This is a genomic window from Bradyrhizobium sp. Arg237L (assembly GCF_029990105.1).
GTDB lineage: Bacteria > Pseudomonadota > Alphaproteobacteria > Rhizobiales > Xanthobacteraceae > Bradyrhizobium.
In genome coordinates this window covers 1-53,822 of the sequence record NZ_JAQMIL010000072.1, presented here as the reverse complement: position 1 = coordinate 53,822, position 53,822 = coordinate 1, and the positions used below count along the sequence as shown (strand labels likewise).

Sequence of the window (53,822 nt, the reverse complement as noted above, 5' to 3'; positions counted from 1 at the left end):
CCCGATCATTCCGCCAGCTTAGGCGATTCCATTACATCATCAACTCGGATAAGGTTTTCGGTACACACAGGGTCGACGGGGGTTTCGGACCATTCAAGACGCAGTTTGGTCGAGCGCACAAACCCGCGGCTATCCACGGAATTATAGAAACTCAGCCCCGGGTATTGAGAAGCTGGGAAATAGCTGTGACGACCTTGTGCAGCATCCATGAAAAATCCGGCGGCTACAGTTGGCTCAATGAGCGTTGCTCGAACGGATTCCAAAGCTCTTGAGTACGTCCAGTAGGTCTTTCGAATTGAACGGCTTAGTCAGTATCTCCAGACGTGCGTAAGCCGCGAAGCGTGCCCGGACGTCGTCTTTGGCATATCCGGTCGTCAAAATAACCGGCAAATTCGGCCGTAACGCCCTAATCGCCGGTATCAATTCGTCACCGGGTCGGTCCGGCAGGCCGAGGTCAATGACGGCTGCAGCTAGATGCTCACTGCGGTTTTGAAATTTGGCGAGAGCCTCCTTGAAGCTTGCCGCGGTCTCAACCGGCAAACCGAGCTGCGCGAGTTCGTCGACCAGAAACATTTGCAGCAGGGATTCGTCCTCGACCACAAGAATATGTGCTCCGGCCCCCTCGTTGCCGAGGTTTGCATCCAGCACTTCACGTATTCGCGTCGCCAGCGCTGCAAAGGTGAATGGTTTGGTTAGCAGATCGATGTCTGGAGCAAGCCGGCCCTCTTGAATGAGAGAACTGTCGGCGTATGCGGATGTAATCAATATCCTAAGTAATGGGCGCATCAGTCGCGCCTGCTCCGCCAGACTTTTCCCGTCGATACCCCCCGGCAGGCCAAGATCGGTAAAGAGCAAATGGATATCCGGCTGGTGTCGGAGAATATCGAGCGCAACAGTGGCGTCGACGGCTTCGAACACAATATAGCCCAGCTCTCGCAGGCTGCTTACGGTGTACTGGCGAACGCCCTTGTCGTCTTCGACAACGAGGATCGTCTCGGCGGCCCTCGCTTCTGGAACAGGCGCGAGATTATTTGGCGGCGAGATTTGCGATTCCGCCATTTCGAGGTGTGCCGCCGCCTTCGGTAAAAAGATCTTGACCGTCGTACCAACGTCCACTTGACTACAGAGCTTGACGTAACCGCCACTCTGTTTGGCGAAGCCGTAGACTTGGCTTAGCCCCAGGCCGGTCCCACGTCCATCGGTCTTCGTCGTGAAGAACGGTTCAAAAACGTGGCGGAGCACATCGGGCGTCATACCGCTGCCGGAATCCGCAATCGAAATCAGCACATGAGGCCCTGCTTTCGCTTCACCCTCGACCGCCTCAGGATCGACAGCCAGTTCGACATTCGCTGTCTCGATACTGAGTTCGCCTCCCGATGGCATTGCGTCTCGCGCGTTGACCGCAAGATTCAGGATCGCTGCCTCCAGTTCGGTGGGATCAGCTTCCACCGTCCATAGATTTGCACCGATCTTGGCTCGAACAATGATCCGTTCTCCAAGGGTACGCTGGAGCAGATCGGACATTCTCCTGACAATGGCATCGAGGTCCAGGAGCCGGGGCTCAAGCGGCTTGCGCCGCGCAAATGCAAGCAACCGCTCCGTCAGAACTGCCGCTTGCTGAGCGCCTCGCATCGCACTTTCGAGAGCGTGCACTAACCTGGAATCGAGATTGGCGTACCGCCGCTGCACGCTTTCCAGGTTGCCGAGCACTACGGTGAGTAGGTTGTTGAAATCATGCGCAATGCCAGCCGTCAATCGTCCGATCGCCTCCATTTTCGCGGAATGCCTCAGTCTCTCCTCCAGTGCCCTACGTGCCGAAATGTCACGAAGGCTGGCAAGACGGGCGGGCCGATGATCCCAGCTCGTTTCCACGACGCGGACTTCGGCATCGATTGGGCCGTCCCCCGGTCTATGAACGGTAATTTCCGTCGCATCGCTCGTAACAAAGGGTATGCCAATCGGCGAGCCAATCAGAGACCCGGACGTTCGCCCAAATATCTGTTCCGCGGCTGGATTGGCAAACAACACGGTCCCGCCCTCGTCGACGACGATTATACCGTCGGCATTCTTCTCGATGAGAAACCTAATCTCGGTCTGGTCGATTCGAGAACCGTTAGATGAACCGGTCATGTTCATCGGGCTTGCCTCGATTTGGCGTTGTTCAACCGGTTGCGATCACAGGCGCCTCTAATCTCTGAACACATTCGGCGCTTCCTTGAACGGTTCGCCAAGATGCATGCCGGCACCGTCGATCGTGAACCGGCGGATCTCCTTGGCATGCTCGCTGCCGCGCATCTTGAGCACCATAAGGCCCCGATGCATGGTTTCCTGCTCCTGGATATATCGCAGTAGAATGATCGAGTCGGTCAGGGTCGAGATATGCTGCTCGCTGACGCTCTCGCCGCCGATGAGAGATTTGCTTGTTGCGGTGCAAAGCCCGGCAATTTCCCGCTTCTTGATGAAGGATGTCAGACTGATCAGAAACTCGCGGAAGCCTGTATCGGGAGCGATTCGCTCCAGGGCCGAAAGGCTATCCACCGCGATCCGGTTTGGCTGGAATTCGTCAACGAGGCTCTGAATCGTGAGCAGGTGATCGGGCAGCCCCTGGGCCTCAGGATAGAGGCAGATGATTTTGAGCTTGCCCTCGGCTTCCATCTGGGCGAAGTCCGTACCCCAACCGCTCGCATTGCGGAACAACTGCCCCTTGCTTTCTTCGTAGCCGAACAGGATTGCCTTTTCGCCCGCGGCGACCCCGCCCGCGAGAAAGTTGGTGACCAGCAGGGTCTTGCCCGTGCCGGTGGCGCCGCTCACGAGCGTGACACTGTCGCGGAAAAATCCGCCACCGCACATCTCATCGATGGCGGGATTTCCACTGGTCACGCGCACCGTGCTCGATTCCTGTTCAAGACGGAGCGAGGACAGCGGAACGGCCACCACTCCCTGGCTTGCGAGCAGCGTGAACGGCGCCTCACCCTCTGCATGATGGCTGCCGCGCATCTTGAGGACCTCGATCGTTCGCCGCCGCTTTTCCCGGTGAAGCACGTTACGCAAGATCACGACGTTGTCGGCGACAAATTCCTCCAGCCGATGGCGCGTAATTTCCCCGTACTCGCTGTTGCGCTCTGCTGTCATGAGCACGGTGAGACCGGATTTCTTCAGGGCGCTGCTGATGTGGAAGAGTTCGCGGCGGAGGATCTTGGGGTCACCGATGAAATGATCGAACAGTTGCGTTAGCGAGTCCAGGACAACGCGCTTGGCATGGACGCCCCTGACCGCATGCTGGATTCGTGAGAGGAGCCCGGCCAAGTCGAAATCCCCGATCACGAGTTCATCATTGGCCGGAGGGCTTGCGTCGACGAAGGCCAATCTGCCCTCTCTGCGCCAACGCCCAAGCTCCCATCCAAATCCGCGCATATTGGCTTCGATATCGGCGGGCGGCTCCTCAAAGGTTACGAGGACGCCGTTCTCGCCGAACGTGGTAATGCCATGAGCAAGAAACTGCGTAGCGAAAACGGTTTTCCCGCTTCCCGGCGTGCCGCCAACTACGGTAGTCCGGGCTCGTGGAAGCCCACCCATAACAAGCTCATCGAATGCATCGACCCCGGTTTTGACCCGCTCCAACACATCCGGAACGTCGCTATCCTGTGCCGTCATGCAGGTCTCCCCTTATCTCGATTCCCAGAAACTCGAGAACCCGCCCGATATCGCTCAGATCGCCCACAATGCGTCGCGGACGAACTGAATGTTCGTAGGATAGGGTTGGCGTGGCGATGATCCCAGCTTTCTCGGCGAGTTCGGGCTTGTTCAGCACATCGACAACTTCGACGTCCCACCCTTCCGATTTGATGACCGCCATCATGCGACGAATATTTTGCTCTGCCCGGTGAGAGCTGGCCGAATTTCCTGCGATATAGAGACGGAGCACGAGTTCGGCCACGGAGGTGCCTTGTCATCATTAGACATCCATGACGCCGCGGGCGCGCACGAGCGCCCGGGGCTATCGAGGACACGGTAGGCTCATCCGAATGAGCTGATGAGTTCAGCGTAGGAAACAATGTAGGCAGTTCCAGCGCAAGAGAGAGAGAAATACCAATCCTACTAGTAGAGAACTCACGGTCGCGGCGACTCAGAAGGCCCGCGCCTCCGCCGTTTGACACTAACTGCCGACCCGCTTGTTACGGCCCGCTCTCGAGCCCAAATGATCGCGGCGCTGCGTCGATTGACGCCGATCTTGCGGTACAGGGAGGCGACGTGGTTGCGTACCGTATTGTGCGAAAGGTTCAGCCTCTTGCTCATCTCGACATCACTCAGCCCCTCGCAGATGAGTCCTAGGACGTCTAGCTCGCGTTCGGTTAGGACATCGAGGTCGGACGAGAGGGCCGCCGGTTTGGCTACCTGGCGCAGGCCCCGTAGTTTTTCGATGATCGTACGCGTAAAGGACGACGTTTCCGCCACAACCGATTCGATTGCCGAGATCAGGTCACGGCCGGATTGCCGCGTTTCCTGAAGCACGCACAGAACCGTCTGCTCACCGTTGATGGCTAATGGCACTGCTGAAACGACACAATCGATTGCAGACACGTCGTTTTCAGTCGGCAGCACAAGATCCTTCAACTCCCCGTTCAATCGCTCGCGCGTGACTTGATCAATCCAGACAATCTGTCCATCTCCGTCGAGGAAGACAACGCCGTTGCCAAGGGCGGCTGCAATTTGTTCCTCCCGCTCATTTCCGCGCGCGAAATCGCTTACTGCTTGGTCCATTGCTGTCCCCCGCGTAGGTGGATGTGATCGCTATGGTTGGATTGCAGAAACAACGCGAGATCGAAAAATTGGTTCCGTTCGACTAACTTGCTAGTATAAAAGGACTATTGAGCGCGGGGGCGTCGCAGTGGTGCGGACGAAAGGACTTCAAACCTGAAACATCGGCATGTGTCTTGACCGAGAGATGTCGAAGCTGCGTTCGGGAGGGGTATTCGCCGAACAGTTAGTGACAGTAGCCCGGCGAACCGGCCAAGATTCTGGAAGCCTGCTGTATGGCGACGTCTGAAATCGCAAGGAGGTCCAGAGTCGTGTTCGAACTGCTTCATTTCCGATCTTCGCTATCCTACTCTTAGGTGCGCCCTCCAATCTTGCGGCGAGGGACGATCCGGCCTTCCATCTTCGCGCTCTGCAGGTATTGTGCTTCTGGCGGAGAAGAGAGGCGGTCAGCAGCATCTCCGGATATCTGGTGCGGGCGAGGGCAAAAAAAGAGCGAGAAACCCGCTGATCCCACTGGTGGGCCCGGCAGGACTCGAACCTGCAACCAGACCGTTAGGAGCGGGTGGCTTTAACCAAAGCTGTGGCGGACGATGGACCCAGTTCGAAATGCAAAAACTCTATGGTCTCGAAGGCATTTTATTGTCTAGGAAGAAGAAACTTTGTTATCTGTCGACAGGACGCCGAGCCGGTCGTCGGTCGGAATCGGCCAGCGAAATAGATGAGACGGCATAGAAGAGCCGGACCTGAGAAAAGAAATTATGAAACAGCACGGGCCGGTCGCCTTGTCATTTGGGCAGCATCGTCGGAGGCCATTTGCGCTCTGGTACGCCGAACACGCTTGAGCGGTGCCGGCGGTCGGCTGAGCGCAGGCACTTTGAAAAGAGGGAAGAGCGCCATTTCCTTCGCCAGCACCGACACTTTTCGTTTGCCATATCGTGCTCCGGTCCCGCTCTTGCCTTCGTGGCCGCACATGTAGTCGCACAACTCCGGCTTCATCCTCGTGCCGCGCACGATCTCGCGCCAGAGGTGCCGCCACCCGTGGTTAGGCTGGACGTCGGTCACCTTTAAGGATTTGTGGACCCATTCGCCCAAGCGCTCGGCGACCTTCTGCCACTGGGGGTTCGCATTTTTCCCGCCTCGAGCGCGAGCCGGATCATAGAACAGCGGCTTGCCGATGCGCCGGCGCTCCTCAAGGTATTTGAGGAAACCCTGCGCGATGAGATGTTTATGGACCGGGACACACCGTGGGCGCTTGCTCTTCGTGACCTCGGGTCTGAGCACGAAGCACCAATGTCCCAGGATCTGCTGGACGTCCGACGGCAGCAAAGAGGTGATCTCGTTGACGCGGGCGCCGGTATAGGCGCAAATCCACGGCACCCAACGCCGCGCGGCCTTCATCTCGATCGAGGTCAGGCGTGAGGGTATTGCGACCGTCGCCGAGAGGAGTGTGAGGGCTTGGTCGGGATCGAAGCCGCGCTCGTCGTCCTCCTTCCACGCCTTGACACCCTCCACCTTGATGCCGGCGAACGGGTTGGTTTCGAGTTTGAGCGCATTGAACATGTGCGTCGCGACAGCTCTAGGTGCTGCGAGCCACACGTCGCGAACCGCCTTCGGCGCGATTCCTTGCCGAAGCTTGAAGTCACGCCAGCGGACTGCATCGTGCGGAGTGACGCGCGCGAGATCCCCATGTCCGATCCAGTTTATGAAACCCTTAATGACGGGTTTCCAGCGCTTCGCCGTCGGACCCTCAAGGTGGCCTTTGATTCGATCCTGGTTACAGTAGAGTTCGAACGCTTCCAAGAAGTCGACCTTCGGCTTCGTTCTCTGCGGGAGGTCTTTCAGATCAGGGTTTTCGCCGTACTTCCCTTTGGACGCACGAAAAATGTCACCGTAGCCCCCTTTTCTGGCCTCCAAGAGCAAGGGCTTGAATTTCTCGACTTCGGCGTCGGTAGGCGTGACACCGCTTTCCTGGGCAAGTATTTCGCGAGCGTCGCGGTCGAGGTACTCCTCGTCGTCGCCGTCGAAGGGCTCCGCCGCGAGTGCCAGCCACCTCAAGGCACTGAGAGCGGTGCCCGGCTCGGCAATGTGGGCGTCGCGGATCTTGATGTGCAACTCGCGCCGAAGTGCATACATGTCCTGGTGCGTCAGCCGCGCCTTTGCCGGCGAATCCTTCGAATTCCGCTTCGCTTCGCGCGCCAGACGGGCCCACTCGCTCTCCAACTCGGCCGAAGCGACAGCGATCCGTTGGTTAGCGGTCCGCCTGTTGGTGGTCCTCAAGGATCGCCAAACCTCAGTCTTGCCCACCACGGTGCGGTAGCGCTGCGGAACCTTCTTCCGGATCCAGTAGACGTTCTGTTCCTTGCCGTTGGCCTTTTTGGGCCGGATCGGAGTGGGCATTCTGGTCGTTCCCATGGTGGAGAACCTCGGTGTAGAACCGGCGGCTCAAGAAACGCCCAACAGCACTAGTAAAGTTGATTCTATTGGCTTTTCCGTACACCCGGAGGAGGAATCCCTCCCTCTCCGCCATTAACCGGAACGACTGGGATCCCCTGCGGGATGCGCGCGGGAAACACCCTTGCCGCGCGAGCTTTACATGACGCAAACGATCGGGATCGACGAGTTCCTGGCCATCGACATCAGGGTTGGCACGATCGTTGAGGTGGCTGATTTTCCGGAAGCGCGGAAGCCGGCGTGGAAACTGACGATTGATCTCGGCCCCGAGATAGGAACGAAGCGGTCCAGCGCGCAGCTTACCGAGCTGTATTCCCAGGAGTCATTGATTGGTCGGCAGGTGGCTTGCGTGGTCAATCTGCTGCCGCGCAGGATCGGCCCGTTCCAGTCGGAAGTGCTGACGCTGGGCTTTCCCGATGAACAAGGCCGCGTGGTGCTCGTTGCGCCTGAGCGGCCAGTTCCGAATGGCCGGCGCCTGTTCTAGAGCATGATCCGGAAAAGTGGAGACCGGTTTTCCGAAAAAGATCATGCTCAAACAAAGAGCTAGAGCGGGATGACGATCCGAAGAAAAGTCATCACGCTCTAGCGGACTTATATCATGGCGACCGCCAGGGGCGCGGATTCGCTCGGCGCGATTGGATGGCTTTCGCTTGTGCGCGCGTCACGGCGTGCCTTGTAGAATTCAAGCACACGTCTCGCCGTTCGGAGCTCGATCCGCTCGAAGCTGTCCCGCGCTTGATCAAGATCGATCTTGCTTAGCCTGCGGTCCGCTACCCTCATCAGCAGCAAGGCCTTGGCCGTTGCCCAGGAACATCCGCCGGCTTTTGCGACAAGTTGCACGGTACCAGGATTGTCATTGAGAACTGCCCGTTCGACCAATTCGATGGGACAGGCTGCAAGGACGGACAACGCCATGACCGCTGTTTCAAAATCCTGCGCTCGGGCGGCGGCGTGAACATCCGCTTCTCCGAGCTCCTTCCAGTATTTGCGGCGCTTTACCTTCTTCTTTGCCCTCGCGTGATCCGGAGACTGATTGCGGACCTCCAGATTTATGTCGTCGATGACCTCCGTCACAGCATCATGCACGGCGTCGGAAAATTGCGGGTTTGCGGCGGCGATCTTGCTGCGCACGGAAGCAGAGGCAGTTTCCATAAGTTTCAGGAAGTGATGTCTGGGGATGTCATGCCGCGTCCCGACATGGAGCGCGAGCTGGGTATCTTCGCTCGATCGAGCGACAAGCTCGCTGAAGCTGCCATCCGAAAAGCGGGCGCCCGGGTTGCTCGCAACCGCATGGACCACGCCGGCTTCGCCGCGCAGAATCAGTAACTCCGTGATCGCCTCGCTGATTGTTCGACGTTGCGCGATTGCGTGAAGGTGGCCCTGACTTTGGGTGCTGGCGCAGGCAACAAGATCGGACTCGCTAAGGGCATCCGACTGACTGAGAACCGGAGCCGCCACGGCAACAGCATCATCCGATGCAAGTGCTCTGACCAACGTTGCCGGCGCATTCGAGTCAGCCGCGAGATGCCGAGCCAGCCTGACGCGGGTCTTCAACTCGATCACGGCAACGAGGGTTTTGAATATCTCGTCAAACAGTTTGATCTGCTGCTTGGAGTAGCGACCAGACCCGGCAAGGAACAAGTCTGTTATGCGGGTGAGAGCCCTTAGCTGCCGTTTCGTCGACCCGGATGTCGTTGTATTTTGTACTTCATTGATTAACGAATAGAACGTCGTCATGATCATGGGTCTCGTCGGCACGTTCGCCCTTGGCGGCGAGGAGTTGATGGTGACGAGCTAACATGCGGGCAATGAAGATTGTTGATTCGAGCTGCCTCATAGATGACTAAAATTGTTTGCATTCCAAGCATCGTCTGGCGGCAGCTCGAGGCTGCGGCGCTCTTCGTTGGCTCTCTCCGCCAACGTCAGATGAATCTATCGCCGGCCGCGTTCGAAGGTCGCGCATAATAGCGTAGTCTCGTCCGCTGTAATCGCTGCGCGAAAGAAGCGACATGTGAATTGTGGGCAGGCGTTGCCTGTCGCGCCGTCGGCACTATTCTCCGTCAAGAAAGTGCACTCCCTGCAAATGTCCGCATGATGTCGTTGCTGGGTAATATCCAACCAGTCGAGCACCTGGCGGAGCGCATCGCGAGAGCTGGTCTGGCGATCGACGCTGAGTACGGCTATCGCCTTGACGAGAACATTGACCGGATCATGCCCGAGAAATTTCTCACCCTGCGCGGTCACATACAGGATCACCGAGCGTTTGTCTTCCGCAGCAGGTTTGCGTACCAGGAATCCCTTTCTCTCGAGAACCTTGACGATTTGAGATGCGGTGCCCCTGGTGGTGCCGACAAAAGTGGCCAATGCCGACGGAGTCCGTGAGAACTGGTTCGCGCGAGCAAGAAAACGCAGGGCCATCCATTCGCGATCGCGCAGCCCGTGCCGACTACCTTCGAAGTGCCAAATCCTCGCCGTCTGAACCAATAATTCAACCGTCTCGCGTGCTAACGTCATGATCGACCCAACTCAAAGAATTTGCGAGCAGTTTCGCGGTGCGCACCTCATTAGCGTCCTGATTCGCTAGTCGCTTTGTTTCGAGGCTCAACTCAACTGCATGTCTTTCCGCCCCACTAATGCGTCGGCCATTAAGAAATTGTCTGCTGATCGTTTGAATTCCCTGGCAAGCAACACCGACTTCATTAATCATCCGCCGATTGGACCAGACTACACACCGCAGCAACGCAATCTGGATCGTCAGCGACAACGACATTGTCGCTGTCACAAGCCGAAAGGTTCGGGGAGCATTTGAAGAATGATGTTCACGTTACGGAGCGTCTCCAGAGGATTCGCGCGAGATCGGACAAATCGTGCTGTTCTACGGATGCATTTTCGAAGCAGTACGCGATAAGCGGCGGACCTGCGCGTCGCGCAAACCCGCCGTTCAGTATGGGATGTCTGCGCGTGCTGCGGTGACGGGCAGGGCTTGCGCTAGCTCGTTACCAAATCTGCGCAGGCACCACGCGGTCGTTGGTCATACCGCTACTTTCGTGGCGTTACCTGTCCTGAATGATGATCTCGCTCTCTCAAGTGAAGATAGGTCGTAGTCTCGATGGCGCTTGCTTGGCCAGGATGCCAAGGTTTTGGAGATCTCGCGTCGCATCATCTTCGGACGTTCCTGTTGAGGTATCGAGACGGTAGCCGATATACCGCCTGGAGACGATCGGGTCGTAGCCGAGACGGTCACGCAGCTTCTTGCGCAGTTTGCTTACGTGACTTTCGATCACGTTTTCATCGAACGTTTCCTCAAAGATCCCATAAACCGCATTGAAGATCTGCGTTTTGGTCAGCCATTTCCCTTGCTGACCAACCATGTGTTCCAGGATACGGAGCTCGCGACGCGGCAGCATCATGACGGCTCCTCCAATTTCCGGATCTCTCCCGTCAAAGAAGACTCGAATCGCACTTTGCCTGCCATGGACCGATATTCCGAGACTGCGGCGGGAGATCGCGGCAGTTCTTGCCAGGATCTCGCGTGGGTGGACTGGAATATGGACGACATCATCCACGCCAGCTTCAAAGAGCTCAACCGTGTGCTTAAGCATTCTCTGGTTGCTGAGCGCGATGATCGGCGCACGGCAGCGCTTGCGGACAGTGCGGGGCAAGGTGGCGCGAGTATCACAATCTCCAAGAAGAAAAGCGTCAATGGCCGACAGCTCATCGTCGCCCGCAGATTCCAGCCACTCCAAGAACTCCGTTGGCGAAAATCCAACAGAAGAAATGCCTTCACGATCGAAGCCGCCGATGTAGCCGGTTGCAACGTTCTCTCGATCATCAATGATCACGTACATGCGGTATTTGCCCCCATTCGCCAGGCCTGTTGAAACTTTTTGTAAGGAGTTTTTCGTTCGGCGTGTGCCGGTGGTGATGCTGATAGCGCGGGCACATGCTGCTGCAACTGGCGTGGGCGTAGCCGGATAGAACCGATACACATCTCGCCAGCAATGATCGAAACGCTGCCGTGCGGTCGTTGCACGAAGCAACAAGGCTTGTCCGGTCCAGCAGCCTCCCAGCCCAGAAACAACGGACCATCGAGTGACAACGCGCAATTTCTAGCTGAGAAACGGCCAAGCCCACGTTGGTCGCAGAAAATGCCCTGCGCAGGCAGTTCGTTCTTTCCGGATGAGTCACTTGCAGATTCAGCCTGTTGTGGCGTGAGCTCAGCGCGTCGTGGATTTAGGTTCTTGAGGTTCAGACTCGACGAGACGCCACAAACGCACACGCACACAATCGTAAAGGTGCCCCTAAGACATAGGTGGTCACCTCGAATATAGAACGGCTAGCTCAGTTGCATCGGAGCGCCCGTTCCCATGTTGAGCGCTCCAAAAATTTGCCGTTCTTTTGTAGAAGCGATGTGAGTCGCTCGTCGTGACGTTGGCAAAATGCAGAAATGCAATCAAGCTTGCGCCGAGAGTAGTTAGTACGCAGAGCGACCATTTGTTTTGAAATCATTGAAGCAATTAGTTTTGAATCAATCATTAGATAATTTTGCCGCAATGTTACTTTCGCTCGTGACCTGGAGTCATCGGAAGGCGCGATCATGAATCCCCCCGCGCCAAGATCAAGCATCGTCCATTGCGGCCGGAAAAGGTGACGCTTAGAAGTTGTCGCCACGGGAACCCGCCACGTGGACGACGACCCGGACGTCATCGCTCCGATTAGACGAAATCTAATTGATCGGATTCTGCTCGCGAGAAGCGCGGCCTTGTGGCGCGCCGTCCCTTCCCGCGTCATCCGCAATCTCGTTTTCGTCCCGTGGAAGCCAAATCGGCGCTATACTGCTGGCGCTGATTTCGAGACTACCTCTGGCGGGATGCGGCGATGCAGGACAACTCGCTTATTCTGCAATCCATCATCACATGCCCACACTGCGGATATCGTGAGATGGAAATCATGCCGCTAGATGCTTGCAGGTTCTTCTACGATTGCAAGGCATGCGGTGCTCACCTGAAGCCCAAGCCAGGCGATTGCTGCGTTTTTTGTTCCTATGGGACGGTGCCGTGCCCGCCGGTTCAGGCCAGCCGTGGAGCATCGACTTGCGCCTGCTCAGCCCGAGAGGACTGAGCCGCTGGGGAGATGCCGACCTGTTTCGCGAGTTCCGCGCTAGATCATGATCCGATTAGACGGAATCGCACATGATCTCATCTCTTTGTTTGAGCATGATCTTGTCGGAAAACCGGTTTCCACTTTTCCGGATCATGCTCTATTCCGTCGGCGGCGGGGCTGGGATGGCCCAGGATGGATCGGCGCCGAAGGGATGATCGATGAAGAACGCCCAGGTGCCGTCGGGCAGCCCGCGGTGCACCTCCATGCCGTCATGATGCACATTGATGGCCCTGCCGTCCTTGCGACGCCGCGGATCAGCCACTCCGATCTGGTCATGGCGAAATCGCCGGCGACGGTGGTGTGGTGGGTGATGACGTCCATGTGCGGGTTCAGGCCGATATAGGCGGCCATCGTCTGGCGGATCGCCTCTGCCCCTCGGGCGATCGTGGTGCCGCCATGGACCTGGTCGACCTGCACGATCGAAGCCTCCGGATGGTACATCGCGACAGCGGCGTCAGGCGCGCTTGCCAAACAACGCGGCCTGATCGAGGGACGCGAAGGACGAAGCTGGCAAGGTCTCCTGGCCTGATGCAATCAGCCAACCAGATTGGCTCTCCAAGCCATAATCGCGCTGACGCCGCCGACCTAGTCTCCGGTCTTGCAAACAAGGCTTGGGAGATTGTCGTGGATTTTGAACTGTCCAGGGAACAACGCGAAATCAAGGCTCGGGCCGCCGCGTTCGTGGAGGAAGTCTGCCGCCCGCTCGAGGATAGTTGGGGCGTGGACGACTACGCCGTGCCACGCGACATCTTCATGGGCGTGGTGCAGAAATTCCGTGAATACGGTTTCAGGGGATTGGCGGTGCCGAAGGAAGCCGGCGGGCAGGGGCTCGGGACGATTGCGAAGTGCCTGGTCTACGAGGAGATCGTTAAGTCGCCCGTGATGCATGGCCTGCTCGCGACCTGGTCGGGCTTTCTCGATCCGCATCCCGCGCTTTACGTCGCGCCGGATTGGCAGAAGGAAGCGTACCTCTATCCTATCCTCAAAGAGGACAAGTTCTACCACATCAACATCTCGGAGCCGGGAGCGGGCTCCGACGCGGCCGGGATAACGACCACCGCCGTTCGCGACGGCGACAATTACATCATCAACGGCATCAAGCGCTGGGCGCCGCCGCCGAACCATCCGGGCATCACGCCAAAATATCTGCTGTGCTATGCCGTGACCGATCCGACCAAGGGCTATGAAGGGATCAGCCTGTTCCTGGTCGATTATCCCAATCCCGGCGTCTCGGTGCTCCGCGAATACGAGACCATGGCGCCCGGCACCTATCTCGGCCGGAGCTGCGACTACCAGTACAAGGATTGCGTCGTCCCGGCGAATAACATGCTCGGTGCGGAAGGCATGGGCTTCCGCTACATGATGGACCAGCTCAACCGCAACCGCACCGTGATCGGCGCGCGCCTGACCGGTACCGCGCGCTGGGCGCAGACGCAGGCCGCCAAGCGAGCGCGGGAGCGCGAGACGTTCGGCAAGCCGCTTGCGGAACGGCAGGCCATTCAATGGATGCTCGCGGAATCGGAGATGGATCTCGAGCAGTCGCGGCTGATGGTCTACAAGACCGCCTGGATGCTCGATCGCGGCCTCGATGCGCGCAAGGAAGCCGCGATGGTGAAATGTTTCGCCCCGCTCGCGGCCTGCCGGGTCATCGACCGCGCCATCCAGATCCATGGCGGGCTCGGCGTGCTCAGGGAAAACCGCTTCGGCCAGCTCTATTTCCAGAGCCGCATCGCACAGGTTGCGGAAGGCACCACCGAAGTGATGAAGATGACCATCGCGCGCGAAGTGCTGCGCGAGTGTGAATAGCGGAGGCGAGGAGCATCTCCCTCTCCCCGTTCTTCACGGGGAGAGGGTAGGGGTGAGGGGCTGCCTCCGCGAGCACGGTGAGCGATGAGTTTGCGGAGACAGCCCCTCACCCGGAATTCAAGCTTTGCTTGAATTCCGACCTCTCCCCGCAAGAGCGGGGAGAGGTGGTCGCAAGCCTCACTTCTCCGCGTCGATCACCTCGCCGACCGGCTTCCATTTCACGCCGTCGAACTGCGTCAGTTGTTCCTGGCTCATCGGCGTGTAGCGCGTCGGGGTGGTGTTGAGCTTGATGCCCGGGAGCATGATCGGGAGGACGAGATCCTTGATGCTGGTCGCCTGCTTCATCAGGTTCTCGCGGGTCAGGTCGTCGCCGCAATTCTTCAACACGTGAACGAAGGTCTGCGCCGTTGCATAGCCGAACACGTGATAGGTCTCGGACGGATTCGCCTCGGGCATGTATTGCTTCATGAAGGCGAGATATTCCTTCACGCCGGCATCGTCGGCCCATGCCGCATCGTTCGGATCCTTGCGGAAGGCGACGGTGATGACGCCCTTGGAATTCTCCAGCCCCGCCGGCACCAGCGTGCTGGAGATCGAGCCGGCGGCGTCACTGAGAAGATGCAGCGCATCCCATTTCGTCTCCGCCATCTTCTTGATCGCCTGCGCGGAGAATTTCGGCGTCGAAATGTCGAGGAACACGTCGGCGCCGGTGGCCTTCAGGATCAGGATCTGCGAGTCGATGGTCGGCTCGGCCATCTCGTAGCTGAGTTCCTTGACGATCATCGTGGCGGCCTTGTCGCCAAGCCCGTCGCGAAAGCCCTTGAGGTGATCGCGGCCGAAATCGTCGTTCTGGAACAGCACCGCGACTTTCGCATTGGGCCGCTCCTTGAGGAGATATTTGGCGTAGATCACGCCCTTGGCATGGTTGTTCGGCTGCCAGCCCATCGACCACGGATAAGTCGCAGGCTCGGAGACGCGGTTGGCGCCGGTACCGAGGAACAGGCCCGGCACCTTCTTCGCGTTCAGATATTTCTGTGTGGCGAAGTTGGTCGGCGAGCCGAAGGTGCCGACGATGGCGAGCACCTCCTCGCTTTCGACGAGGCGGCGGGTCTGCTCGACGGCCTTGGGCGGGCTATAACCGTCGTCGAGCGAGACCAGGTTGATCTTGCGGCCATTGACGCCGCCTTCGGCATTCACCTTCTGGAAGTAAGCGGTCATCGCGCGGCCGATCGCCGCGAAGCTCGACGCCGGGCCGCTATAGGGCATGGTCTGGCCGATCTTGACTTCACTATCGGTCACGCCCGGTCCGTAGTTCTTCTCCTGCCCGAATGCGGAGAACGACAACCCCGCCCATGCGATTGCACAGGTCGCCACCATGAGCTTCTTCATGCTCTTTTCCTGTCTTCGTTGTTGATGATCTCTGATCAGGCCGGCTGCAGATAGCGCTGCTTCAGCACATGCTTGAACAATTTGCCGTTCTCCTGCCGCGGCAGCTCGGCTTCGAAATCGATCGAGCGCGGGCATTTGACGTGCGACAGGCCATCCCGGCAGAACGCCATCAACTCAGCCACAAGCGCCGGTGATGCCTTCGACGGCTCCCTGAGCTGCACCACCGCCTTGACCTCCTCGCCATATTCCGGATTGGGAATTCCGAACACGGCGACATCAGCGACATCAGGATGCAGCGCCAGGCGGTTCTCGATCTCGGCGGGATAGATATTGACGCCGCCGGAGATGATCATGTGCGAGCGGCGGTCGGTCAGATAGAGATAGCCGTCGTGATCGAGATAGCCGACATCGCCGATGGTCGACCAGCCCTTGGCGTTTCGCGAGCGCGCGGTCTTCTCGGGATCATTGTGATAAACGAATTGCGGGCCGTCGAAATAGACGTCACCGATCTCGCCGGGGCCAAGTTCGTTCTGCGCTTCGTCGAGGATATGGATGGTGCCGACGCAGGCGCGCCCGACCGAGCCGCGGTGCGTCAGCCAGTCAGCGGTCGAGATGCAGGTGGCGCCGTTGCGCTCCGAGCCCGCGTAATATTCCCAGACGATCGGGCCCCACCAGCCGATCATCCGCTCCTTGAGCTCGGGCGGACAAGGTGCGGCGGCGTGGATCGCGCAGCGATGCGAGGAGAGATGGTAGCGGGCGCGCGCCTCGTCCGGCAGCGTGAGCAGGCGGAAGAACATCGTCGGCACCCACTGGCTGTGGGTGATGCGGTAATGCTCGATCGCGGCCAGCGCCTGCTCGGGTACGAACTTCTTCATGATCACGGCGGTACCGCCGCTCTCCAGCGTGCGCATGGTGAAGCGAAGCGGCGCGCCATGGTACAGGGGTGCGGGAGAGAGATAGACCGTATCCTCCGCGAAGCCGAAATTGTCGCGCACCCAGTCGCCGGACGCCTGGGCCTGGCGGAGATTGGCGAACAGCGGCTGCTTGATGCCCTTGGGCCTGCCGGTCGTGCCTGAGGAATAGAAAAAATCCTTGCCGACGGGCCCGTCGGGAATCTCGATCAGGCGATCGAAGCGGGCGAGCCCCGCGGCATAGTCGAAGCTGCCGTCCAACGCGCCGCCAAGCGCGTACACCGCGCACCGGTGCGGATTGTCGGCGAGCAGAGCCTGGACCGCGTCCGCAAAACGCGCGGCTACGAAGAACAGCTTGGCGCCGCTGTCGCGCACGATATAGGCTGCCTCTTCGGGCCTCAGATGCGTGCTGACCGGCGTGTAATAGACGCCGTGGCGTCGCGCGCCCCAGATCAGCTCAAAATAAGTAGGGTCGTTGTCGAGCATGATCGCGATGCCGTCGCCGGCTGCGAGCCCCATCCAGATCAGGAGCTGCGTGACGGCATTGGCGCGGCGGTCGAGCTCGCCATAGGTAATCGCTTGGTCGGAAAACGCGACGAGCGCGGCGGTCTTGTCGGGATGACGTTCAGCCCATTGGCGCAGGATTGGCATTTCTTCCCCGTGTTGACCGAGAACTCGGCCTTGCGGGGATTATCCGCATCAAGGCTGCATCATTGAATGACCGCGCATGCCAATCCGATTGGCGGAATCCGACTGCGTCACTTGCGGCGCTCGCGGAACTCGCCAGGCGTCACGCCGGTCCACCGCCTGAACGCGCGATGGAAGGTGCTGAGCTCGGAGAAGCCGAGCGAGACCGCAATTTCTTCCAGCGACAGGCGGGACTTCTGCAGCAGGTGGGTGGCGAGGTCGCGGCGCAGCCGGTCCTTGATTTCCTGAAAGCCGCAGTTCTCTTCTTCGAGCAGGCGGCGGCGCAGCGTCTGCGGCGAGACCGCCAGCATCCCGGCGATGTCCTCGAACGACAGCGGACGCTTGAGGTTGCGGCGGAGAATGCCGCGCACCCGTTCGGCCATGCTGCTGTCGTCGCGGTAGCGCACCAGAAGCGCATTGGGCATCGATGCGAGGAAACGCCGCAGCCGCTCCTCGTCCGGCATGATCGGCAGATCAAGCAACTCAGCGTCGAAGCGAATTTCGGTGCGCGGCTGATCGAACAGCATCGGCGCCCGGTAGAACAGCTCGAGCTCCCCGCTGAACGGTTCTTCCGGGAAGACGTAGTGGACGGTGATCAACGGCAGCCGGCGGCCCACCAGCCAGCACATCAGCCCATAGGCGAACAGCAGGATCGCGCCATTGACCATGCGCCGCCGGTTCGGCTGGGCGATAGTGTCGGTGACATAGAGCGAGGCGTCATCCGGGCCCTCCGCCAGCCGCACCACGAAATCGTCCGTGATCAGATGATAGAACTGGCAGCCGATCCGGATCGCTTCGCGCAAATTGGCACAGCGGATCAATAGCCGGCACATCATGCGGAAGGTGCCGGGCTTGATCGGGCGGTTGCACAAAAGCCAGAGCTCGTCGCGCGTCTCCCGGGTCAGGATCGCGATCAGGCGGGCGAACTGGTCCTGCGGCAGCCGGGCGCCCGGCTTCTCGAGCTGCTCCGGCGTGATGCCGGCGCGCGCCAGCAGCCGGTCGATATCGAAGCCGGCCTCGCGCACGCCGCTCAGCACGAGGCCGACATAGCCGGAGTCGATCGCTGAACGCGACGGCGCAGCGCGTGATGATCGAAGTGCGGCAGAGGCTCCCGGCATGGCGTCGTCATGTTAGCGCCCGGATTGTTCCGTCGCCACCATTCCTGTGGCAGGCAAGGTCAACGCAACTGATCGTTTTCGTCATTGCGGGTGCAAGACTTCTTTTCATTGTCGCCCGTGAGATTGCCGCCGGAGGACACTTGATGCGCGCGTTGATGAGTTGCGAGCCGGGCGGGCCCGAAACCCTGCGGCTGCTCGATGTGCCGGAGCCGGTGCCCGGGCCGGGGCAGGTACTTATCGCCGTGAAGGCGTGCGGCGTGAACTATCCGGACCTCCTCACGATCCAGGATCGCTATCAGGTCAAGACGCCGCGGCCCTTCGCGCCCGGAGCCGAGGTGGCCGGCGTCGTGGCCGCGGTGGGGGAAGGGGTTGCCGGGCTGCGCGTTGGCGATCGGGTCGCGGCGCGGATCGGAACCGGCGGCATGGCGGAGTTCGTCGCCGTCGATGCCACGCGCTGCAGCCCGATCCCCGACAACATGTCGTTCGTCGATGCCTCGGTCATGCAGTTCACCTTCGAGACCGCCTATTACGCACTGCACACCCGTGCCGGCGTGCGGGCCGGTGAAACCGTGCTGGTGCTGGGCGCAGCAGGAGGCGTCGGCATTGCCGCCGTGCAGGTCGCGCGCAATCTCGGCGCCCGCGTCATCGCCGCGGCCTCATCGGAGCAGAAGCTTGGCTTCGCGCGCCAGCACGGCGCCGCCGAGGGCGTGGTCTATTCGGCCGACACGACAGGGGATGGTCGTGAGCTCGCTGCGCGGCTGAAGCAAACGGTCGGTTCGCGCGGCGCCGACGTGATCATCGATCCCGTCGGCGGATGGCTCTCGGAAGCCGCCATTCGCTGCATCGCAGAGGGCGGGCGCTACCTCGTGCTCGGCTTTACCGCAGGCATTCCGTCACTGCCGCTCAACCTTCCTCTGCTGAAGAATTGCGATGTGCTCGGGATCAACTGGCGCACGTTCACGCTGTCGCAGAATTCACGCCTCGCCGAGAATCGGCGTGCGCTCCAGGCCTGGTATTCGCAAGGCATGCTGTCATCAGGTATCAGCGCCGAATTCCCGCTGCAGGAGGGCGGCAAGGCGATCCGGCACCTCGCCGACCGGCGTGCCCTCGGCAAGGTCGTCGTGGTGATCTGAGTGCGCGCGTCCTCGCTCCAGGCGGGAGGTCGTCACCCAGCCTGATCTGCGCGATTGGAAATTCTGCAATGCATCAAGGTCTCACGGCAAGATGACCGTGGGCGCCGCTTGCCGCCATGCGGCACGCTGATATGGTCTGCGGCCGGCGAAATGCATTGCATTCGCCGCTTTCGCCGAGATTCACAATCATCCCGCGCTGCAGGAGTTTCTCATGACACACGCGTTTCGCTTCCATCAGGCCGGCGGTCCCGAGGTTCTGAAATGGGAAGAGGTCAAGCTCGGCAATCCTGGTCCCGGCGAAGCGCGGGTCCGTCACACGGCAGTCGGCCTGAACTTTGTCGATATCTATAACCGCGCGGGCGTCTACGGTGTGCCGCTGCCGAGTGGTCTCGGCAGCGAGGGCGCTGGAATCGTCGAGGAAGTCGGGTCCGGCGTCACCGACCTCAAGCCGGGCGATCGCGTCGCCTATGGCAACTCGCCGCTCGGCGCCTATGCCGAGGAGCGGCTGATCCCGGCCGACCGTCTGCTCAAATTGCCCGACGGCATCGATGACAAGACCGCGGCGGCGATGATGCTCAAGGGCCTTACGGTGCAGTACCTCATTCGCCAGACTTATCGCGTCAAGAGCGGGGACACGATCCTGCTGCATGCCGCGGCCGGCGGCGTCGGCCTGATCCTGGGCCAGTGGGCCAAGCATCTCGGCGCCACCGTGATCGGCACGGTCTCGACCGACGAGAAGGCGAAACTCGCGAAAGCCCACGGCACCGCGCACACCATCGTCTACACGCGCGAGGATTTCGTCGCCCGCGTCAAGGAGATCACCGGAGGCAATCTGGTGCCTGTTGTCTACGACTCCGTCGGCAAGGATACCTTCCTGAAATCGCTGGATTGCCTGGCCCCGCTCGGCGTCGCGGTGCTATTCGGCCAGTCCTCCGGCAGTATCGAGCCGCTCAACCTCGGCCTGCTGGCACAGAAGGGCTCGCTGTACGTGACCCGCCCGACGCTGAACACCTATGGCGCCAAACGCGAGAACCTGGTGGCGATGGCAAACGAACTGTTCGACGTGGTGAAATCAGGCGCGGTCAAGATCGAGATCAACCAGACCTATCCGCTCAAGGACGCCGCCAAGGCACACGCCGATCTCGCCGCCCGCAAGACCACGGGATCCACGGTGTTCCTGGTGTGAGTGCGCTCAGTGTCGTAGCCCGGGTGGAGCGCCCGCGTAACCCGGGACCGCTCGCAACGCGGACGCAGATGTCCCGGGTTACGCGGGCGCTCCACCCGGGCTACGGAACGACGCACTAATCCGTCCCAGCCCCAAAACGCTCGACCAGGAAGTCGATGAACAGCCGCACCTTCACCGAGAGGTGGCGGGTCGGAGGGTAGATCGCATAGAGCGTCAGCGGTGGTGCGCGATAGTCCGCGAGGATGGTCTTCAGCGCTCCGGTGTGGAGCGCATCGCCGGCGATGAAGGTCGGGATCAGCGCAATCCCGTGGCCCTTCGTGGCGACGTCGCGCAGCACCTCTGCGTTGTTCGCGCATAGCGACCAGGATGGCTGGATCCAGTGATCGCCATCCGCACCCGTCAGCTTCCATTGGTTGCCGGTCAGCAGGAAGCCATAGGTCAGCGCAGCATGCTCGCGAAGATCGCGCGGATGGGCCGGCGTGCCGTGCTTGGCTAGGTAGTCCGGCGAAGCGCAAACGACACGGTCGATCGGCGCGATCCTGCGCGCGATCAGGCTCGATGATTCCAGCTCCGCGATCCGTAACGTGACGTCGAAGCCGTCCTGCACGGGGTCGAGCAGGTCGTCGCTCAGGACGAGCTGAAGCTGGATCTTCGGATATTTCCCCATGAAGTCCGCGACCGCCGGGCCGAGCCGCAGCGTGCCGAACGACATCGGCGCGTTGACGCGAAGCAGTCCGTGCGGCGTCGATTGCGCCTGCGACACCGCCTGATCCGCCGCGTCGAGTTCGGACAGGATCGAGAGCGCGCGCTCGAAATACATCTGGCCGCTCTCATTGGCGCTGACATGGCGGGTGGTGCGGTTGAGGAGCTGCACGCCCAAACTCTCTTCGAGCTCGGCCACATACTTGCTGACCGCGGAGCGGGAGAGCCGAAGCTGCCGGCCGGCCTCGGCGAAACTGCCGGTCTCCACGACCTTCACGAACGCCCGCAGGCTCGCAACCTTGTCCATCTTGCCTCCGGCTCATTTCACCCGTCATTGCGAGGAGCGTAGCGACGAAGCAATCCATGGCTCCGCACGCGGCGAGGTGGATTGCTTCGCGGAGCCTGTCATCGGGCGGCGCTACGCGCCGACCCGGTGGCTCGCAATGACCATGCGATCGGGATTGTCCTCAAATCGTAGACAGTGGCGCCACGAAAGCATGGATTGTTCTCAGAAAATAGCGGGCCAATATTGCCAACAACGAGCCCGATCGGGCTCCCGAATTAATCAGGAGAGACCAATGTCTGGCATCCATCATGTCACCGCCATCGCCGGCAACCCGCTGAAGAATTTCGATTTCTACACGCGCGACCTCGGCCTGCGGTTCGTCAAGAAGACCGTCAATTTCGACGACCCCACGACCTATCATTTCTATTACGGCGACGCGGTCGGCCATCCCGGCACCATCCTGACGTTCTTCCCCTGGGAAGGCGCGCCCGCCGGCCGCCGTGGCGTCGGCGAGACCCATCAGACCGCCTTCCGCGTGCCGGCGCGCTCGCTCGGCTATTGGGTGCAGCGCTTCGTCGAGAAGGGCATCCCCCATCAGCCGCTGGAGAAGCGCTTTGGTGAGTCGGTCCTGCCGTTCACCGATCCCGATGGCATGGCGCTCGCGCTGGTCGGCATTCCCGGTGCGGAGGACGAGCCGGCCTGGAGCAATGGGGATGTGCCTGCTGAGCACGCCATCCGCGGCTTCCACGGCGTGACCTTGCTGCTCGAGACTGCCGAGAAGACCGCCGCCATCCTCACCGATGTGCTCGGCTTCCGCGAGGTCGCGCGCGAGGGTTCGGTGATCCGCTTCGCTGCTCCCGGTGACGTCAAGGGAAGCATCGTCGACATCTACGAGGCCAAGGGCTTCCTGCGCGGTCGCCAGGGCGTCGGCTCCGTGCATCACATCGCGTTCCGCGCGGCTGATGATGTCGAGCAGGGCCAGATGGCGCAGAAGCTGGTCTCCGCCCACGGCCTGCATCCGACCGAGCAGAAGGATCGGAATTACTTCCGCTCGATCTATTTCCGCGAGCCCGGCGGCGTGCTGTTCGAGATCGCGACCGACATTCCGGGCTTTGCGGTCGACGAACCCGTAGAGAGCCTCGGCCACACCTTGAAGCTGCCGGCGTTCCTCGAGCGGCATCGCAAGGAGATCGAAAGCGTGCTGCCCGATTTGGGAGAAGTCGCATGACGAACGAGACACCCTTTGTCTATCGCTTCGTGCCGGCGGAAGGGGCGGGTGCTCCGCCCCTTCTGCTGCTCCACGGCACCGGCGGCGATGAGAACGATTTGCTCGATCTCGGACGGATGCTGTCGCCGGATTCAGCGTTGTTGTCGCCGCGCGGCCGCGTGCTGGAGAACGGGATGCCGCGCTTCTTCCGCCGTCTTGCGGAGGGAGTGTTCGATGAGGACGACGTTCGGCGGCGCGCCGTCGAACTGGCCGACTTCGTCGACGCGACACGCAGGCGTCTCGGCATCGGCGCGCCGGTGGCGGTCGGCTATTCCAACGGCGCCAACATCGCCGCGGCCACGATGCTGCTTCGCCCCGGCACGTTTTCGGGCGCGGCGCTGTTGCGCGCGATGGTGCCGCTGTCCGATCCACCGCCCGCTCAATTGGGTGGCATGCCGGTGCTGATCGCCTCGGGACAGATGGACCCGATCGTGCCTAGCTCCAACTCGGCGAAACTCGCGGAGATGCTGCTCGATGCCGGCGCCGATGTCACCTACCGCACCCTGCCGGTCGGCCATCAACTCTCGCAGGCGGACCTCGTGCTCACGCGCGAGTGGCTGGAGCGGGTGAAGAAGCGGACGCTTCAGTCCGCGTAAGAATGCAGGCGTCGCGCCTCACGCGGCGCCCGCATTCTTTTGCAGATAGTCGTCGGCAAAGGCGAGATACCACTCCAAGCATCCCGGATTGGCCATCGCGTCCTTGTTGATGACCTTCTCGATCGGATGGCCGAGCAGGAGCTTCTTGATCGGCAGCTCCTGCTTCTTGCCTGATAGCGTGCGCGGAATTTCGGGCACCTGGAAGATCTCGTTGGGAAGGAAGCGGCGGGACAGGCCGGCTTCGATTGCCTTGTTGATCCGTGTCTTCATCGCCTCGCCGAGCGCGATGCCATCGCGCAGCACCACGAACAGCGGCATGTAGCTTTCGCGCCCGAGATATTCGAGATCGATGACCATCGAATCCAGGATCTCCGGCAGTGCCTCGATCGCCGAGTAGAGTTCGCTCGTCCCCATGCGCAGGCCGTGCCGGTTGATGGTGGCATCGCTCCGGCCATAGATCACGCAGGAACCGTCGGCGGCGACCTTGAGCCAGTCGCCATGCCGCCACACCGGACCGCGTCCGCTGCCGTCGAAATCATCCGGATAGGTCTCGAAATAGCTGGCGCGGTAGCGCGCACCATCAGGATCGTTCCAGAAGCGCAGCGGCATCGACGGCAACGGCTCGGTGCAGACGAGCTCGCCGACCTTGTCGATCACGGTGCGGCCCTGTTCGTTGAAAGCCTCGACGGCGCAGCCCAATATCCGGCATTGCATCGTGCCCGGCGTTTGCGGCAATTCCCTGTTGCCGCCGATGAAGGCGCCGGCGAAGTCTGTGCCGCCGGAAATGTTCGCCCACCACATGTCCGCCTGCGCGGCGTTGCCATTGAGCTTTGAAAGCGCGGCGAAGCGCTCGTTGAACCAGGCTTGCGTGTCGGCGCTGAGCGGCGATCCAGTCGAGCCGAGCGCGCGCAGGTGTGAGAGGTTGCCGACGGCGGCGAGATCGATTTCCGCTTTCGTGCAATTGGCAAAGAACGCCGCGCCCGCCCCGAACACCGTCACCTCCGCGTCGGCGACGAAGCGCCACAGCGTCGTCCAGTCCGGCTTGTCCTTTGACCCGCCGGGGCTGCCGTCGAAGATGCCGCAGGTGGTGCCGCCCAGGAGCCCGTTGACCTGGCAGTTCCACATGATCCAGCCGGTCGAGCTGTACCAATGGAAGCGTTCGCCAAATGAGTTCGGCTGATAGCTGCAGCCGATGTCGTTATGCAGCGTGTTCAGCGGCAGCACCACGATGATGATGCCGCCATGGCTGTGCACGATCGGCTTCGGCAAGCCGGTGGTGCCGCTGGAATAGACGATCCAGAGCGGATGATCGAACGGCAGCCACACCGGCTCGAACGCATCGATCGCAGGACTGCGACGGGCGAAGATCGCCGACAACAGCGGATCGGCTGTCTCGGCGCTCTCCGCGTCGCTGTGCAGGATGAAGTGCTTGACCGTCGGCAGCGAGCGCCGGAGCTCGTCGACCACGGCGCGGCGGTCATGCCGCCGGCCGGCATAGGTGACGGCGTCGCAGGCGATCAGCACTTTCGGTTCGATCTGCTTGAAGCGATCGATCACCGCCGGCGCCGCCATGTCGGGCGCACAGACGCTCCAGATCGCGCCGAGGCTCGCGGTGGCGAGGAAGGCGATGATGGTCTCAGGGATATTAGGCAGATAGGCCGCGACGCGGTCGCCGGGCTTGACGCCTTTCTCCCGCAAGTGAACCGCAAGCGCGGCCGCCTGTCGCCGCAATTCGGGCCAGCTCGTTTCCTTCAGCACGCCATCTTCGCCGCTGCTCACGATCGCCGGCAGGCCCGCGGCATCGGCGGCTTCGACGTGCCGGAACACCTGCTGGGCGTAGTTGACGGAGGCGCCGGGAAACCAGACCGCGCCCGGCATCTTCCGCTCCGCCAGCACCGTGCGGTGCGGCGTCGGCGAGCGCAGGTCGAAATAGTCCCAGATGCTCTGCCAGTAGACGTCGATGTCGCGCACCGACCACTGGCGCATGTCCTCAAAACTGGAAAAGCTCAGGCCGCGCTGCGCCTCGAGCCAGCGGCGATAAAGGGCGATCTGCGGAACGTAAGGTGCGGTCATTGCTCTCAAGCTTATGTCGCGGCGGGGAGCGCCGCTCGAACGAGAGCCCTACCATAACGGAACCCGCGCGGGAATGTCATCGCGCAGCGCCCTGAGGAGGCCGCTGACGGTGTCAGCCTCTTGCGAACACCAACAGCCCGTTCGCCGGGATCGTCACTGCGGCGGACGCGGGCAGGCCGTGCAGCGGCGGGCCGTCGGCATGCACGCTGCCATCGCCGGTGACGGTCACCTCACGGTCGTAGATGTCGCTGTTGAACACCTCGCGCCAGCGGCCTTCAGCGGGAAAGCCGATCGCGTAGTTGTGGAACGGGCTTTCGTTCAGGCTGCAGACCACCACGACGTCGCCGCCGTCGTCCTCGACCCAGCGCTGGAACGCCAGCACGCGGTTGTCGTCGTGGACATGGATGACGGCGCAGCCTTCGCCGCGCAGCCCCGGCGTCGTCAGGCGCAGGCCGATCAGGTCGGAGGCAAAGCGCAGGAAGCCGGCCATCACCTCATCGCCGCGGTCGAACGCCGCCCAGTCGATTTCGGTATCCACGCTCGGCGTGTCGCTCCATGGCTTTGACGCCAGCATCTCCTGGCCCATGAACAGCATGGGAATGCCGGGCGCGGTCAGCAAGAGGCCAAGCGCGAAGCGGCTGCGGCTGCGCGCATACCAGGATCTCGGATTGCTGCCGTCGGCGAGCGCCGCGATCCGCTCGTCGCGTCCCATATAGACGATGTCGTGGTTCTCGATTGCGTGCACCGCGCGCCAGCGGTCGCGCAGGCGGATCGCGGCGATCGCGTCTGCGATCGCTGACATCGGCACGCGCGCGCTGGCGCCCTGCGAGGCGCTCGCAATCGCCGCCCGCACGCTGTTGCGGATGCCGTCGCTCCAGGTGGCGTCGAAGCCCGCGCCGCCCTCGCTGCGATCCTTCACGATCCACGCATTGACCGGCCAATATTCGGCGATCTGGATCGCCTCGGGTTTTTGCGCGCGCAAGGTCGAGGTGAGGTCCTGGCAGGTGGTCCAGCCGCCAAAGCGGTCGATCACGCTGACTTCGTCGAAACGGAAGCCGTCGATCCGATACTCCTCATAGAGGAACGTGGCGTTGTCGATCAGGAACTGTTTGACGCCATCGTTCCAGAACGCGAACACCAAGCCGCCCGCCCAGCCCTGGTCGGTGAAATAGAGGCTGTTGTTGTTGTCGCCGGGCACCTCGCGGTCGAGGAACCACAAGCTCTTGTCATCGAACCCGCCGCCGGCGTGGTTGTAGACGACGTCGAAGATCACAGCGATGCCATGGACATGGCAGACGTCGATCAGCGCGCGGAGCTGGTCGTCGCTGTGCCTGAGAGTGTCGACGCCGGCATAGGGCGCGTGGCCGGCCGCCTGGAGGATCGCGTTGGTGCGATCCACGTAGCGGCTGAGCTTTGCCTCGTTGGCCTCGGCATATTGGTTCTCCGGGCTATAGAGATCGACGCCGTTATAGCCCATGCTGAACGTGGTCGGGAATTCCTGGATCGGTAGCAGCTCGATGGCGTTGACGCCGAGCGCGGCCAGGTGCGGCACGCGCTCGATCACGTCGAAGAACTTGCCATCCGTGTTTTCCGGATGCGGTGCGAACGTCCCGACGTGAAGCTGGTAGACGATCAGGTCGTTGAATGCCGGCGGCACGAAGCGCTCGAGGTGCCAGGGAAATCGCCCGGCATCGCGCAGCACGGAATGGCAGGCAGGGAAGGACGGCTGGACGCTCAACAGCCGCGCCCGCGGATCGCGCTTGAAGCCGAACGAGCCGACGCCCTCGACATAGAACAGGTAAGCGTCGCCGTCCTTCAGGCCAGGCACGAAGCTCGCCCAGTGCCCGCCGCCGATCTCCGACATCAGCGAACCGGCATCCTGCCTCCAATCGTTGAAGTCGCCGGAGACATGGACCGCGCTGGCCCGCGGCGCCCAGACCCGGAATGTCGCCCCGCCGGGCACGAGCGTGCCGCCCATCGGAGCGCGGTTGAGGTCCGGCCCAGGCATCTGTCTTCCCCCTGAACGCGTGGCGCCGGAAGAATGAGCCCGGCGGCTGCGGCCGGCAAGATTGTCGCCCACCATTATTACGCGGATGCGAAAGCGGGAGCCTCGGCTGGACCGGGACTGCTGCTCTTTGCGGAAAAGAACGGGGGAAGAGATAACGCGCGGAACCAAGGGGCGGTCCGGCGACTTATCCGCGCAGGCTCTCATCGAGGCTCAAGAAAATGAAGCTGCTGCAGCGTCTCTCCCGGCTGTTCTGGCGGCGCCGGGAGTTGCGCCAACCGCCCGTCTTTCCGCAACCCACCATCGATGCCGACGAATTCACCCGGCTCTTATGCAGCCGGCGGGTCGAAGATTTGAAAACGCTGGCGAAGAAGCTGAGCCAGCAGCCGAGGGCCCACGCCTGAGGCCTTGGTCCGTCGCCTCTCCCTGGCTGCGCTTCCCGCTAACGGGGGCGCAGCGGGCCCGTTGTTTGTCGTCACTACGATATCGCGGTGAGTGCCACTATTTCGGCCTGATCCCCTCGCGTCGAGGGTACCAAAATTTTTTCGCGACCTCCCCTTGAAACTGGATCGGCCTTTTCCAAGATTTTTTTCGCCATCCGGTGGATGGCGTCCGAGCGCCTGATGGGCCCGGACTAGGACGGGCACCGGTAGTGTCCGGTGCCGCTCGTATCCAACTTGCTCATTGGAGGATTTGGTTATGCGCAGCTACGACTTTGCTCCCCTGTGGCGTTCGACCATCGGGTTCGACCGCCTGTTCGACCTCGTCGATGCCGCGGCCCGCGCCGGCGAGGACAACTACCCGCCCTACAACATCGAACGGCTTGGCGAAGATCGCTACCAAATATCGCTTGCGCTCGCGGGCTTCTCGCCCGACGAGATCTCGGTGACGGCCGAGAGCAACGTGGTCACGATTGAAGGCTGCAAGTCCGACAAGGCCGAACGCGAATACCTCTATCGCGGTATCTCGGCGCGGCCGTTCAAGCGGCATTTCAATCTCGCCGACTACGTGCAGGTGAAGAGCGCCGCGTTCGACAACGGACTACTGAAAATCGAGCTGGTCCGCGAGGTGCCCGAGGCCATGAAGCCGCGGCGGATCGCCATTGATGGCGCTCCCGCGAGCAGCGTGCAGCAACTCGAAGCAAAAGCGGCGTAACGTCGTCGGCACGGCGATGCGCACCCCGCCCGGTCCAAGTGCCGGGCGGGACGGTTGAAACTTGTCTGACAAGCATTGGGAGCAACCAAATGATCGATCACACTGACAATGTCGTCGATTTGAATGTCATCCTGCACCCCGCCTCGGCTTACGACCATCCGCGCGACGTGTTGGCGGATGCGCGGCTGTCGACGGCGGAAAAGCGCGCCGTGCTGGCCTCATGGGCGTCGGACGCGGCCGCAGTTTCGTCCAGTCCGGCATTGCGTGAACTTCCCGGCGCCAAGTGTGCCGTCAGCGTCGATGAGGTGCTTGAAGCGCTGTCGGCGCTCGACCCCGATCCCTCGGGATCGCCGGGCGGCAAGCCGTACCGGCGGAAATCGACCTCGCGCGTCGCGCTGGCGGCGTAGAGCACATCAGGAGCCGGGGAGATCATGTTCCGGGTATTTGCGAGGAATGGTGCAGGCGGCGTCTCCGTCATCCTCGCAACGGCGGCATCGGCGCTGGGAAAGGTGGAGGAGTTTCGCGACGACGGATTTCGCATGGTCTCGGTGCTCGATGCATCCGGAGCGACGATCAGCGAAGCCGAGCTGACTGCCATGGCGCAAGCCGAGGGCAAGGGCGCCTTGCCATGAGGCATGGCGCCTTCACCCGCGCCATGCCAAAACGGCCGAGCGATGCCCTACTGCGCTTTCTCGTGTGCGGCCATGCCGACCGCCTTGTAATCGTAGGTCGGATAGAATTCGGTGCGATAGGCGCCCCAGGCCTTGTCCTCGAGCACGCGATTGACCTCGCGCAGCCGCGATGCCGGCAGCCGCAGCGTCACCACTTGGCCGATGCCCATCATCACGTACCAGCTCACGACCTCGACGCCCGCGGGCGGAAAGGCCTTGTAGTAGCCCTGCTTCTCGAGCTGTGCGTTGAGTTCGCTGAGCGGGCGCGACTGATCGTGCTTCAGGAACACCGTGATCATCACCGCATTGTCGGCCGTCGGCGGCGCCGTGCCCTCCGCGGGCGCGGTCTGCGCAGTCGCGGCCGATGCGAACGCCAAGGCGCAAGCAAGTGTCGCCATTGCAAGCCATGATCCGGTTACTCGCGCCATCGCGGTCTCCCTTCATCGTTGTGAAGATTGAGATCACGATCATTGCGGTGCCGGTGAAGGCTGTAAATCGCAAACCCCGGTGCGAGGCGCCGCGCATCGATCACAAATCATGCAGCAATGCCCTGCAACGGGTTGACTTCTCGCGCACACATCACTCCGGCCCCATGTTCGTGTCATGTCAGCGCAAGCGCCGCGTGATCGTCGTCAGGCCCGCATAAGCGTTCTCTGGAAAACTCTCGAACTCGCGCATCGATGATGCGGTTTCCCTTCGCGTCATCGGTGATTCGCTGCGCGTTCGGGAACCGTCACATGGAACTCACAAATATGCTTGTGAAATTACGCCATTTCGCCACAATTTCAGTATTTTCCCGATGAGTAGAAATACTGAGATTTGCCACATTCCTGCGAGAATTGTTGCAAACTCTAGGCGCGTCTGCCTCTATTTCCTTGTGAGCTGGCAACACATGGTCGCGTTCTCAGTATTCCTACTGAGTGCCGAGTTAACGCGGGAACAGCCTTAGGGTCGCTAGATCGGTCGCATGACACAGCACGAGCATCGAGCCGACGGGTCACATCTGTCGAAGTGGATGGAAGACCGCGCCCCATTCGAGAGCAATCGTGAGATTGTGGAACTCGCTGCACAGCGTGCGCGCGCGACGGAAGAGGCGGGCGCTGCGATCGCGCGTCAGTTCAACGGTCCGATGACGGCGCTCCTGCTCTACATGAACGAGATCAAGCAGCACAGTCATCAGTTCGCGCATTCGCCGGCAGCCCGAATCTACCTGCAGCAGGTGGTCGAGAACGCCCTGCAGCAGACCGAGCGCGTCTGCGCGATGCTGAAGCAGATTTCGGAGATTCATCCGGGAGCCGCTACCGTCATCGATCAGAAGGCCGGATGGGACAATCCGCCCGCGCACATCAAGGACGAAAGCCGGCCGCCAAAGGTGACGGTTACATCCAAGGCCGGCCAGAAGCCGCTCACCAGGCGCGAGCGCGAGGTGCTCCGTCTCATCAGCGAGGGCTATTCGAACAAGCAGGGCGCGCTGCACATGAAGATCAGCCCGCGGACATTCGAAAGCCATCGCGCCGAAGCGATGCGCAAGCTCGGCGCGCGCAACACCGCCGAGCTCGTCCGCAAGGCGCTGATGCAGTCGTCCTGATCTGTCGAGCGCGATGGATTGGATGGCAGCCAGAGGCGGCAACGCACGCCGCAGGCGGGGGCAGTGAAGCGTCATAAAGCACGACGCACTTGCGCGGAGCTTGCGCTTAAGCAAATAACGATTCGATTCAAATTGATAGCATCGTAGCCCGGGTGAAGCGCCAGCGTAACCCGGGGCCGCGGTCGACACCTGCGTGAATCTCCCGGGTTACGCGTTCGCTCCACCCGGGCTACGTCGTTCAGAGGTAATCTTCCGCGAAGGTGCGGATGCGCGGGGCTGACCGCAGGTTCGCAGTGGCGGGCTTCGGCGTCTCCCGGATGATCGTGATGGTCCAGGCCGCCGGAACGCTCGACTTGTTTTCCACGATGGATCGAACGTGACCTGTGACCGTCGCGCCGGCCGAACGTGCGGTCACGGTCCTGCCGTTGAACTGTGCGATACGAAAACGCCTGGCTTCCTTCTGGTCCGTCGTTTCGAACGTGAACATGTCAGCTCTCCCGTGTTCACGTCGATTATCGCCGGTTAAGCTTAGCCGTCCGTGAAAATTGAGAGCCGTAGAAGTACGGCCGGGTTTCCACCCGGGAAGCAAGCGCGCGGTTGCGCTTATGGCGTAACCGAATCGCACCCCTGAATCAGGCGGGTGTATTGGGCTTTCACCGTCGCGTAGCATTCGCAAGAGGTCTTCATCAGGCCGTCGAGATTGGTGATCTCGATATGGCCTCGGCTGTAGTGGATGAAATCCGCCTGCTGAAGCGTGTGCGCGACCAGCGAGACGCTGTTGCGGCGCGCGCCGATCATCTGCGCCATTGCTTCCTGCGTCAGCACGATCTTGTCGCTTCCGGACAGGTCGCGAGTGTGCAGGAGGCATCGTGCGAGCCGCGATTCCACGGTGTGCGAAGCGTTGCAGCCGGCGGTCTGCTGGACCTGCGCATCGACCGCAAGTCCGTGCCGCGCCAGCGCGTAGCGCAGCGTCGCGCTCTGGTCGGCGGCGAAGCGAAGCTGCTCGAGGTCGATGGTCGAAGCGATGCCGGGCACCACCACCACCGCGCTGTTCAGTGCGGTCGCGTCCCCCAGCGCGGCGAACGCGCCGAAGATGCTGTCGCGCCCGACCAAGGCGATCTGCACGTGCTCGCCGCGCCCGACCTTCACGACCAGGGAAATCGCACCCTTGTGCGGCAGGTAGGCACGCTTGACTATTTCGCCGGCCTCGACGAGGACCATGTCCTGGATGAGATCGACTGTGCGCAGGTGCGGGCGGATCAGTTCGAAATCGGATGCCGATAGTGCGGACAAGAATCCGTTTAGCGGACGAGGAACCGAATCCAAAGCAGTCTCCTGCCTCATTGCTAGCGTGTATCTCGGCCTGGCAGCCGACACACGCTGCCCGAGTTGCAAGATGGCCTTGCTGCGCATCGCGGGCAAGGAAAACCTGTCCATTTGACGGATGTCGTTTGATACTCGCCGGCGACTGTGGCCTCAGCGACGCAGGTTCCGCTGCTCAGAGCGTTTTCGAGCGCAGTGGACACCGGTTCGCATAGCAATCATGTTTACGCAGACTGCGTAGACCTATCTGCGCAGAAAACGCGTCAAAATAAGAATCTAGAGCTTCGGTTCTGATTCCATCAGAACCGAAAATGCTTTAGAGGGCTTCTCATTCCGTCTTGAGCAGTCGACCGCATTGCGTCCTCACCGCGGTGTAGCACTCGCAGGCGGCTTTCTGCAGACCTTCGAGATCGATGATTTCGATATTCCCGCGGCTATAGCGGATCAGGCCGGCCTCCTGGAATGCGTGTGCCACGATCGAAATGGCATTGCGCCGAACGCCGAGCAGCTGCGACAGACATTCCTGGGTCAACGCGAGTGGTCCTCCGCCGCACAACTCTCGCGTGTGCAGCAGCCAGCGCGACAGCCGGGATTCGACCGTGTGAGATGCATGACATGTCGCGGCCTGCTGGGCCTGCACCGACAGCGCCTGCTGGTGCCTGACCAGAACTTGCCGCAGAGCGCTGCTTGCCTCCATCGCGGCGCGCAGCCGATCGGTTGCGAGAACCGAGGCGATGCCGGGTATGATGACGACGGCGTCCGCCAGCGATGGTCCGTCATGGAGCACGGCAGTGCCGCCGACAATGCTGTCGCGTCCAATCTTGGCGACTTCGACGGTCTCACCTTCCGCGAAGCCGACGATCAGTGAAACCACGCCGCTATGCGGCAGATAGACATCGCCGATCGGCGCACCGGCCTCGAACAGCACGGTATCTTTCGTCAGTTCGACGATTGCGAGATGCGGCCGCAGCAACTCGAATTCCGCCGCTGGCAGAGTCTGCAACAGATGATTGGACGGACGCGATGATCCAGACATTCCCTCTCCTGCCGAAAGGCGGGAGCTCACGGTCTCGCGTCACCTACTCATGGCATGTCGGATAACGCGAAGAATAGCTTTCCCTCAAGATTGCACAAGAGCTACACGCGAGAGACTATACACCTTACCGGGCAGACAGACGTTTTCGTTTGCGACCGAACAAAAAATCGCGCGCTGATTCGCGCGAGGAAGCTGCGCTGAGGATGTCGACGCCGCGGGACAAGCGATCAACGGCGGACGGCTGTGCGAATGGTGGCACCGTGTGTATGCGAAATACCACGCGCACGATTGAAAGGAACTTGTTAGCGCGTTTTCGAGCGAAGTGGACACCGGTTCGCGTGAAGAAAACGCGTCAAAACAAGAATCTAGAGCTTCGGTTCTGATTCAATCAGAACCGAAAATGCTCTAGCGCAACGTGGCTGTCTTCTCCGACGAGACAAGCACGAAACATTCCCACAGAATTCGAAAAGAAAGCCGCGCGACGACGATTTGAATCAAAGTCTTGGCGCGACGCTCTCTCGATCGCGGTGAAGAGCACAAATCCATCACACTCGCTTTGTCTGTCGACGACGAGATTTGCCTGCCGCGTGCGATCCGCAATCGCAATCCATCGTGCGTGCTGCTGTTTCGATCTGCGCATTCACACTTGCGATTATCTCAGTAGAATTACTGAGAAATGCGTCTGCGCGTGGAGTTTCTGGGTATTTGTACTGAGGAGCGATTTAACGAACGGGTAGCGCCGCCGGAACAGTGTGGCACGGTCGCGGGAGTGAAATTTCCGGCGGCTGCGTCAATCGTGTGTTCATCCAGAAGGGTATCAAACTATGTCCGGCATTATTCTTTCGTCTTCGGTTCGCCAGAACCTGCTCTCGCTGCAGTCGACCGCTGATCTACTCGCCACCACGCAGAGCCACCTTTCGACTGGCAAGAAGGTCAACTCGGCCCTCGACAATCCCACCAACTATTTCACCGCCGCCTCGCTCGACAACCGCGCCAGCGACATCAACAACCTGCTCGATGGCATCGGCAATGGCGTGCAGGTGCTGCAGGCAGCCAACACTGGCATCACTTCGCTGCAGAAGCTGGTCGACAGCGCCAAGTCGATCGCCAACCAGGCGCTGCAGGCGACCTCGGGCTATTCGTCCAAGTCGACCGCCACGTCGGCGGCCGTAACCGGCGCGACTGCCACGAACCTGCTCGGCGATGCAGACACGGCTGCGACCGTATCGGGCACTGCGGTGACCAACCTGGCTGGTACGGAAACGCTGGCGGCTGCCGGTTTCGCGAATAACGACTCCTTTACCGTCAATGGCAAGACGATCAGTTTCGTGACGGGCGCCGCGGCCGATGCTGCATCCACAACCGATGCCACCACCGGCAACGTGACGGTCAGCCTGTCGTCGACCGCCGGCGGCAAGGTTAGCGACGTCCTTGCGGCGATCGACGGCATCACTGGAGGCACATCGTCGATCAGCGCGGGCAACGTTCTGACCATCAGCAACGCCGCTAGCGACAAGACCAACAGCATCACCCTCGGTGGAACCGGCACCGTCCTCGCCAAGCTCGGCCTGACGACAGGTGAGACCAAGCCGACCAATACCAAGAATAATCAGGTCCTCAGCATCGATGCGATCGGCAGCAAGGCGGCTCAGACCATCACCATCGGAACCGGCGCCGGTGCGGTGAATACCCTGGACGACCTGAACAAGAAGCTCGCAGACAGCAACCTGACGGCTTCGATCTCCAGCGATGGCAAGCTGAGCATCACGACTGCGAACGACGATGCGTCGGTTGATCTGACCGGCAAGATCACCGGCAGCGCCACGGGTGCCAGCGGCCTGCTCGGGACCCTCACCACGACCGCACCTGTCAAGGACATCAACGCGCAGAACACCCGCGCGGATCTGGTGCGCCAGTACAATATTGTGATCGACCAGATCAAGACGACGGCGCAGGATGCCTCCTTCAACGGCATCAACCTGCTGAACGGCGACCAGCTCAAGCTGGTGTTCAACGAAACCGGCAAGTCGTCGCTGACGATCAACGGCGTGACCGACGATCCGGGCGGCCTCGGCTTGGCGGCGCTGACTTCCGGGACCGACTTCATCGACAACGACAGCACCCAAAAGGTTCTCACTTCGCTGAACAACGCGTCGAGCACGCTGCGTTCGCAGGCGTCGGCCTTCGGCTCGAACCTGTCGGTCGTGCAGATCCGTCAGGACTTCTCCAAGAACCTGATCAACGTGCTGCAGACCGGCTCGTCCAACCTGACGCTGGCCGACACCAACGAGGAAGCGGCCAACAGCCAGGCGCTGTCGACCCGCCAGTCGATCGCGGTGTCCGCGCTGGCGCTCGCCAACCAGAGCCAGCAGAGCGTGCTCCAGCTCCTCCGCTGAGCGCTGCGACGAAACCGAACACGGAAGCGGCGGAGGCAACTCCGCCGCTTTCGGACTGACGAATTGCGAGACCGGATGGCGGCGTGCCCAACGCCGGTTTGCGCGACGAAGATTTCGAAGATCGAGGGCGAGCAAACGCCCAGGTCTTTATCTAGAAAAGCCGTTGCCTAGAAAAGCCGTTGCCTAGAAAAGGAGACGATCATGCCGTTACGCGTCGAGCTGAAGCCGTTTGAACGGATCGTCATCGGCGAGACCGTGCTGATCAACTCCGGCACCCGCACTTCCTTCCTGATCGACGGCGAAGCGCCGATCCTGCGCGAACGGGACACCGTGACCGCGGAGACCGCCAACACCCCGGCGAGGCGGCTCTATCATTGCGTCCAGACCATGTACCTGAAGAACGAGGTCCAGCGTTATCGGACCGCCTATCTCGGCTTCGCCAAGGAGCTGCGGGAGGCCGACGCCAGCACGGGCGAGGCGCTCGATCTGGTTAACCGTCATGTGGCGGACGGCGCGCTTTACAAGGCGCTCAAGGAAATCCGCAAGCTGATGCAGCGCGAGCAGCAGCGCGCCGCGGCCTGAGCCTGCCGGCCCGCCCTCGCACGCGAAAACTCCAACGAATTCATTGCCTTCGTGCCGGTACGCGGCAGCGATCGATTCCGAGGCGTTCGGCATCGGCCGCGCCGCACGGTATCAACATGCCATCCGTATTCGCACGGACGGTAAAATTAAGTGGTTGTGAGCCGCCAAGGCCTATCGATTGACCAGCATCTACAAGAACAATCGAGAGGCGAATTCAGATGGACGATCCCCGTGTCGGCGAGCAGGCGCGGACCTGCCTTGTCGTCGATGATTCCAGCGTGGTGCGGAAAATCGCGCGCCGCTTCCTGGAAGAACTCAATTTCCAGATCATCGAGGCCGAGAACGGCGAGCGGGCACTGGACGCCTGCCGGCGCGCCATGCCCGCAGCGGTGCTGCTCGACTGGAACATGCCGGTGATGGACGGCCATGAATTCCTGCTCCATCTGCGCCGGCTGCCCGGCGGTGACCTGCCCAGGGTCGTGTTCTGCACGACCGAGAACAACATCGATCACATCTCGCGCGCGCTCGAGGCGGGCGCCGACGAATACATCATGAAGCCGTTCGACAAGGACATCATCGCCGCCAAGTTCCACGCAGTCGGCCTGATCGCAGCCTCGATGCCCGCCTGATCGTTCGAAAATCCCTTGCGCTGAGAGGCCGCCGTGAACGCTTCCGACTACGAGTATCTGCGTAAATTGCTCAAGGACCATTCCGGTCTCGACCTGTCCGCGGACAAGCAATATCTGATCGAAAGCCGCCTGCTGCCGCTGTCGCGCAAATGCGGCCTCTCCGGTATCGACGATCTCGTGCAGAAGATGAGGGGCGGATCGGCCCGCCATATCGCGCAGGCGGTCGAGGCCATGACCACCAACGAGACCTTCTTCTTCCGCGACAAGGCGCCGTTCGATCATTTCCGCGATACGATCATCCCGGAGCTGTTGAAGGCGCGGGCGGGCCGCAGGACGATCCGGATCTGGTGCGCCGCCGGCTCGACCGGGCAGGAGCCCTATTCGCTGGCGATGTGCCTGAAGGAGATGAGCGCGCAGCTTGCGGGCTGGCGCACCGAGATCCTCGCGACCGATCTGTCGCAGGAAGTGCTGGAGAAATCCAAGGCCGGAATCTACAGCCAGTTCGAGGTGCAGCGCGGCCTGCCGATCCAATTGCTGGTCAAGTATTTCAAGCAGAACGGCGAGATCTGGCAGGTCAATGCCGACATCCGCGCGATGGTGCAGCACCGGCAGCTCAACCTGCTGCACGACTTCTCGCAGCTCGGCACTTTCGACGTCATCTTCTGCCGCAACGTCCTGATCTATTTCGACCAGGACACCAAGATCAACGTCTTCAACCGCCTCGCCAGGTCCCTCGAGACAGACGGCTTCCTGGTGCTCGGCGCGGCCGAAACCGTCGTCGGCCTGACCGACGTCTTCAAACCCTGTCCTGAAAAGCGCGGCCTCTATCGGCCGACCGGCACGCGTCCCGCGGTCGCCCCGATGGCGGCTGCCGCGATGCCCAGGATGGCCGCGATCGGAGGACGCTGACGATGAAGGAGACCAGCAGGGCAGCGGAGCGGGTGACATTCAGTCGCGGCTATGAGGTGTGCATCATGGCCATCGATGGAACCTGGCGGCGCAATTGCGTGCTCAACGCCATCTCCGAGAATGACGCGGCGCTGAATGTCGAAGGCTCGATCCAGGGCCTTAATCTTAAGGAGTTCTTCCTGCTGCTGTCCTCGACCGGGCTTGCCTACCGCCGCTGCGAACTGGTCCGCGTCAACGGCACCGAGATGGACATCCAGTTCATCCGGGGCAGGCCTGTGAAGAAGCGCGTCGCCGCAGCGGAGGGAACTGAAAGCCGCAAGACCTCGAGCTAGAGCGTTTTCGAGCGAAGTGGACACCGGTTCGCGTGAAGAAAACGCGTCAAAACAAGAATCTCTAGTTCAGGCGGTGCTCCATTGCCTTGGCCTCGAGCAGGAACTCGAGGGCCGCGCCAAGGCCGGCGTCGCATGCCTTCAGCACCGCCCCCGCTTTGGCGTAGCGGGGCGTGACGTCATCAAGCACGATAATGCCGGTGTCGGCGGCGTCAGTGGAAGCAGGCGAGGTTTCGCAGGCGATCGCGCTCTCAATCCGCAACAGGCTCGCCTGCACCTGCCCGATCAGACACATCAGGTCCGAGACGATTGATTGATAGGCGTCGTTTCCGTCGACGGCCTCAATGACGATATCGCTTTTTGCAGCTTTCTGCATGCGCATTCTCCACGGTGGCCTATCTTTAGGGACCCCGGTGCTACTTGTGCGTTAAGCCGTCGTCCCGTACAAATACGGGCCAGTTCGGTGCGATGTCGATTGGAGCCATTGTTCGGTTTGCAGGTTTCACCACTCAGGGACGAATGACCTATGGCTGAGAGTGCCCCCTCCCGCGGGGAGATTTTCGTAGTCGACGACGATCCCGCCGTCCGCGACACGCTTTCGATGGTCCTGTCCGCAGCCGGCTATCAGGTGATCTGTTTTGCCGACGGCGCGGCGCTGTTGTCGGTCGCGCGAACCAGGACGCCGGCCTGCATCCTGCTCGACGTGCACATCCCCGGCAAATCCGGCCTCGATATTCTAAGGGAACTGCACGGCGAGGATTATCCGGCGCCGATCTTCATGATCTCGGGACAGGGCGACATCGCGATGGCCGTCAGCGCCATCAAGAACGGCGCGCTTGACTTCATCGAGAAACCGTTCCGCGGCAGCGAAATCGTCGCCCGCCTCGATGAGGCGATCGGCGCCTATACGCGGCGGCAGGCCGACAGTTCCGCATCGCGGATCGCGACGCTGCATTTTCCGGGACGCGAGCCATTGACGCGGCGTGAGCGCGAGGTGCTGGAACAATTCACGGCGGGCGCTTCCAACAAGGAAGCAGGACGTCACCTCGGCATCAGCCCGCGCACGATCGAAGACCATCGCGCCAACATCATGAAGAAGCTCGGCGCCAGGAACGCCGCCGACCTCGTGCGCATCGTGATGACCGCGCAGCAGCAGCAACAGCGCTCGGCCTAATTCGCCGTCCCGGCCTTGAGCCGGGACCCATAACCACAAATGTTGGTTGCGGCGCGAACGGGCGGCCACAGCGTTTTACATCACATATGCCTGTGGTTATGGGTCCCGGGTCAAGCCCGGGACGACAGCGTTATTTGCTGTGAGATATTGCAACATCTTTCGCATTTGAGCTGGCAGCCCTATGCGCTGAGCGCCTTGCGGATCATGATCGCCATGTCCGACTTGCGATAGGGCTTCGCCAGCAAGAGCACGCCTTCGTCCAGCCGGCCGTGATGGATGATGGCATTCTCGGTGTAGCCCGAGGTGAACAGCACCTTCACGTCGGGCTTCAGCTTGTGGATCTCCTCGGCGAGCTGGCGGCCGTTCATGCCGGGCATGATCACGTCGGTGAACAAGAGGTCGAACGGCCGGTCGGCGCGGGCGATGGCGAGCGCGTCTGCGGCGTTTGCGGCAGCCAGCGTGACATAGCCGAGCGAGTGCAATTGCGTCAGCACATAGTCGCGCACCAGCTTGTCGTCCTCGACGACGAGGATGGTCTCGTTCCCGCCCTCGAGCCTGGCCGCGAACGTCGGCTCGATCGAGGCCGTCGCGCGGGTCGCAGGCGGCAGGTACATCTTGACCGTGGTGCCGTGGCCTTCCTCGCTGTAGATCTTGATGTGCCCCGCTGACTGCTTGATGAAGCCGTAGACCATGCTCAGGCCGAGCCCGGTGCCCTTGCCGGGACCCTTCGAGGTGAAGAACGGGTTGAACACCTTGTCGATGATGTCGGAGGGGATTCCGGTGCCGGTGTCGCTCACCGCGATCATGGCATAGCGCCCCGGCCGGACGTCGCCCTGCAGTTTCGCGTAGGTTTCGTCGAGGAAGACGGTGCCGGTCTCGAGCACGAGCTTGCCGCCATTGGACATCGCATCGCGGGCGTTGAGCGCGAGGTTGAGGATTGCGGTGACGAGCTGGTTGGGGTCGACGACCGCAAGGCAGGTCTCGTCCTCGAAGATCGATTCAATCTCGACATGCTCGCCGAGCGTTCGCTGCAACAGCTTGGTGGTCTCGACGATCAGGAGGTTGACGTCGATCTCGCGTGGGTCGAGCGGCTGCTTGCGGGCGAATGCAAGGAGATGCTGGGTGAGCTCGGCGCCGCGCCCGGCCGCCTCGTCGATCATCTTGGTGATCGCGGCAAGCTGCGGCTCGTTCTTCACCGCGTCGGCCAGGATCTCGATCGTGCCGGTGATGACGGTGAGGATGTTGTTGAAGTCATGCGCGATGCCGCCGGTGAGCTGGCCGACGGCCTCCATCTTCTCCGCCTGCCTCATGCGCTCCTCGGCGGCGATCTTGTCGGTGAGGTCGCGGACGAAGCCGTTGAACACGAAACCGTCGCGGGTCTTCAGCGCGGCGATGCTCAGTTCCGCGGTGAACTCCGTGCCGTCGCGCCGCCGTGCCAGCACCTCGCGGCGCGGCTGTTGCAACTGTACGCCGCCTGATTGCAGGAAGGCCCCCAGCGCCGCCCTGAGCGGGCCGTCCGGCCGCCCGAGCAGCTCGAATACGTTCTTCCCGAGCGCCTCCTCGTGAGGCCATCCGAATAGGCTTGCGGCTTGCGGATTCCAGTAGCGGATGACGCCCTTCTGATCGATCTGCACGAAGGCGTCGAGCGCGCTGTTGATGATGCCGCGCGCCAGTTGTTCGCTCTCGCGCAAATTCTCCTGCGCCTTGCGGCTTTCGGTCATGTCGCGCGCGGTCTTGCAGATGCCGATGATGGCGCCGGATGCCGACTTGATCGGCGAGATCGAGAGCGAGACCTCAACCGGCGTGCCGTCCTTGCGCAGGCGCACGGTCTCGTTGTTCGCGATCGTTTCGCCCCAGCCGATCCGGCGTACCACGTCGTCTGTCTCTGCGGTGCGGTCGGGCGGCACGATCAGCGAGATGTGCCGGCCCACCGCCTCAGTCGCGGTATAGCCGAACAGCCGCTCCGCGGCCGGGTTCCAGCCGGTGACGATGCCATCCAGCGAGTGCGTGATGACGGCGTCGTTGGCGGATTCGACCGCGGCGCTGAACAGGCGCTCGCGCCCGGCGAGGCGGTCCCGCGCGGCTTCGGTCCGCAAATGTTCGACCACCTCGCGCTCGAGCGCAACCGTCTTGGCGTTCACCTCATTGATCACGCGCACGAAGGCGCGCGCCAGCACGCCGGTCTCGCCCGGCGCGTCGACCGGAATTGCGTCCGTGCCCTTCTGTGCGACGCTCTCGATCGCCGCCGTCAATTGCCGGATCGGCCGCATCAGCGACCTCGCGATCAGGATCGCCAGTCCCGCCGCGGCCAGCACGGCTAGCAGGCCGACGACGATCGAACTGTTGCGGATCGTCGCCGCCGGCGCCATGAACACGGCGTTCGGAACCGTCTCGATCACCGCGATCCATTGATTGTCGACGAGCAGCGCGGGCGCCAGCGCCACGCCGTTGGGCCGTCCGCCCGAACCTTCGACCATGCGCGAGAAGGCCAGCGTGGTGCCCGGCGCCGACGCCAGATAGGGAAAGTCGCGCCGCCAATCGGCTCCTGTCTGCGCGCCGAATTCACGGGTGCGGTCGGGATGGACGAGGTAGTTGCCCCGGCCGTCGACCACATAGGCCGCTTCGCCGGGCCGTACCGAACTCCGCACGCGGTCCAACTCGCCCCGCATGTCGATCTCGATCAGGATGATCCCGAACGGCTTGCCGTCGGTCGCCGGCACCGTCGTCGCCACCCGCAGGATCGGCGCCGGCTGCGCCGCGCCGGCATCCTTGTCCAAGTCGACCGGCGAGACATAGATTCCGCCGACACCAAGTGCGAGCGTGTCGCGGAAATAGGGCGCGTCACCGGCGCGCGGCAACTCTGCCTCCGGCACGGCGCGAACGGCGCCGTCCGGCGCCGAACGGTCGGCGCGGACGATCTCGTGCCCGCCATCGGCAACGCCGATATAACGCAGCCGCGCGTAAGCCGGCTTGATCGCGAGCTGCGCGGCCAGGCGGTTTTCCAGCCGCTCCCGCCACAGCGCCTCGCTGACATGATCGACCGGATCCGTCCCGTCGTTGAGACGGGCCCGCATCATGCCGATCACCGCGGCAAAATCGCGAAAGATCACGATGTCGGCGCGCGCGCTGTCGGCATAGGAAGTCAGGTCGCCCGCCACAAAGCGCGAATAGGTCTCGATCCGGTCGAGCACGCGCGGCACGAACGCCTGTTCCAGGTTGCGATAGCTCAGCCATGCGACCGCGCCCACTGCGATCGCAACCAGCGCAATCATGGCGATGGCGAGTCTGGTTGTGAGCGTCATCTGTGCGGTCGCGGCCTTCCTCTGTCCGGACCAGGCGACGGGGTGTCATCCCGGCTCGGGCGACTGATGCTAGAGCATGATCCGGAAAAGTGGAAATCGGTTTTCCCTCGCGACAAACGCAAAAGCGTTTGCGCGGAGATCATGCTCATACAAAGAGCCAAAGCGGGATGACAATTCGAAGAAAAATCAGTTCGACGCCTACGCGCCGCGCATCAGTCGTTGAAATAGTGCGGATGCCGCGCGCGGATCTGCGCGAGCTCGCTCAGCGTCCCCGACAAATGGGTTCGCAGATGTTTTTGCGCTTCCTCCGGCTCACCGCCGGCGATAGCCTTGGCGATCAGCTTGTGATGGCGGACGATATCCTGCGCCTTGCCGGGCGAGGGCAGATGCAGCCGGCGCAACCGGTCGATATGTCCGCTGCGGCTGCGCATGAGGGTCCAGAGCTCTTGCTTGTCGGCGGCCTCGTATAGCTGCGCATGGAACTCGTTGTCGGCGGCCATGAATTTCTCGAAGGCGCCGGCCTTTGCAAACTGCTGTTGCCGCGCGATGGTGGAGTTGAACTGGGCGACGAGCGCCTCGTCCGGTTTCAGCGCAAGCACGCGCACGATCTCCAGCTCGAGCGCCTGGCGCAGGAAATGTGCCTGCTGCGCGCGGCGCAGGTCGATCCGGCTGACGACCGTCGCATATTGCGGGAACACCTCGACGAGACCTTCCTCCTCGAGCCGCTTCAGCGCGTCGCGGATAGGCGTCGAGGAAACCCCGAACTGTTCTGCCAGCGCGGCGCGCGACAGCGGGGAGCCCGGCGGCAGTTCCAGCGCGATGATCATGCCGCGCAGGCGCTCAAACACCTGCGGCGCCGCCTGACGGTCGCGATCGAGCAGCCCGCTCGATCGCGGGACGACACGACGCTGGCCGATTGCGGGTTGATCCATTTGAATTGCCGTTACGCCCGGCGAGAGGCTTGCCAACGATGCACTAATACATTAGTGCATCTCCCCCGGGGTGGTCAATCCGCAACCCTCAGAGGAAACGCGTAATGAACAGGATGATGTGGCGGACGCTTGCGGGCGCCGCCGTGGCGGTTGGTCTGCTGCAGGGCTCGGCGGCACTGGCGCAGCAAAAGACCGAAATCGCCCTGTCGCGGCAGCCGGGTATCTTCTATATTCCGAGCCACATTATCGAGAAGCAGAAGCTGATCGAGAAACATGCCGCGGCGCTTGGCGTGCCCGGCGTCACCACCAAATGGCTGACGTTCTCTAGCGGCGGCGCGCAGACCGATGCGCTGCTTGCGGGCGGCGTCGACATCCTCAATACCGGCACCGGCAATCTCTTGCTGCTATGGGATCGTACCCGCGGCGGCGTGAAAGGCATTGTCGCCACTTCTGCGCAGCCGATGACGCTGATCAGCCGCGATCCCAACATCAAGTCGCTGAAGGATTTTGGGCCGAACGATAAAATCGCGTTGCCGACCGTGAAGGTCTCGACGCAGGCCATCGTGCTGCAGATCGCGGCCGGCGAGTTGTTCGGCCCGGATCAATGGTCGAAGCTCGATCCCAACACCGTGCAGCTCGGCCACCCCGATGCCTATGCAGCAATGTCCAATCCGCAGCATGAGGTGCGCAGTCATTTCTCGATCCCTCCCTTTACCTTCCTTGAGATGAAGAATGTGCCGGGCGCGCATGTCGTGCTGAACTCGCCTGACGTGATGGGCGGCCCGCTTAGCCAGGCGCAATTCTTCACCACGACGAAATTCGCCGACGCCAATCCTAAAATCATCCAGGCCGTGCGGCTGGCGACCAAGGAGGCGCATGACCTGATCCGAAGCGATCCCAAGCTCGCGGTCGAAATCTACAAGGAGATCACTGGCGACAAGACGTCAGTTGAAGATTTGCTGGCCTGGCTGAAGGAGCCCGGCATGATGGAGTGGAATCTGGAGCCGCAGGGCACCATGAAATTCGCCAACCATCTCTTCAGGACGGGCACGCTGAAGACGCAGCCCAAGGCGTGGACCGACTATTACCTGCCGGTCGCGCACGACCTGAAGGGCAGTTGATCCCATGGCGCCGCTCCTTAACGTCTCCGACGTAACGCTGCGCTACAAGACGTCGAACGCGGTCATCACGGCGACCGAACGCGTCTCCTTCACGGTCGATCGCTCCGATCGCTTCGTGCTGCTCGGGCCGTCCGGCTGCGGCAAATCCACGCTGCTGAAGGCGGTCGGCGGGTACTTGCAGCCCAGCGAGGGCAAGATGCGGATTGACGGCCGCGAGATCGTCGAGCCAGGCGCCGATCGGATGATGATCTTTCAGGAGTTCGATCAACTCCTGCCGTGGAAAACCGTGCTGGAGAATGTGATGTTTCCGCTCCTGACCGCGCGGCGGCTACCTCGCAAGGAAGCCGAGGCGAAGGCGCGGGCCTATATCGAGAAGGTCGGGCTGACTCGCGTGGTTGACAATTATCCGCATACGTTGTCCGGCGGCATGAAGCAGCGCGTCGCGATCGCGCGCGGCATGGCGATGGAGCCGGACATTCTGCTGATGGACGAGCCGTTCGCGGCGCTGGATGCGCTGACGCGACGGACTTGCCAGGACGAATTGCTGCTGCTCTGGTCTGAGACCAAGTTCACCGTGCTGTTCGTCACCCATTCAATCGCGGAAGCTATCAAGATCGGCAACCGCATCCTGCTGCTGTCGCCGCATCCGGGGCGGGTGAAGGCCGAGGTCGCTGACGTCGACCGCGTCTCCAGCGAAGACGGCAGCGCTGCACGGCTGGAGAAGCAGATACACGATCTGCTGTTCGCCGAGGCGGCAACCGCACACTGAGGAGGGGCGCGATGAGAGAGGCAACCATCCTGCTGCGCGAGGGCAACGCAGTGGCCGCGCCGGCCGCAAGCGAGGTCGAGCGCAAGCTCAGTGTGTGGGAGCTGCTCTGGAACGACGGATTTGTGCGCAAGGGGCTCATCATTGTCTTCCTGGCGGCAGCCTGGGAAGCTTACGGTCTGTTGCTCGACAATCCCCTGCTGTTCCCGACCTTCCATGACACCGTCATCACGATGTTCGAGAAGGTGCGCGACGGCACCATCCCGATGCGGGCATGGGCGTCGCTAAAAGTACTGTTTATGGGTTATTCCGCCGGCATCGCCCTGGCCTCGATCTTGACCATCCTCGCGATCTCGACTCGCATCGGCACGGATTTCCTCGAGACGATCACGGCGATGTTCAACCCGTTGCCGGCGATCGCGCTCTTGCCGCTTGCACTGATCTGGTTCGGGCTTGGCAATGGCAGTCTTGTGTTCGTGCTGATTCATTCCGTTCTCTGGCCGGTGGCGCTCAACACCCATGCGGGTTTCAAGAGCGTCTCCAACACGCTGCGCATGGTCGGCCGCAATTATGGCCTGCGTGGACTACCCTATGTGGCGCGCATCCTGATCCCGGCGGCTTTCAGTTCGATCCTGACCGGGCTGAAGATCGGTTGGGCCTTTGCCTGGCGCACGTTGATCGCCGCCGAACTGGTGTTCGGAGTGTCGTCGGGACAGGGGGGCCTCGGCTGGTACATCTTTGAGAACCGCAACCTGCTCGACATTCCCGCCGTGTTCGCCGGATTGTTGACGGTGATCATCATCGGCCTGATCGTCGAAAACCTGATCTTCCGCACCATCGAGCGGAACACAGTCCAGAAGTGGGGCACCCAGACATGAGCGATAAGAGGAAGCGGCCCGACCAACTCCGCAGCGCGCGCTGGTTCGCCCCCGATGATCTCAGGGCCTTCGGCCACCGTTCGCGCGCCATGCAGATGGGTTATGCGCCGGAGGAGTGGAAGGACCGGCCGGTGATCGCGATCATCAACACCTGGTCGGACGCCCAGCCCTGTCACATGCATTTCAAGAGCCGCGTCGATGACGTCAAGCGCGGCGTGCTGATGGCGGGCGGCTTTCCGATGGAACTGCCGGCGCTGTCGCTGTCGGAATCGTTCCTGAAGCCGACCACCATGCTCTATCGCAACATGCTGGCGATGGACGCGGAAGAACTGCTGCGCGGCCATCCGGTCGATGGCGTCGTGCTGATGGGCGGCTGCGACAAGACCACGCCGGCGCTGTTGCTCGCCGCCACCTCCATGAACCTGCCCACGATCTATCTGCCGGCCGGCCCGATGCTGCGCGGCAACTGGAAGGGCCGCACGCTGGGTTCGGGATCGGACGCCTGGAAATATTGGGACGAGCGGCGTGCCGGCAAGATTTCCGATGATGACTGGGTCGACATGGAAGCCGGCATCGCCCGCAGCTACGGCACCTGCATGACCATGGGCACCGCCTCCACCATGACCGCCATCGCCGAATCCATCGGCATGACGCTGCCGGGTGCCTCCTCGATTCCGGCGGCGGATGCCGGTCACATCCGCATGGCCTCCGAATGCGGCCGCCGCGTCGTCGACATGGTCTGGGAGGATCTGACCCCGCAACGGATCCAGACGCGGAAAGCGTTCGAGAACGCGATCACGGTTGCGATGGCGATGGGCTGCTCGACCAACGCGATCATCCATCTGATCGCACAGGCCCGCCGCGCCGGCCAGGACATCTCCCTCGACGATTTCGAGAAGGCGAGCCGCGAGGTGCCTGTCATCGCCAATGTCCGCCCGAGCGGCGATCTCTATCTGATGGAGGATTTCTTCTATGCCGGCGGGCTGCCGGCGCTGATGAGCCGGATCAAGGATCATCTGCATCTCGACTGCCTGACCGTGACCGGCAGGACGCTGGGGGAGAATATCGCCCGCGCCGAAGTCTATAATGACGATGTCATCCGCAGCGTCGCGAACCCGATCTACAAGGAGGGTGCGCTCGCGGTACTCAAGGGCAATCTCGCCCCCGACGGCTGCGTGATCAAGCCCAGCGCCTGCGATCCGCGCTTCCTGAAGCATTCAGGCCCGGCGCTGGTGTTCGATGATTACCCCTCGATGAAGAAGGCGGTCGATGATCCCAACCTCGACGTCACCGCCGATCATGTGCTGATCCTGCGCAATGCGGGGCCGCAGGGCGGACCGGGCATGCCGGAATGGGGCATGCTGCCAATCCCCACAAAACTCGTGAAGCAGGGCGTGCGCGACATGGTGCGGATCTCGGACGCGCGCATGAGCGGCACCAGCTACGGCGCCTGCATCCTGCATGTGGCGCCGGAAGCTTACGTCGGCGGCCCGCTCGCGCTGGTGCAGAATGGCGACCGCATCACCCTTGATGTCGCCGCCCGCAGCATCACCCTCGATGTGCCGGAGCAAGAGCTCGAACGTCGCCGCGCCGCCTGGAAGCCGCCGGAGCGCCGCTACGAGCGCGGCTATGGCTGGATGTTCTCGCGCCACATCAAGCAGGCCAACGAAGGCTGCGATTTCGATTTTCTGGAGACGGGCTTCGGCAAGCCGGTCGATGAGCCGTCGATTTATTGATGTCTTCTTCACCTCTCCCGCTTGCGGGAGAGGCGTAGGCCGCCTCCGGCGGCCGTTCTTAAGACACGCCGAAGCGGAGCTTCGGCTATGGCGCAGCGCCGGGTGAGGGCTCTCTCCACTGGGGGACTCGCGGAGAGAGCCCTTACCCCAGCCCTCTCCCGCAAGCGGGAGAGGGAGCAGCAGCATCTCTCCCGGAATGACGAAGGAGCAGTCCATATGTCCAAACTCAGCGACGCCACCCGCAACAAGCTAAAAACCGTCTCCACCGCCACCGTCGCCACCGCGCTGTACAAGCGTGGCTTCCGCATCCAGTGCATCCAGGATGTCCACCCCTTGAGCCCGGACCAGCCGACCATGGTCGGCGAAGCCTTCACGCTGCGCTACATGCCGGCGCGCGAGGACCTGAACAAGCTCGACGTCTTCCGCGACCGCTCGCACCCGCAGCGCAAGGCGATCGAGGATTGCCCGCCCGGCGCCGTCCTGGTGATGGACAGCCGCAAGGATGCGCGCGCCGCCTCTGCCGGCGCCATCCTGGTGACGCGCCTGATGAAGCGCGGTGTCGCCGGCGTCGTCTCCGACGGTGGCTTTCGCGATTCCGCTGAGATCGCCAATCTCGGCTTTCCCGCCTATCATCACCGTCCGAGCGCGCCGACCAATTTGACGCTGCATCAGGCGATCGAGATCAACGTTCCGATCGGATGCGGCGACGCGCCGGTGTTTCCCGGCGACGTGATCCTGGGTGACAGCGACGGCGTCATCGTCATCCCCGCGCATCTGGCCGATGAGATCGCCGAGGAAACCTTCGAGATGACCGCATTCGAGGATTTCGTCGCCGAGGAGGTCCGCAACGGCCGCAGCATCTTCGGCCTCTATCCCGCCACCGATCCGCAGACATTGACCGATTTCGCGGCGTGGCGGAAAAGGAACGGACGCTAGATTTCGTTGTTCGAGCATGAACTCGGCCCAAACGTTTCCGAGTCGTACTCGAACTCTTAAACCGATCTTTGGCACCAAGCCCGATCAAGACGGAGGAAAGCCATGCTGATGTTCAACAATCTGATCGACGGCGAATGGATGTCGGACGGCGCACGTTCGCCCAACGTCAATCCATCCGATACCAACGACATCGTCGGCGAGGCCGTGCGCGGCACCCGCGCCCAGCTTGATGCCGCGGTCGCAGCCGCCAAGGCGGCATTCCCAGCATGGTCGCGTGCGACGCCGCAGGTCCGCTACGACATCCTCAAGAAGGCGTCAGATGAAATCCTGGCGCGCAAGGATGAACTGGGCCGCTTGCTGTCGCGCGAGGAGGGCAAGACCCTGCCGGAGGGCATCGGCGAGGCCGCGCGCGCGGGACAGATTTTCGCGTTCTTCGCCGGCGAGTGCCTGCGCATGGCCGGCGAGAAGCTTTCCTCGGTGCGGCCCGGCATCGACGTCGAGATCACCCGCGAGGCCCTGGGCGTGGTCGGCCTGATCACGCCCTGGAATTTCCCGATCGCGATTCCGGCCTGGAAGATCGCGCCCGCGCTCGCCTATGGCAACACGGTTGTGATCAAGCCGGCTGACCTGGTGCCGGGATCGACCTGGGCGCTGGTCGATATCCTGCAGCGTGCCGGCCTGCCCAAAGGCGTGCTCAATCTCGTGATCGGTCGTGGCTCCGAGGTCGGCGCCGCGCTGCTCGAACATCCCGACGTCGCCGCGATCAGCTTCACCGGATCGGTGGCGACGGGCCAGAAGGTCGCGGCAGCCTGCGTGGCATCGCGGCCGATGAAGAAGTTCCAACTCGAGATGGGCGGCAAGAATCCGCTGGTCATTCTCGACGACGCCGACCTGAAGGTCGCGGTCGAATGTGCCGTCAACAGCGCGTTCTTCTCCACCGGCCAGCGCTGCACGGCGGCCTCGCGCCTGATCATCACCAAGGGCATTCACGACAAGTTCGTCGCCGCGCTCACCGAGCGTCTGGGCGGCCTCAAGGTCGACGACGCCCTGAAGGCTGGCACCGATATCGGCCCGGTCGTCGACCAGAACCAGCTCGATCAGGACCTGAAATATCTCTCGATCGGCAAGGACGAGGGAGCGAAGCTGGTGTTCGGCGGCGAGCGGCTGAAGCGCGATGCGCCCGGCTTCTATCTGCAGCCGGCGCTGTTCACGGAGGTGACCAACAAGATGCGGATCGCGCGCGAGGAGATCTTCGGACCGGTCGCGGGCGTCATTCGCGTCAATGACTACGCCGAGGCGCTGGCGACCGCAAACGATACGGAGTTCGGTTTATCGGCCGGCATCTGCACCACCAGTCTGAAATACGCCAGCGACTTCAAGCGCAACGCCGAGGCCGGCATGGTGATGGTCAACCTGCCGATCGCCGGCGTCGACTATCACGTTCCGTTCGGCGGCCGAAAGGGTTCGAGCTATGGTCCACGCGAGCAGGGCAAATACGCGGCCGAGTTCTACACGACGGTGAAGACGGCCTATACGAATCCGTAAGGATGGCGGACATTCGGGCGGCGCTGCCGCCGCCCGAATGGTCTTGCCGCTACAACATCTCTGGCTTGAACAGCTTGCGATATTTGCGCGTGTTCTCGCCGGAGATCATGAACTCGCCGTCGCCGCGATAGTGGATGGTCTTCGGATATTTCGGCGAGGTCGCGACGTGCGCTTTCACCACTTCCACCACGAATAGGCTGTACTTCCGGATCAGGCTTGAATCGATCAGCCGGCATTCGAAATTGGCGTAACACTCCTGGATCAACGGCGCGCGCACCAGCTCGCTGGGCCTGGGCGTCAGACCGAACTCGGCGAACTTGTCGATGTCGCGTCCGGAACTGTTGCCGATCCTGACCACCGTCGGCGCCAACTCGACGGTCGGCACGTTGATCACGCATTGTTTGCTGCGGCGGATCAATTCGAAGGAATGGTTGGCGTCCCAGATGTAGCAGCCGACCAGCGAGGGCTGAAACTCCATGATCATGTGCCAGCCCATGGTCATGATGTTGGTCTCATTCCTGTGCGCGGAGGAGACCAGCACGATCGGCCCGGGCTCGAGAAAGCGCCTGATGTTGTCGACAGGAAAATCCGTCTTGGTGTAGCGCGGCATCGGGCCTCCTCTCCTTCTCAGTTGTCGTCCTCGTTTGCGCTTCAAACTCCGCCGTCGTCCCGGCCAAGCGAAGCGCGAGCCGGGACCCATAAGCACAGGCGGTTTTGGTGACGAAGACTCGGAGTTACAGCCGGATTCAAGAAAGAGGTTTGGTGGTTATGGGTTCCGGGTCCCGGCTTCGCCAAGGGGCTTCGCCGCGGCGCGCAAGCCCGAGACGACGTGGGGAGGGAGCGGAGCGGAGGCTCATCTCAGACGCGTAGGGTGGACATAGCGCAGCGTGCCCACCATCCACGCTCGGTGCAGGAGAAGGTGGGCACGCTTCGCTTTGCCCACCCTACGTTTGCTACGCCGCCGCGTCCGCCATCCCCACCGTCCACAGCGCAAACGCATACACGATCGCGATTTCATCGAGCCGGTTGAAGCGTCCCGACGCGCCGCCGTGGCCCGCACCCATGTTGGTGCGGAGCAGGACCGGGCCGCCGCCGGTCATGGTTGCGCGCAATCGCGCGATCCATTTCGCCGGCTCCCAATAGGTGACGCGCGGATCGGTGAGGCCGCCCATCGCGAGGATCGCGGGATAGTCCTTCGCCGCGACATTGTCGTAGGGCGAATACGAAAGGATGGTGCGAAAATCCTTTTCGCTCTCGATCGGGTTGCCCCATTCCGGCCATTCCGGCGGCGTCAGCGGCAGCGTGTCGTCGAGCATGGTGTTGAGCACATCGACGAAGGGCACTTCGGCGACGATGCCGCCGAACAATTCGCCGACGCGGTTCGCGACCGCTCCCATCAGCATGCCGCCGGCCGAGCCGCCATGGCCGACGATGCGTTTTGTGCTCGTGTATTTTGCATCGATCAGCGCGCGAGCAGAGGCTGCGAAATCGTCGAAGCTGTTGGTCTTCTTCTCGCGCTTGCCGTCGAGATACCAGCCCCAGCCCTTGTCGGCGCCGCCGCGGATATGCGCGATCGCGTAGACAAAGCCACGGTCGACCAGCGACAGGCGGTTGGTGCTGAAGGAGGCCGGCATCGCCATGCCATAGGAGCCGTAGCCGTAGAGCAGGAGCGGCGCCGAGCCGTCGCGGACGAAATCCTTGCGGTGCAGGATCGAGACCGGCACCTCTGCGCCGTCATGCGAGGTCGCCATGATGCGGGTGGTGACGTAGTCGGCCGGGTCGTGGCCGGAGGGGATCTCCTGGCGCTTGCGCAGCACCCGCGTCCGCTTCGTCATGTCGTAGTCGTAGACCTCCGACGGCGTCGTCATCGACGAATAGGAGAAGCGCAGGTTCGTCGTCTCGAATTCGTAGGAGCCCATGGTGTCGAGCGAATAGGCGGCCTCGTCGAAGGCGATGGCATGCTCCTCGCAGGTCTCGAGATCGCGGATCACGATCGCCGGCAGCGCATTGGCGCGCTCCAGCCGCACCATGTGGCCGGAGAAAAGTTCGAGGTCGAGGATGTAGATGCCTTCGCGATGCGGGATCAGGTCGCGCCAGTTCTTGCGCTCGGGCGTGCCAAGCGGCGCCGTCGCCACCTTGAAGTCGATCGCGCCGTCGGCATTGGTGAGGATGAACAGCTCGTCGCCGCGGTCGGCGATCGAATATTGCACGCCCTCTTTGCGCTCGGCGATCAGCCGCGGCGGCGCCTCGGGATTTCTGAGATCGATCAGCCGCTGTTCGGAGGTCTCATGGTCGCCGCCCGCGATCACGCAGAAGCGTCCGCTCGCGCTCTCATGCAGATGGGTGAACCAGCCGGAATCCTGCTCTTCGTATATTAGCACGTCGTCGGCCTGCTGGGTGCCGAGCCGATGACGCCAGACCTGCATCGGGCGATGGTTGTCGTCGAGCTTGACGTAAAAGAAACTCCTGGCGTCGCGGCTCCACACCACGCCGCCATCGCTCTCCTCGACGATGTCGTCGAGATCGGCGCCGGTTGCCCAGTCGCGCACGCGGATCGAGAAATATTCCGAGCCTTTGGTGTCGGCGCTCCAGGCATGCAGCCTGTGGTCGGGCGAATGCCGGCTGCCGCCGAACCTGAAATAGTCGCGGCCCTTCGCCAACTCGTCGCCGTCGAGCACGACATGCGCCTCGCCACCGTCGCGCGGCATGCGGCCGAACATCTCGTGCTGCCCGCCCTCGCGGAATTTGCGGAAATAGGCGAAGGGACCGTCGGGCGAGGGCACGCTGGAATCGTCTTCCTTGATCCGCCCGCGCATCTCCGCGACCAGCTTCTTCTGCAAGGGTGCGGTGTGGCCAAGCAGGCTCTCGGTATAGGCGTTCTCGGCTTCGAGATAGTTGCGGATGTCAGGATCAAGGATCGAGGGATCGCGCAGCACCTCCTGCCATTTCGGGTCCTTCAGCCAGGCATAATCGTCGGTTACGGTGATGCCATGCCGCGTGAAGGAATGCGGCCGGCGCGGCGCGACGGGCGCGGGGTGGGCAGGTTTCTTGGTGGCGGATTGGTCCACTCGGTCCTCGTTCCGTTTCAAAGGCTATGCCTTATATCGGGACGCAGGCGAGGATTGCCAGATGCGCGAACCGTAGCCCGGGTGGAGCGCAGCGCAACCCGGGACCGTCGCTGCAGGTGGTGAGAGAACCCCGGGTTACGCTTCGAGACTGGGCAAGAATCTTGGCTGATAGGCCGATGCGTGTACGATTCGGTTATGCCGAATCATAGGTTCAA

At 62.0% G+C, this 53,822-nt stretch carries 49 protein-coding genes; 25 read left to right on the top strand and 24 right to left on the bottom strand.

From position 1 onward, the window contains the following. Positions 1 to 234: 234 nt before the first annotated feature. The 5 genes from OZ411_RS33520 to OZ411_RS33500 all read right to left on the bottom strand — a co-directional run bounded on the left by OZ411_RS33520 (position 235) and on the right by OZ411_RS33500 (position 7,155). Entirely contained in the window at positions 235 to 2,136 is a 1,902-nt protein-coding gene (locus OZ411_RS33520) for a response regulator (RefSeq protein ID WP_282531365.1), read from the bottom strand. Positions 2,137 to 2,187: 51 nt separating this feature from the next. After that, positions 2,188 to 3,654: a circadian clock protein KaiC gene (kaiC, locus tag OZ411_RS33515; RefSeq protein ID WP_282531364.1), complete on the bottom strand. Its 1,467-nt coding sequence runs from the start codon at positions 3,652 to 3,654 to the stop codon at positions 2,188 to 2,190. Further along, on the bottom strand, positions 3,638 to 3,937 hold the full coding sequence (locus OZ411_RS33510; RefSeq protein ID WP_282531363.1) for a circadian clock KaiB family protein: 300 nt from the start codon (positions 3,935 to 3,937) through the stop codon (positions 3,638 to 3,640). The genes kaiC and OZ411_RS33510 overlap by 17 nt, the downstream gene beginning before the upstream one ends. Before the next feature lie 173 nt (positions 3,938 to 4,110). Beyond that, positions 4,111 to 4,761 carry a response regulator transcription factor gene (locus OZ411_RS33505; protein WP_282531362.1) on the bottom strand — a complete coding sequence of 217 codons (651 nt, stop codon included), beginning with the start codon at positions 4,759 to 4,761 and terminating at the stop codon, positions 4,111 to 4,113. Between the two features lie 753 nt (positions 4,762 to 5,514). Continuing rightward, positions 5,515 to 7,155, bottom strand: coding sequence for a DUF6538 domain-containing protein (locus OZ411_RS33500; protein ID WP_282531361.1), 1,641 nt, complete (start codon positions 7,153 to 7,155; stop codon positions 5,515 to 5,517). Between the two features lie 196 nt (positions 7,156 to 7,351). Between OZ411_RS33500 and OZ411_RS33495 the strand changes: the two genes are divergently transcribed. After that, a complete protein-coding gene (locus OZ411_RS33495; protein ID WP_282531368.1) occupies positions 7,352 to 7,693 on the top strand; it encodes a tRNA-binding protein in 342 nt (113 codons plus the stop codon). Between the two features lie 107 nt (positions 7,694 to 7,800). Here OZ411_RS33495 and OZ411_RS33490 read toward each other — a convergent pair whose 3' ends face one another. The 3 genes from OZ411_RS33490 to OZ411_RS33480 all read right to left on the bottom strand — a co-directional run bounded on the left by OZ411_RS33490 (position 7,801) and on the right by OZ411_RS33480 (position 11,057). Then, positions 7,801 to 8,946 carry a DUF2336 domain-containing protein gene (locus OZ411_RS33490; RefSeq protein ID WP_282531360.1) on the bottom strand — a complete coding sequence of 382 codons (1,146 nt, stop codon included), beginning with the start codon at positions 8,944 to 8,946 and terminating at the stop codon, positions 7,801 to 7,803. 195 nt (positions 8,947 to 9,141) lie between these two features. Beyond that, positions 9,142 to 9,723, bottom strand: a complete 582-nt coding sequence (locus OZ411_RS33485) for a MarR family transcriptional regulator (protein WP_282531359.1) — start codon at positions 9,721 to 9,723, stop codon at positions 9,142 to 9,144. Between the two features lie 569 nt (positions 9,724 to 10,292). Continuing rightward, a complete protein-coding gene (locus OZ411_RS33480; protein WP_130578770.1) occupies positions 10,293 to 11,057 on the bottom strand; it encodes a response regulator transcription factor in 765 nt (254 codons plus the stop codon). A 1,030-nt stretch (positions 11,058 to 12,087) separates the two neighbouring features. On the opposite strand from OZ411_RS33480, the gene OZ411_RS33475 reads away from it, so the two are divergent. After that, positions 12,088 to 12,330: a GDCCVxC domain-containing (seleno)protein gene (locus OZ411_RS33475; protein WP_282531358.1), complete on the top strand. Its 243-nt coding sequence runs from the start codon at positions 12,088 to 12,090 to the stop codon at positions 12,328 to 12,330. Positions 12,331 to 12,469: 139 nt separating this feature from the next. Here OZ411_RS33475 and OZ411_RS33470 read toward each other — a convergent pair whose 3' ends face one another. After that, positions 12,470 to 12,634 carry a hypothetical protein gene (locus OZ411_RS33470; RefSeq protein ID WP_282531357.1) on the bottom strand — a complete coding sequence of 55 codons (165 nt, stop codon included), beginning with the start codon at positions 12,632 to 12,634 and terminating at the stop codon, positions 12,470 to 12,472. Positions 12,635 to 12,760: 126 nt separating this feature from the next. Here OZ411_RS33470 and OZ411_RS33465 point away from each other — a divergent pair, with 126 nt between their 5' ends. Beyond that, positions 12,761 to 12,901, top strand: a complete 141-nt coding sequence (locus tag OZ411_RS33465; RefSeq protein WP_282531356.1) for a hypothetical protein — start codon at positions 12,761 to 12,763, stop codon at positions 12,899 to 12,901. Positions 12,902 to 12,996: 95 nt separating this feature from the next. After that, positions 12,997 to 14,178, top strand: coding sequence for an acyl-CoA dehydrogenase family protein (locus tag OZ411_RS33460; RefSeq protein ID WP_282531355.1), 1,182 nt, complete (start codon positions 12,997 to 12,999; stop codon positions 14,176 to 14,178). A gap of 177 nt (positions 14,179 to 14,355) precedes the next feature. Here the strand turns inward: OZ411_RS33460 and OZ411_RS33455 are convergent, their stop codons facing one another. The 3 genes from OZ411_RS33455 to OZ411_RS33445 form a co-directional block, all read right to left on the bottom strand. Further along, positions 14,356 to 15,567, bottom strand: coding sequence for an ABC transporter substrate-binding protein (locus OZ411_RS33455; RefSeq protein ID WP_282531354.1), 1,212 nt, complete (start codon positions 15,565 to 15,567; stop codon positions 14,356 to 14,358). A gap of 35 nt (positions 15,568 to 15,602) precedes the next feature. Next, positions 15,603 to 17,129, bottom strand: a complete 1,527-nt coding sequence (locus tag OZ411_RS33450) for an acyl-CoA synthetase (protein ID WP_282531353.1) — start codon at positions 17,127 to 17,129, stop codon at positions 15,603 to 15,605. Positions 17,130 to 17,236: 107 nt separating this feature from the next. Next, on the bottom strand, positions 17,237 to 18,283 hold the full coding sequence (locus OZ411_RS33445; RefSeq protein WP_282531352.1) for an AraC family transcriptional regulator: 1,047 nt from the start codon (positions 18,281 to 18,283) through the stop codon (positions 17,237 to 17,239). Between the two features lie 143 nt (positions 18,284 to 18,426). On the opposite strand from OZ411_RS33445, the gene OZ411_RS33440 reads away from it, so the two are divergent. Beyond that, entirely contained in the window at positions 18,427 to 19,416 is a 990-nt protein-coding gene (locus OZ411_RS33440; RefSeq protein WP_282531351.1) for an NADPH:quinone oxidoreductase family protein, read from the top strand. A gap of 211 nt (positions 19,417 to 19,627) precedes the next feature. Continuing rightward, positions 19,628 to 20,602, top strand: coding sequence for a quinone oxidoreductase (locus tag OZ411_RS33435; RefSeq protein WP_282531350.1), 975 nt, complete (start codon positions 19,628 to 19,630; stop codon positions 20,600 to 20,602). Between the two features lie 115 nt (positions 20,603 to 20,717). Here the strand turns inward: OZ411_RS33435 and OZ411_RS33430 are convergent, their stop codons facing one another. After that, complete coding sequence (locus OZ411_RS33430; protein WP_282531349.1) at positions 20,718 to 21,611, bottom strand: LysR family transcriptional regulator; 894 nt, start codon at positions 21,609 to 21,611, stop codon at positions 20,718 to 20,720. Between the two features lie 271 nt (positions 21,612 to 21,882). Between OZ411_RS33430 and OZ411_RS33425 the strand changes: the two genes are divergently transcribed. Both OZ411_RS33425 and OZ411_RS33420 read left to right on the top strand, forming a co-directional pair. Further along, complete coding sequence (locus tag OZ411_RS33425) at positions 21,883 to 22,818, top strand: ring-cleaving dioxygenase (RefSeq protein ID WP_282531348.1); 936 nt, start codon at positions 21,883 to 21,885, stop codon at positions 22,816 to 22,818. Next, positions 22,815 to 23,453 carry an alpha/beta hydrolase gene (locus OZ411_RS33420; RefSeq protein WP_282531347.1) on the top strand — a complete coding sequence of 213 codons (639 nt, stop codon included), beginning with the start codon at positions 22,815 to 22,817 and terminating at the stop codon, positions 23,451 to 23,453. Before OZ411_RS33425 ends, OZ411_RS33420 begins: the two co-directional genes overlap by 4 nt. Before the next feature lie 18 nt (positions 23,454 to 23,471). Here the strand turns inward: OZ411_RS33420 and OZ411_RS33415 are convergent, their stop codons facing one another. Both OZ411_RS33415 and OZ411_RS33410 read right to left on the bottom strand, forming a co-directional pair. Further along, positions 23,472 to 25,526 (bottom strand): acetoacetate--CoA ligase, encoded by a 2,055-nt coding sequence (locus OZ411_RS33415; RefSeq protein ID WP_282531346.1) that lies wholly within the window; start codon positions 25,524 to 25,526, stop codon positions 23,472 to 23,474. A gap of 112 nt (positions 25,527 to 25,638) precedes the next feature. Continuing rightward, positions 25,639 to 27,534 carry an alpha-amylase family glycosyl hydrolase gene (locus OZ411_RS33410; RefSeq protein ID WP_282531345.1) on the bottom strand — a complete coding sequence of 632 codons (1,896 nt, stop codon included), beginning with the start codon at positions 27,532 to 27,534 and terminating at the stop codon, positions 25,639 to 25,641. A 218-nt stretch (positions 27,535 to 27,752) separates the two neighbouring features. Between OZ411_RS33410 and OZ411_RS33405 the strand changes: the two genes are divergently transcribed. From OZ411_RS33405 to OZ411_RS33390, 4 genes are all read left to right on the top strand, one after another. Beyond that, positions 27,753 to 27,935: a hypothetical protein gene (locus OZ411_RS33405; protein WP_130578755.1), complete on the top strand. Its 183-nt coding sequence runs from the start codon at positions 27,753 to 27,755 to the stop codon at positions 27,933 to 27,935. A gap of 295 nt (positions 27,936 to 28,230) precedes the next feature. Beyond that, positions 28,231 to 28,686 (top strand): Hsp20 family protein, encoded by a 456-nt coding sequence (locus tag OZ411_RS33400; RefSeq protein ID WP_282531344.1) that lies wholly within the window; start codon positions 28,231 to 28,233, stop codon positions 28,684 to 28,686. Between the two features lie 89 nt (positions 28,687 to 28,775). Next, entirely contained in the window at positions 28,776 to 29,093 is a 318-nt protein-coding gene (locus tag OZ411_RS33395; protein WP_282531343.1) for a hypothetical protein, read from the top strand. A 24-nt stretch (positions 29,094 to 29,117) separates the two neighbouring features. Beyond that, a complete protein-coding gene (locus OZ411_RS33390; protein ID WP_282531342.1) occupies positions 29,118 to 29,318 on the top strand; it encodes a hypothetical protein in 201 nt (66 codons plus the stop codon). A gap of 47 nt (positions 29,319 to 29,365) precedes the next feature. Here OZ411_RS33390 and OZ411_RS33385 read toward each other — a convergent pair whose 3' ends face one another. Beyond that, a complete protein-coding gene (locus OZ411_RS33385) occupies positions 29,366 to 29,785 on the bottom strand; it encodes a hypothetical protein (RefSeq protein ID WP_130578759.1) in 420 nt (139 codons plus the stop codon). 587 nt (positions 29,786 to 30,372) lie between these two features. Between OZ411_RS33385 and OZ411_RS33380 the strand changes: the two genes are divergently transcribed. Next, positions 30,373 to 30,945, top strand: a complete 573-nt coding sequence (locus tag OZ411_RS33380; RefSeq protein WP_282531367.1) for a helix-turn-helix transcriptional regulator — start codon at positions 30,373 to 30,375, stop codon at positions 30,943 to 30,945. A gap of 238 nt (positions 30,946 to 31,183) precedes the next feature. Here the strand turns inward: OZ411_RS33380 and OZ411_RS33375 are convergent, their stop codons facing one another. The 3 genes from OZ411_RS33375 to OZ411_RS33365 form a co-directional block, all read right to left on the bottom strand. Next, the gene (locus tag OZ411_RS33375; protein ID WP_282531341.1) at positions 31,184 to 31,432 is read right to left on the bottom strand and encodes a hypothetical protein; all 249 of its coding nucleotides are present in this window, start codon (positions 31,430 to 31,432) and stop codon (positions 31,184 to 31,186) included. Positions 31,433 to 31,548: 116 nt separating this feature from the next. Beyond that, entirely contained in the window at positions 31,549 to 32,271 is a 723-nt protein-coding gene (locus OZ411_RS33370) for a Crp/Fnr family transcriptional regulator (protein WP_282531340.1), read from the bottom strand. 325 nt (positions 32,272 to 32,596) lie between these two features. Then, positions 32,597 to 33,304 (bottom strand): Crp/Fnr family transcriptional regulator, encoded by a 708-nt coding sequence (locus OZ411_RS33365; protein WP_282531339.1) that lies wholly within the window; start codon positions 33,302 to 33,304, stop codon positions 32,597 to 32,599. Between the two features lie 824 nt (positions 33,305 to 34,128). Between OZ411_RS33365 and OZ411_RS33360 the strand changes: the two genes are divergently transcribed. The 5 genes from OZ411_RS33360 (at position 34,129) to OZ411_RS33340 (ending at position 38,152) form a co-directional block, all read left to right on the top strand. Beyond that, positions 34,129 to 35,700 (top strand): flagellin, encoded by a 1,572-nt coding sequence (locus OZ411_RS33360; protein ID WP_282531338.1) that lies wholly within the window; start codon positions 34,129 to 34,131, stop codon positions 35,698 to 35,700. Between the two features lie 201 nt (positions 35,701 to 35,901). After that, positions 35,902 to 36,282: a flagellar biosynthesis repressor FlbT gene (flbT, locus tag OZ411_RS33355; protein WP_130578764.1), complete on the top strand. Its 381-nt coding sequence runs from the start codon at positions 35,902 to 35,904 to the stop codon at positions 36,280 to 36,282. A 218-nt stretch (positions 36,283 to 36,500) separates the two neighbouring features. Beyond that, positions 36,501 to 36,911 (top strand): response regulator, encoded by a 411-nt coding sequence (locus OZ411_RS33350; RefSeq protein WP_130578765.1) that lies wholly within the window; start codon positions 36,501 to 36,503, stop codon positions 36,909 to 36,911. A gap of 33 nt (positions 36,912 to 36,944) precedes the next feature. Then, positions 36,945 to 37,820: a protein-glutamate O-methyltransferase CheR gene (locus tag OZ411_RS33345; protein ID WP_282531337.1), complete on the top strand. Its 876-nt coding sequence runs from the start codon at positions 36,945 to 36,947 to the stop codon at positions 37,818 to 37,820. A gap of 2 nt (positions 37,821 to 37,822) precedes the next feature. After that, entirely contained in the window at positions 37,823 to 38,152 is a 330-nt protein-coding gene (locus OZ411_RS33340) for a PilZ domain-containing protein (RefSeq protein ID WP_130578767.1), read from the top strand. Between the two features lie 61 nt (positions 38,153 to 38,213). Here the strand turns inward: OZ411_RS33340 and OZ411_RS33335 are convergent, their stop codons facing one another. After that, positions 38,214 to 38,525 carry a hypothetical protein gene (locus OZ411_RS33335; protein ID WP_130578772.1) on the bottom strand — a complete coding sequence of 104 codons (312 nt, stop codon included), beginning with the start codon at positions 38,523 to 38,525 and terminating at the stop codon, positions 38,214 to 38,216. Between the two features lie 150 nt (positions 38,526 to 38,675). Here OZ411_RS33335 and OZ411_RS33330 point away from each other — a divergent pair, with 150 nt between their 5' ends. Then, positions 38,676 to 39,323 carry a response regulator gene (locus OZ411_RS33330; protein WP_130578768.1) on the top strand — a complete coding sequence of 216 codons (648 nt, stop codon included), beginning with the start codon at positions 38,676 to 38,678 and terminating at the stop codon, positions 39,321 to 39,323. Positions 39,324 to 39,502: 179 nt separating this feature from the next. On the opposite strand, the gene OZ411_RS33325 is transcribed toward OZ411_RS33330, so the two are convergent. Beyond that, positions 39,503 to 42,625 (bottom strand): PAS domain S-box protein, encoded by a 3,123-nt coding sequence (locus tag OZ411_RS33325; protein WP_282531336.1) that lies wholly within the window; start codon positions 42,623 to 42,625, stop codon positions 39,503 to 39,505. 212 nt (positions 42,626 to 42,837) lie between these two features. Beyond that, complete coding sequence (locus OZ411_RS33320; protein WP_282531335.1) at positions 42,838 to 43,557, bottom strand: GntR family transcriptional regulator; 720 nt, start codon at positions 43,555 to 43,557, stop codon at positions 42,838 to 42,840. A gap of 113 nt (positions 43,558 to 43,670) precedes the next feature. Here OZ411_RS33320 and OZ411_RS33315 point away from each other — a divergent pair, with 113 nt between their 5' ends. From OZ411_RS33315 to OZ411_RS33290, 6 genes are all read left to right on the top strand, one after another. Next, complete coding sequence (locus OZ411_RS33315) at positions 43,671 to 44,678, top strand: ABC transporter substrate-binding protein (protein WP_282531366.1); 1,008 nt, start codon at positions 43,671 to 43,673, stop codon at positions 44,676 to 44,678. A 4-nt stretch (positions 44,679 to 44,682) separates the two neighbouring features. Then, the gene (locus tag OZ411_RS33310; RefSeq protein ID WP_282531334.1) at positions 44,683 to 45,447 is read left to right on the top strand and encodes an ABC transporter ATP-binding protein; all 765 of its coding nucleotides are present in this window, start codon (positions 44,683 to 44,685) and stop codon (positions 45,445 to 45,447) included. A gap of 11 nt (positions 45,448 to 45,458) precedes the next feature. Further along, complete coding sequence (locus OZ411_RS33305; protein WP_282531333.1) at positions 45,459 to 46,322, top strand: ABC transporter permease; 864 nt, start codon at positions 45,459 to 45,461, stop codon at positions 46,320 to 46,322. Then, entirely contained in the window at positions 46,319 to 48,058 is a 1,740-nt protein-coding gene (gene araD / locus OZ411_RS33300) for an L-arabinonate dehydratase (protein ID WP_282531332.1), read from the top strand. Before OZ411_RS33305 ends, araD begins: the two co-directional genes overlap by 4 nt. 216 nt (positions 48,059 to 48,274) lie before the next feature. Further along, positions 48,275 to 48,994: a ribonuclease activity regulator RraA gene (locus OZ411_RS33295; protein WP_282531331.1), complete on the top strand. Its 720-nt coding sequence runs from the start codon at positions 48,275 to 48,277 to the stop codon at positions 48,992 to 48,994. 102 nt (positions 48,995 to 49,096) lie between these two features. Then, a complete protein-coding gene (locus OZ411_RS33290; protein ID WP_282531330.1) occupies positions 49,097 to 50,539 on the top strand; it encodes an aldehyde dehydrogenase family protein in 1,443 nt (480 codons plus the stop codon). A 49-nt stretch (positions 50,540 to 50,588) separates the two neighbouring features. On the opposite strand, the gene OZ411_RS33285 is transcribed toward OZ411_RS33290, so the two are convergent. Beyond that, positions 50,589 to 51,149 (bottom strand): flavin reductase family protein, encoded by a 561-nt coding sequence (locus tag OZ411_RS33285; RefSeq protein ID WP_282531329.1) that lies wholly within the window; start codon positions 51,147 to 51,149, stop codon positions 50,589 to 50,591. A gap of 343 nt (positions 51,150 to 51,492) precedes the next feature. Beyond that, the gene (locus OZ411_RS33280; RefSeq protein ID WP_282531328.1) at positions 51,493 to 53,607 is read right to left on the bottom strand and encodes a S9 family peptidase; all 2,115 of its coding nucleotides are present in this window, start codon (positions 53,605 to 53,607) and stop codon (positions 51,493 to 51,495) included. Positions 53,608 to 53,822 lie beyond the last annotated feature (215 nt).

What these genes read in the sequence shown, in the direction of transcription:
- OZ411_RS33310 (WP_282531334.1), top strand. Translation starts at nt 44,683, where the DNA reads ATGGCGCCGCTCCTTAACGTCTCCGACGTAACGCTGCGCTACAAGACG.
- OZ411_RS33320 (WP_282531335.1), bottom strand. Translation starts at nt 43,557, where the DNA reads ATGGATCAACCCGCAATCGGCCAGCGTCGTGTCGTCCCGCGATCGAGC.
- OZ411_RS33445 (WP_282531352.1), bottom strand. Translation starts at nt 18,283, where the DNA reads ATGCCGGGAGCCTCTGCCGCACTTCGATCATCACGCGCTGCGCCGTCG.
- OZ411_RS33400 (WP_282531344.1), top strand. Translation starts at nt 28,231, where the DNA reads ATGCGCAGCTACGACTTTGCTCCCCTGTGGCGTTCGACCATCGGGTTC.
- OZ411_RS33330 (WP_130578768.1), top strand. Translation starts at nt 38,676, where the DNA reads ATGGCTGAGAGTGCCCCCTCCCGCGGGGAGATTTTCGTAGTCGACGAC.
- OZ411_RS33440 (WP_282531351.1), top strand. Translation starts at nt 18,427, where the DNA reads ATGCGCGCGTTGATGAGTTGCGAGCCGGGCGGGCCCGAAACCCTGCGG.
- OZ411_RS33315 (WP_282531366.1), top strand. Translation starts at nt 43,671, where the DNA reads ATGATGTGGCGGACGCTTGCGGGCGCCGCCGTGGCGGTTGGTCTGCTG.
- OZ411_RS33405 (WP_130578755.1), top strand. Translation starts at nt 27,753, where the DNA reads ATGAAGCTGCTGCAGCGTCTCTCCCGGCTGTTCTGGCGGCGCCGGGAG.
- OZ411_RS33505 (WP_282531362.1), bottom strand. Translation starts at nt 4,761, where the DNA reads ATGGACCAAGCAGTAAGCGATTTCGCGCGCGGAAATGAGCGGGAGGAA.
- OZ411_RS33305 (WP_282531333.1), top strand. Translation starts at nt 45,459, where the DNA reads ATGAGAGAGGCAACCATCCTGCTGCGCGAGGGCAACGCAGTGGCCGCG.
- OZ411_RS33435 (WP_282531350.1), top strand. Translation starts at nt 19,628, where the DNA reads ATGACACACGCGTTTCGCTTCCATCAGGCCGGCGGTCCCGAGGTTCTG.
- OZ411_RS33450 (WP_282531353.1), bottom strand. Translation starts at nt 17,129, where the DNA reads ATGCCAATCCTGCGCCAATGGGCTGAACGTCATCCCGACAAGACCGCC.
- OZ411_RS33420 (WP_282531347.1), top strand. Translation starts at nt 22,815, where the DNA reads ATGACGAACGAGACACCCTTTGTCTATCGCTTCGTGCCGGCGGAAGGG.
- OZ411_RS33430 (WP_282531349.1), bottom strand. Translation starts at nt 21,611, where the DNA reads ATGGACAAGGTTGCGAGCCTGCGGGCGTTCGTGAAGGTCGTGGAGACC.
- OZ411_RS33350 (WP_130578765.1), top strand. Translation starts at nt 36,501, where the DNA reads ATGGACGATCCCCGTGTCGGCGAGCAGGCGCGGACCTGCCTTGTCGTC.
- OZ411_RS33395 (WP_282531343.1), top strand. Translation starts at nt 28,776, where the DNA reads ATGATCGATCACACTGACAATGTCGTCGATTTGAATGTCATCCTGCAC.
- kaiC (WP_282531364.1), bottom strand. Translation starts at nt 3,654, where the DNA reads ATGACGGCACAGGATAGCGACGTTCCGGATGTGTTGGAGCGGGTCAAA.
- araD (WP_282531332.1), top strand. Translation starts at nt 46,319, where the DNA reads ATGAGCGATAAGAGGAAGCGGCCCGACCAACTCCGCAGCGCGCGCTGG.
- OZ411_RS33500 (WP_282531361.1), bottom strand. Translation starts at nt 7,155, where the DNA reads ATGCCCACTCCGATCCGGCCCAAAAAGGCCAACGGCAAGGAACAGAAC.
- OZ411_RS33485 (WP_282531359.1), bottom strand. Translation starts at nt 9,723, where the DNA reads ATGACGTTAGCACGCGAGACGGTTGAATTATTGGTTCAGACGGCGAGG.
- OZ411_RS33455 (WP_282531354.1), bottom strand. Translation starts at nt 15,567, where the DNA reads ATGAAGAAGCTCATGGTGGCGACCTGTGCAATCGCATGGGCGGGGTTG.
- flbT (WP_130578764.1), top strand. Translation starts at nt 35,902, where the DNA reads ATGCCGTTACGCGTCGAGCTGAAGCCGTTTGAACGGATCGTCATCGGC.
- OZ411_RS33490 (WP_282531360.1), bottom strand. Translation starts at nt 8,946, where the DNA reads ATGACGACGTTCTATTCGTTAATCAATGAAGTACAAAATACAACGACA.
- OZ411_RS33475 (WP_282531358.1), top strand. Translation starts at nt 12,088, where the DNA reads ATGCAGGACAACTCGCTTATTCTGCAATCCATCATCACATGCCCACAC.
- OZ411_RS33520 (WP_282531365.1), bottom strand. Translation starts at nt 2,136, where the DNA reads ATGAACATGACCGGTTCATCTAACGGTTCTCGAATCGACCAGACCGAG.
- OZ411_RS33365 (WP_282531339.1), bottom strand. Translation starts at nt 33,304, where the DNA reads ATGTCTGGATCATCGCGTCCGTCCAATCATCTGTTGCAGACTCTGCCA.
- OZ411_RS33340 (WP_130578767.1), top strand. Translation starts at nt 37,823, where the DNA reads ATGAAGGAGACCAGCAGGGCAGCGGAGCGGGTGACATTCAGTCGCGGC.
- OZ411_RS33390 (WP_282531342.1), top strand. Translation starts at nt 29,118, where the DNA reads ATGTTCCGGGTATTTGCGAGGAATGGTGCAGGCGGCGTCTCCGTCATC.
- OZ411_RS33375 (WP_282531341.1), bottom strand. Translation starts at nt 31,432, where the DNA reads ATGTTCACGTTCGAAACGACGGACCAGAAGGAAGCCAGGCGTTTTCGT.
- OZ411_RS33385 (WP_130578759.1), bottom strand. Translation starts at nt 29,785, where the DNA reads ATGGCGCGAGTAACCGGATCATGGCTTGCAATGGCGACACTTGCTTGC.
- OZ411_RS33480 (WP_130578770.1), bottom strand. Translation starts at nt 11,057, where the DNA reads ATGTACGTGATCATTGATGATCGAGAGAACGTTGCAACCGGCTACATC.
- OZ411_RS33285 (WP_282531329.1), bottom strand. Translation starts at nt 51,149, where the DNA reads ATGCCGCGCTACACCAAGACGGATTTTCCTGTCGACAACATCAGGCGC.
- OZ411_RS33295 (WP_282531331.1), top strand. Translation starts at nt 48,275, where the DNA reads ATGTCCAAACTCAGCGACGCCACCCGCAACAAGCTAAAAACCGTCTCC.
- OZ411_RS33410 (WP_282531345.1), bottom strand. Translation starts at nt 27,534, where the DNA reads ATGCCTGGGCCGGACCTCAACCGCGCTCCGATGGGCGGCACGCTCGTG.
- OZ411_RS33415 (WP_282531346.1), bottom strand. Translation starts at nt 25,526, where the DNA reads ATGACCGCACCTTACGTTCCGCAGATCGCCCTTTATCGCCGCTGGCTC.
- OZ411_RS33290 (WP_282531330.1), top strand. Translation starts at nt 49,097, where the DNA reads ATGCTGATGTTCAACAATCTGATCGACGGCGAATGGATGTCGGACGGC.
- OZ411_RS33495 (WP_282531368.1), top strand. Translation starts at nt 7,352, where the DNA reads ATGACGCAAACGATCGGGATCGACGAGTTCCTGGCCATCGACATCAGG.
- OZ411_RS33335 (WP_130578772.1), bottom strand. Translation starts at nt 38,525, where the DNA reads ATGCAGAAAGCTGCAAAAAGCGATATCGTCATTGAGGCCGTCGACGGA.
- OZ411_RS33425 (WP_282531348.1), top strand. Translation starts at nt 21,883, where the DNA reads ATGTCTGGCATCCATCATGTCACCGCCATCGCCGGCAACCCGCTGAAG.
- OZ411_RS33360 (WP_282531338.1), top strand. Translation starts at nt 34,129, where the DNA reads ATGTCCGGCATTATTCTTTCGTCTTCGGTTCGCCAGAACCTGCTCTCG.
- OZ411_RS33380 (WP_282531367.1), top strand. Translation starts at nt 30,373, where the DNA reads ATGGAAGACCGCGCCCCATTCGAGAGCAATCGTGAGATTGTGGAACTC.
- OZ411_RS33325 (WP_282531336.1), bottom strand. Translation starts at nt 42,625, where the DNA reads ATGACGCTCACAACCAGACTCGCCATCGCCATGATTGCGCTGGTTGCG.